The following is a 44,443-nucleotide window of genomic DNA, read 5'->3' on the forward strand; positions in this document are numbered from 1 at the left end:
GAGCGAGCATGGGTCGCAAGGAGCGATCTTGCCGGTGATCTCGAAAACCTGATCTCCTCCGGCACGCAGGCCAAGGACCCGATCCGCCTCTCGACCGAATCCGCCAAAGCTGACCGCGCGCATTTCCTCAACTTGTTGCGGGAAAACGAATACGCCCGCACCAATGCCGCAGCGGAACTCGACCGTGCCAAGCGACTGCTTTCGGCTTCTGCAGCGCCCGCGAAAACTGTTGAAGAAAAGACTTTCGCCCTCCACAACATTGAGCTCCAGGGCGAGATCCTGGCCCGGCGAAAAATCGCCGAATGAAACCAGCAACTCTTCGACATCAACCTGCGCCTCAAGGAGCTCACGGCCACTTTGCATGAGCTCGAGAACGAGCGGGATCTGACTCATATTCGAGCCCCAGTACTCTTGAGCAATTCTCAGGCCTCACTTCCGGCAGCTACGTACAGGCCGGGCAAAACGTCGGTTGGGTTTCGCCGGTACCGAACTGGTGGTGGAAATCTACGTTCCCCCCAAAGACATCGCTTTTGTGCACCCGGGCCAGTCGGTGCATATCCAAATCGATGCCTACAAACTACAATCAATGGGGTGTCACTGACGCCAAGGTGCTCAACGTGGCGCAGGACTCCATTCTCCACGGCGGGAGCCCTTCTTCAAGGTCCCCCTTGCGCTGTCTCGCAACCAACTCGTCCTTAAGAACGGGGGCATCGCTCACCTGAAGAAAGGCATTACCGTTTGGGCACGCTTTCTCGTTGCAGGCCGCACTTTGCTGCAACTCCTCTATGATAAAGTCGACGATTAGCTCAATCCGCTCTACGCGGGCGACTAATCTTCAATTTCCAGACAGTCAGCGAGCCGCCATGTCAAGCAAGGTCAGCAAGTTTAAGCAGCGCGATATCACCGATTGCGGGGCGACCAGTCTTGCTTGTGTCGCTGCCTTCTATGGCCACAAGCTGCTTTTGTCGCGCATTCGCCAGCATGCCTCGACCGACCACTCTGGCACCACTGTGCTCGGTCTCTTGGAAGCTGAAGAAGGCTTGGTTTCTTAGCCAAGGGCGTGAGGGGTGGCTTCGACCGCCTCGACAAAATCCCCAAGCCCGCTATCGCGCACGTCGTCATCAAATTTGCGTTTGGACTTGGCGTCATACAGTGCCGCTGGATAGAGCCCGCCGCCCTGATCTCCGGCGGGTCTAATCAGAGCCCCCAGCTCCGCTGATGAGCCAGGCGCGGGTGCCTCGGGGCTTCCTAGCCTGCACAGCCTTCATGGGACATGGTCAGGATACCTGTTAGATGAACTCCGATTAGTCTGGACATTCTGCGCGTTCGGATACGCGGCAACGTGAACTTTCCACCCTGCACGCATCCCGACTCGCCCCCTCAGTCACCGGTATGTTTCGTGATCCACTCGCGATAATACGACACGCGCGTATACACACCGTATGTCCTTCCGCAACCGGCCCCACTCGAGACAATTCCAACCAAGATAGGGTTTTTGCCATGGGCTTTGGTCAGAGGACCTCCACTGTCCCCTTGGCAAGGATCGGTCCCGCCGCTTTCGGTTCCGGCGCACATCATCCCAGGAAAGATCTCCTCCCCATATTTGCGGCTGCACGTTTTGTTGTCGACGTATGGGACCTTGCCCTCTCGGAGCTCTTCTGATTCCTCTCCACCATGTCGTGTAACTCCCTTACCCGTCACGGTAAGGAGCTCGCCATTAGGAATGTCCATCCGGGGGGTAGCAAGGGGAATGGCCACTGCGGGTAGCGTACTGCGCACCCGCACGAGCGCCAGATCATGTTTGAATGTCTTCGCGACATATTCTTCGTGAACAATAAAGTCCGTTACATCTAACGAAACGCCATTCTTCACAAAGGCCTCGACCTTGGTTGCACCCGCTAAACAGTGTGCCGCTGTGAGGATCCATTGGTCTCCGATCACCACTCCACCGCATAGATAAGATTTATCCTCTCTGACAATTTTATCCTCTGTGACAATATTGAGTTCGACGTACCAAGGATGCTCTTTAGACGTGGTCCGCTTGCCGCGGACGATATCGAGCCCGCCTTGTACAGAAGTTTGAGCATGGGCGTGTTTTCCACCAAAAAGGGCTGCGAGCGCGCAGAGGGCATGACGACGGGTGATGGGGGGCATCGGTTTCCTCGTACTATTTGCATTACATCGTGCGGCCGTGTGCCGTTGGCGCGCCACCCTGCCTGCCCACCCATTAGCTGGCAACCCTCGTCTCGGATGTGATTCAGAATGCCGCAGGCAAACATGCTTTGTCCTCGATAGGACGCTCTGGTTGCCGTGGGCGGACGACTTCTTCGGAAAGCGCGACGACGGCACGGGGTCCGTTATAGGCAGGCTCTCCATGCTGATGCAGCTCGAGACCCTCAGGGTTACTCGCCGCGCCGATGGCTCTCATGGCCAAGGCCGACGGCTCACGAAAATATGTCGGGGCCGCGGTGATCGGTCTGAACCGCGCCATGAAGGAACGGCTCTACGAGCGCGTCGCCGGATGCCCGGCCGGGCGCGCAAAGGAATTCCGATCAAGAAGCCGAACGCGCAGTGGATCAAGCCCGGCCTGGTCGGCCACATCAGCTTCCTGAAAGGCGAGGGCGGGCTGCGCCATGCCACTCTGACCGATGTTCGAGAGGACTAGTCGGCCCCGCAGATCGGTTCACCGGAAGGCATCCGAGCTGGCGCTCGGCGTTTTTTTAGCGCTTTGGCTGTTCGGGGTCGTCTGAGACAAACGACCCCGATGACCACGTCCATAACAGCTTCCAAGAGCGGCTTGCTGTCTTCGTCGCGGGCTTCAACGGTAAGGCGGCGGCAAATGACGGTGGGGGTGACTTCCCGCGCATAGTCTGTCAGCGCGGCGAAAGCCTCGAGCCTGACGGAATCCATGCCGCCGGCTAACCATGTCCCTTCAGTGTCGGAAAAGAGCCGATCATTGTTGCGTACGTCAAAATAATTAAGGGAAAGGGCGGCCATGTGATCTCCTATGGGCTCACTGCTGTCGAGGGTCCCTACAGCCTTCAGCGGAGTGGACTGCTACCGATAAGCCTTTCGTACTCGGCTTCCGGTGGGCCATAGCTGCCATCGGCCAGTTTGATCAGTCCTTCCCAATCACGGATGACGATCTTGCCGCACGTGGCGCGGATCAAGCCATTGCCTTCCAGGACCTCGATGGCGACGGTTACGCCCGGCCGCCTCACGCCGAGCATGATCGACAGGAATTCGCGCGTGAGTTTCAGCTCGGGGCCAGCGCGATCCTCACACAACAGCAGCCATCGGACGAGACGGCTTTCGAGCCCCTGGCGGGCGTTCGCGTGAGAGCGGTGTAGCTGGTCTGCACCATCAGGCATTGCACGAAGCGCAGAAGAAACAGCCGCAGGGTGGGACTTTGCTCGAGTGCCTCATGAAAGGGGGCTATCGGAATGCGCATCGCCTCTCCGGCGAGCTGGACGACGCAATCATGCGGCGCCAGATTGTCGCCGAGGACGACAACCGTTCCTGTCATGCCTTTGTGGCCCAGAATGCCGGCTTCGGCATCCCGGCCGGGCGCCATTTTGGCGATGATAGAGCCGAAGCCCTCCTCTATGAAGTACACGAAGTTGATCGGCCTGCCTTGCTGTTCAAGGCGATCGCTCAGTGCCAGTTCGACGTGCTCCAGATCCGGCGAGAGCAGGGACCCATCCTGCTGGTCGAGCAGGCCAAGAAGTCTGTTTCTGTATGGGGAATTTGCGGAGTGCGGCACTGCAACCGTCGCGGCAGGAATGTCATCGGGACTGAAATGGGCGAGGGCTGCAGTATCGCGGTCGGCGACCAAGCACCGGCCTAGTGTTTACGCCTGACACAAGAGTCCGGCCCCCACAACCGTTTCGGAATGAGCAGCAGCGCTGCCGCTGCTCCTCCAATCACACAACGGATTCACGATGCGGCAACTCGAGCCATGATTTCGGATCGAATGGTCGATGCGGTGTATAGCGAGGCATCCAGCGGCAAATCCCCAAATGCCAGTTGACACAGAAGATAATTAGCACCTGCCTCTTCCAGCTGATCAAGGAGAGCTTTTCGGACAGAAGCTGCCGTTCCCACGACGCACAATTCACTTTCAATTGCTGCATCGAAGTTCAAAGGCAAGTTTGGTGGAGTGGGAATGGCATTTAGTTCGTATAGAAATTTGAAGCTCTTGAGCCATCGTTCATAGGCAGGTGCTGCGAGCAAATACGCATCTGTTTCAGAACGCCCTATCACCACCATTCGGAGCAATCCAAGAAATGGCGCTTGGTGGCCAATGTCAGCATCGTGAATTCGGGCGGCGCGGAACGCGTCGGTAACGCTGCGAACAGAAGTGGAAGGTCCGACGCAGGCGATGTTTGCCCCATTCGCGGCGGCCCAGCTAGCCGGCTCGGGTCGATTGGTGGCGATCCATGTCGGCGGCTGGGGATATTGGTGAGGTCTCAACGTCAGCGGAACGTCTTTCAACTCAAAGTGGCGGCCCTCATAAGAAAGCGTCCCGCCTTTCATCGCATTGATGAGAATCTCGCTGGCCTCCGTGTACTGTTCTGGTGCTGCTTCTACAGCAACCCCGAAGTATCCCAATTCAGTCGGAGCAGAGCCGCGCCCTATGCCGAGTTCAAGCCTGCCGCCGCTCAACTGATCAAGCATGCAGATCTCCTCGAAGGCACGCAGCGGATGATAGAGCGCAAGTAGCATTACCATGGGACCAACACGAAGACTGCGGGTTCGCTGGGCGACGCTCGCTAAGAACAAATTCGGTGATGGACCTCTGCCATGTGGCGTACAGTGGTGCTCTGCGAGATGATACGCATAAAAGCCATAGCCATCGCACGCTTCTGCTAGGCTCAGCCGATCTGCATATTGTTGGGCGATGTCATCGCCGTTTTCGTCCAGATGATCGAAGATGCCGAAGGTTAGGCCCGAAGCGAAAATTTTCGTCAATTAATTATTCTCCAAATTACCTATGATTTATCCACTATTGGAAACATCATAACTTATAACACATCGACACTTATTACTTAATACATTTCCAATGCAATGTGAATTGACTTCATGCTTGCGCACACCGCGATTCCTCTTAAAGTTCATACAGACGTGTTTGGCGGCAGCAAGGAATTTGTCCATCTGCTCTGTGCTACCAATGCTGACGCGAATGCAGTTCTTCAAATCTATGTCAGGAAAGCTGGCGATGAGGATCTTCTGCTCTTTCAACGCGGCTTGCCAGCATGAGCCCTCCTGTCCCGCCGGCACACGGGCCAGCAAAAAGTTTGCGTGGGAGGGTGTTACGGAAAAGCCAAGTTGCAACAGCGCCAGGGTCACTCGCTGTCGTTCATGCTTGATGTGCCTGTGGTTCTCTTCGTAGGCGTGGCGATGCGCAAGAATGCTTTTCCCGACCGCCTGCCCGATCACGTTCATGTTGAAGACATTCTGGATGTTGCGCAGCCTGCCAATGATTTCTGGGTGACCGAAACCGAAGCCGACTCGCACGCCAGCGGCAGCATAGCTCTTTGAAAAAGTCCTCAAGATCAAAAGATTCGGATGTCTATTGACGAGGCGCAGGGCATGGTCGGGTGCGAAGTCAACGTAGGCCTCATCCAAGACGATCAAGCGATCTGCTTGCTCCACAAGGCGTTCGATTTCGGCCACCGGCACGAATGTTCCGGTCGGATTGTTCGGATTAGCCAACAGAATGAACTTCGCGTCTTTTGCGGGGCCGGACAGAAGTTTTTCTATCGGCAGGGGATGAGCTTCGCTCGATGCGATTTCGAGAAACTCGGCACCCTGTAACATGGCAAGTTTACGGTTGAACGAAAATCCGGGCGACAGCATCGCCACTGTATCTCCTGGGGCGAGGAAAGCTCTGTAGATGAGTCCGAGCAGTTCCGACGAACCGTTGCCGGCAATCACCTGATCTTTGGAAAATCCGTAAGCGTCGGAGGCAGCTGCCCTTAAGCTGAGATTGTCGTCTTCCGGATAAAGATAATGGTGTTCGATCGCAGCAATTGCACTTTGCATTACGCTCTTCGGCAACGGAAACGGGTTCTCGTTCGTATTTAGCTTAACGTAATTTGCATCCGTCGCTGGTCCGTTGGACGAGAGAGCATCTAATTTGCTGGCCACCGGCGAGAAGAGCGAAAGCACGGTCTTCAGTTTTGCATCGCACATGTTCTTCTCCGTTTTTCAGTCCCGCAGGGCATGTGACATGAGGCAATCGTTGATCGTGACTTGATCGACGTTCGGCTATGTCAGCGCTGCCTTCCCACCTTGGTGGGATCGCCGACCACGGTTTGGATTTGACACCGGGAAGCTGTCGAGAACCTGATGACGACCCAACGTGTGGCCGACGGCCGATTCGGCGCAACAGACGGTGTTTCAACATCGCATCGTCGTCAAAGCCGCATGCAGGGCCAGCACGACAGCCCGCCTCCAGCGCCCGCAGAAATAGGTGGAAACCGAGGTCTTGCCGAACCTCAGTTGCTCTGCCACCTCGCCCACCGGACTGCCCTGTTTACGGGTCAGGCGCAGGATCGTCCGGGTATCTTTGACGCTCGTTCGTCTTGCTTGCTTCCGTCTTGGCATGGGCTCTCTCGGTTCGCTGATGAGAGAGCCAAATACCGGCTCATCTGAGCATGAGACGCGGGCCTGACGATATGGAGCGTCTCTGGTGGCGCGCGTAGCCAAGAGGGTTCGCCTCGCTGGCGGGGCATGCAAGACGGCGCACCTCCTTGGCTATCCTGTCCCATCGTCTCAACGACTTCGCAGAGGTTGATATTCTGCAGTGACTTTCGTCTCGCTGCTGCACGGCATTGACGCTGGGAGCCATGCTCGCGTGGCGCAATTGTGCTGAAGAACGGTGCCCACGGCAACGTTTCTTAACCCGCCCCAGGTCCTGGCGTTTGGCTAATTTCCGACATTCGTGTCCGGCTTCGGACAAAGGCCGGGTTTGCCGAACGGAGTCCCACCCAATTTCCAGTGCTGCTTGAGCAATAATATCGACCGGCATTACTGCACAACACGAAAGTTGCTGCAAAAACCGAAGTGAACCCAAGGCATGGGGTCAATTGGCATGGCGCTTGCGACTCGGTCGCTAGAACGCAGTCAAAACCACGGTTGGAGACCATGCCTACCTCTCAAAGCTCGATAAAGCACGCGAGCAAACATTCCCCGTCCCCGCGGAAAACTGGAAGCTCGTCGCCGTTAAACGTCCCTGCTCGGGGGCGGTCTTGCACAAGACTGGTCCGAGGCAACCACGCCAGGGCGAAAGGCTGCCGGAACTGTCCACCGAAGTCGATGCCGCTTCAGTTTAACCGAAAAATGCACCGTACCACTTTGGCCTGGGAGCAAATCAATGACCGATAGAAAGAACGTTCCTCTCGTGACCTTTCGCACGCGTGTTCGCGATGAGTCGATCGGGGGGCCAAATCCTTATCGGTGGGAGAACAAGACCTCCGACGATTATTTCGGGGGCAAGCGCGTTATCCTGTTCTCGCTGCCTGGCGCCTTCACCCCGACCTGCTCGACCTTCCAACTGCCCGATTTCGAAAAACTCTATGATCAATTTCTGGAACTGCGAATTGACGCGATCTACTGCGTCTCAGTCAACGATGCTTTCGTCATGAATGCGTGGGGAAAGTCCTTGGGGCTGCAGAAGATCGAGCTGATCCCAGACGGGTCGGGCGAGTTCACGCGCAAGATGGGCATGCTGGTCGCGAAGGACAATCTGGGCTTTGGCATGCGCTCCTGGCGATACGCCGCTCTGATCGACGATGGCGTGGTGGAGCAGTGGTTCGAGGAGGAAGGCTTCTGTGACAACTGCGAGACGGACCCCTATGGCGTTTCATCCCCGCAAAACGTTCTCGACAAACTGAAGGCGGCGGCATGACCCAGAAGTGGCAAGTCTCACACAACCCCAGCACACACTAGAGCCTCCTCGGCAGATTACCGGTTCAACATGCATCTCTCAGCAAGCCTGCTTCAACGCCAGAAGCAACGTATGGTCTTATCGCCTCAAGCCATTGAAGCTATTCGCTTGCTGCGATTGACGCATACTGAACTCCATCAGCTCGTGGAGCAGGCACTCGAGAAGAACCCCGTTTTGAAGCCTGACCCGTTTGACGACGTTTCGCCGCTGTCAGGGGTGGATCAGCGGAGCAGTCAAAGCAGAAGCGAAATCGGCGAATCGCCCATTGGCGGGCCGTCTGGCGGGCGCGGGCAATGGAAGTCGCAACGCAGTAGCGGCAACGATCGACCTGCCGTCGAGGAGTTTACCGCCCACACCGAAACATTGCACGACCATGTCGCCCGCCAGGTCGCCCTCACCCCGTTCACCCCGCAGGAGCGGCTGATTGCCGGACAGCTCGCCGCCCATCTGGAGGACACTGGCTATCTTCAGGTAAACCTTTTCGATCTGGCCGGGAGGTTAAACGTTCGGCAAGCTGATGTGGAACGGGTCATCGGAATCTTGCAGCAATTTGATCCGCCGGGGATTTTTGCGCGAACTCTCAGCGAATGCCTGGAGATTCAGCTGCGCCAGCAAGACCGGTTCGACCCGGCTATGGCAGCTTTGGTCGCCAATCTCGAGATGCTTGCACGGGGGGATTTTCAGGGATTGAAGCAGCGTTGCGGAGTCGACGAGGAGGATCTCCTCGACATGAGGAACGAAATCCGCGCGCTCGATCCCAAGCCTGGAGACCGGTTCCAGTCCGGGACGCCGGAAACCATCGTACCGGACGTCTGGGTAATGCCCAAGTCCGAAGGTGGATGGCGGGTGGAGCTTGATCCGGCCACGCTGCCCAAAGTGTTGATCAACCACACCTATGTCGCCGAAATCTCGCAGCTGACCAATCAAAATCCGGAAGGCAAAGCGTTTCTCGACCATTGCCAGGAAAAAGGGAACTGGCTGATCAGCTGTCTCGAGCAGCGCGCTAAGACGATCCTTAAGGTTGCGACCGAAATCGTGCGCCAGCAGGATGCCTTTTTTACACACGGCGTCGCCCATCTGCGGCCTCTCTGTCTCAAAAATGTCGCTGACGGGATCAAAATGCACCAGTCGACGGTAAGCCGGGTGGCTTCGAACAGGTACATGTTAACTCCGCGCGGGGTGTTCGAGCTGAAGTATTTTTTCACAGCGACAATCGCATCCTGCGAGGGCGGCGACGCGCACTCCGCCAAATCTGTCCGCCATCGGATCAAGGCAATCATCGCCGAAGAATCGCTCGACAAGGTACTTTCCGACGAAGACATCGTTGCTCAGCTCAAGCAGACCGGCATCAATGTCGCTCGCCGTACCGTCACCAAATATCGCGAGGCGATGAACATCCCTTCCTCCATACTACGGCGCCGTGATAAGCGGTTGTCCGCAGCTGCGATCAAGCGAAGTGACTAACCGGCATTCCTGGTCGGCGAGAGGCGACTCTCAACTTCCTCCGGGCCGAAGCAGCTTTCGAAGTCATGGCATTCCCGACAACTGGGTGCAGTGCATGACGAAAAGCCTTCGGCCTCACACAGCTTGCGGTAAAAGTACTTTTTCCATTTCATGTTTTCTGTGTTGCCTGCCGCCAGCGCGGGAAAATGTCTGGCAAGCAGGCGGCTGAGCTCAGCGCGATTTGAGAGGCCAAGATCCCGCCAAAGATGGTCCGTGCGCATCGCACGCCGGGCGATGATCTTGGCCAAGCGGGCGCTCGCCGGGTCGCCCGGCGCAGCATGCGCTAGCAGCAGCCGGCGCAGCAGCTCCTCTTCCAGTTCCGGCTCGGGCTCGCTCAACTCCTCCAAAGCGAATACGCTGCTGGAGGTAGACGGGAAAGTTGCGGCCAAGACATCACGCAATTCGACAGACGAAAGGCCTGTCCCCTCCGTCGCCAACACCTCGCCCGCCTGGACCTCCTCAAGCGAACGCGAAAGCACGCAGGGCAGCACATGCTGATCGAAGCTCCTCCCTAGCTCGGACCCACGCCATTGCGCGCGTGGATAGGCAGCCATCATCGTAACGGCCGGCTTCAGCTTCCGGCATGACAAAGCGCCTTGTTGACCGCAGGGATGATCTTGTCGCCCCAGAGCTCGATCTGGCGCAGCATCGTCTTTTGGTCGAAGTCGCCCAATTGAGTCTGAACTGCGATCTGGTCCGGTTTCAAGATATCGATCTCTTCCAGCAGGCGATCAATCACGCGATTTACGCTGCCAATCGGCAAATTTTTGCGCATGGTCTCGAAGGACAGATCCTGCTGGGTCGGTGTCTCCTGCAGCAGGTAGCCATCGTGGCTCTGTTGGCGGCGCTGATGCAGGGCTTCAGAAAGCCGGCGCTGGAAGCGGGCATTGTCGAGATAGCTGTTGATCTCCAACTCGTCGTGGCTGGCATAGCAGCAGCGCAGCAGCGATATCTTGACGTCGGTGACGTTCTTTTCCTCGGATGCCGCCGCCCTCTCGACTGATTCACGCAGTGTGGTCAAAGTCTCTAAGCCGTCGTGGAAGGCTGTGACAAAAAAATTGTGCCCCTCGCGGTAGGCCCGAGCCATCCGTGCGGCTCCGCCAGCGATCCAGATAGGCGGCGTCGGCTGCTGGACTGTGCGGACCGAAATCGCTGTTGGGGGGATCTTCTCATACTGGCCGTCGTGTTCGAAGACGTTTTGGTTGAGGCCCTTGAGAATGATGTCCAGGTATTCCGAAAAGACGGCCGGCGCCTCATCGATGTCCACGCCGAACCGTTCGAACTCGAACTGCTGGTATCCCAAGCCTACGCCGAGCTCGAGACGGCCGTTCGCAACGATGTCGGCGAAGCCGATCTCGGACAGCAGGCGCTGCGGTTGGTAAAGCGGCAGCACGCAGACGGCAGTGCCCAGGCGAATCGTGCTTGTCAAGCCGGCGCAGTGCGCCACCATCATCAGCGGGGATGGTATGAGGCTGTAATTGTTGAAGTGGTGCTCAGCAAACCACGCGGTGTTGAACCCAGCCTGCTCCGAAGCGACGGCCTGTTCGATGGAGTTGCGGATGACGCTTTCTGAGGATTGGTGATAGCCACGCTGGGCGGCCAGAATGAAAGTGGCAAATTCCATGATTTCTCCTCGTTATAGACACGTCAGCCGACCGGGAATGTGCTCGGCATGCGCATGCTTGGATCTCAAGCACCTCGGGTGCGTCGTGGAGCCGAGGCTTCATAATGCTCGGCCGGTCGCCCTGCGAATGCCTGGCAATTAACCTGCGGCCTCCGCAAAACATTCGTCATAGAGTTCGCTGGCGTTTCCCGCATCACCGAACGAGGTCCAGCCGCCGTCCACGTAGAGGATCGAGCCGTTGATGTATGAGGCGTCAGACGAAGCAAGGAAGAACGATGCATCTGCGACGTCTTCTGGCCGTCCCATCCTGCCCATGGGGATGCGTCGTCCGATTGCTGCCAGGTCGATGCGGCCGGCTTTGGCCAACTGAGCAAGTGCGGGCGTGCGGATGTGGCCAGGAGCGACGGTGGCTGTCCGAATTCCGACCGGGCCGAGTTCGGCCGCCATGCAACGGGTCAGCATATCCATCCCCGCCTTGGAGGCGCCGTAGGCATGGCGCGGCGCGAACGGCAGAAAGCTGTCGATCGACCCGAGATTGAGGATCACGCCGCCCGGGCGCATAGCCTTGATCGCTTCGCGCGCGCAGGTGAAGGCGCCGGTAAGGTTGACATCCAGGACGTGTTCGAGCTGTTTCGACAGTTGCTCGATCGCAGGCACAATCCTGTCGGCGGTATCAGCACTATTGACCAGAACATCGATATACCCGAAGCGTCGCCTCAGCTCTTCGAACATCGACACCACATCGCTCTCGACGGCCACGTCCAGCGATTTCGCCAGATGCTTGCCGGGGAGCGATGTAGCCAGCTCTGCCGCTGCAGTGCCATCTTTATCAGCAATCACGACGGTGTCGCCGTTCGCGGCAAAGCGGCGAGCGACGGCCGCGCCAATGCTTTTTGCGCCACCGGTGACGAGCACGATTCGCGCATCTGTGCATTCGGCCGGACAGGAGAGCTCGGCTTGGAGCGCACTATCCACCGGCGGGTGAGCATCCCCCGGCTGGTTGAATGACATCCAGCCTCCGTCGACTGCCAGCACCGAGCCGGTGATGTAGCGCGCCGGCGTGCTGCTCAGAAAACGCACGACCCTGGCGATCTCGTCGGGGCGAGCCAAGCGCCCCATCGGCACGCGGCGGCGTATCGCCGCGAGGTCCATTTTGCCAGCGCGTGCCAGTTCTGTGACCATTGGGGTGCGGACGGAGCCCGGCGCCACCGCCGTGACGCGGATTCCTCGCATAGCCCACTCGCACGCAAGGGACTTTGTCAACGAGATCACGCCAGCTTTCGAGGCTGCGTAGGCGTTGCGCCTGGGATTGCCGACCACGCCCGCCATCGAAGCCACATTGACGATCGCACCGCCCGGCCTCATGCGCCGCGCCGCTTCCCGGGCCATAACGAATGGCCCAATAAGGTTCACTGTCACGCCGCGTCGGAAGGTATCGACAGCGGTGTCGATGATCCTATCCATCGTGGGTCCAACCGCCGCATTGTTGATGAGGACATCGATTTGCGCGAACCGTGCTTCGACCTGGCCGAAAAGTGAGAGCATGTCCTTCTCTCGCGACACATCGCACTCCAGACCGACGTGCGGCGACCCGAGATCCCGAGCCAGTTCAACCACACCACTGCCCGGAAGGTCCACCGCAACTACAGTGTCTCCGTCCGCGGCAAGGATATCGACCAGGGCACGGCCGATCCCGCCCGCGGCGCCTGTGATGATTACGGTGCGTGCTGCCAGTTTCACGAGAGCTTCTCCACGATGACCGCTTGTGATCTCAGCCCATCGACCTTGGGCGGAATGAAGGGTCGAGCCAAATCGTTGCAGTGACCGCCAGTTGCGGCCCCACACAGATCTCAATCCCGCAAGGCGCTCATCCTCCATTTCTACCCACTTATGCAGCTCCCAGTTGGGGACCCTCGACGCCATCTTGGTCGGTGGGGATGTGACGCTTGAGCAGCTGGTAGATGGGATCGTCTGGATGTGGTGCTCCAATCGGCTGTCGCCGGCCGAACCTATCTGCCTCAAGAATCGCTGGCGGGATTTGCTCCTCAACCCAATCGTAGACGACTGTCCGTTCCGCAATTCGCCACTCGTCCTGCCTCTTCTGAAACAGATCGCAGTAACGGCCGCAAAGCAGCGTCTGACGTATTTCTTGGTCTGTATCCGGTCCGCGTTGCAGCGCGGTGAAATAGCTCTCGACCGCGGCCTCTGCTGAACTGATGAAGTCGATCAGGCTGTTCGTGATTTGATGGATGTTACGCTGCCCCGGCAGACCGAGAGCAAATTGGATGAAGTCCTCTGCCGGTCCGCAATAGGGACCGTGCCTGTCATACGCTTCGGGCCAGTATGCGCTACGCAGCGCCGCCTCATCGGCGCGGTCAATCCCGCGGCAGTACCGATACAGGCAGTTGCGGATCGCCTCTCGGTCACGCAGTTCGGTAATTTTCGCGTGGTCGACAGGTTCTGTCGCGAATTGTATGATTGTTTTGTCCTTCCCGACGCCAGTCTGCACTTTGCGTGTGTCTCTCTCTACAATTGAGTTAGCGGGGGGCTCGTCAACTTCCAGAGCTTGTTCGGGGCAGGCTCTTACCCCTTGTGAGGCAAGCAGTTGCTCCCCATCGGCAACATCAATATCACCGGGCAAGATGTAGCCGTCGTCATCAAGCTTGAAGACTCTCGGCGCCCGCGCCAAGCAGCGCGCATGACCCTGGCATCTGGCTTTGTGTACGATGACACGCATAGCGAACTCCAATGTCGTTGGCGGAAACTTCAGGACCAGTCCAGGATCAGATTCTCGATCCCGAACACATGGCCGCCGAAGGTGATGGGTTCAGTCCCTGTCTTGATCCGAAAGGCTGGGATGCGCGCCAGCCACTCCTCCAGGCCAATGACAATCTCCCGCCGGGCAAGGTGTGAGCCAAGACAACGATGGGGACCATAGCCAAAGGCAGCGTGCCGGTTGTCCTCGCGCGCCAGATCGATCTCATTCGGGTATTCGAATTCCGCCGGGTCACGATTGGCAATCATCGTGGCACAGGAAACATAGTCTCCCTTGCGGATCGGCGCGCCTTTGAAGTCGACATCCTTCGTTGCCACTCGGATCATCTGAATGGTCGAATAGGCGCGCAGCAATTCTTCCGCGGCGACGGCAATCCGGTCCGGTTCGCTTCGTAGCAATTCCTGATCTTTGGGGTTGCGCGCGAGATGGGCCAAGTCGAAGCATATGGCTGCTGAGACCGTGTCGAGCCCCGCGACGAACACAAGCACGCCGATGCCACGGACTTCTTCGTCACTGAGCAGACGGCCCTCGACCTTTGCCTTCACGATGAAGGTCATGAAATCATCGACCGGCTCCTTGCGGCGCTCGGTGGCAAGTTCGTCGATGAAGGCCACGATCGTCCGGGCTGCGGGTGGTCGTTGCTCCTTATCGCCGTGGAGCAGATCTCTAGCCCAGCCGACAAATGTTTCTAGTCCGTCGTCCGAAAGCCCAATAAAGCGAAGGAAGATATTGACCGCGAACGGAACTGCAAAATCCTTCATGATGTCGCAGCTCGTGCCTGATGCGGCGATCCTGTCGATCAGCTTGATCGCTCGTTCCCGGACAGCCGGCTCCAATGCCATTACCCGCTTTGGCGAAAGCAGCGGATTGAGCAGTGAGCGAAAAACACCGTGGAATGGCGGATCGAGCTCAAGCGGGATCATCGGCCAGCTCTCGCCGAGCACAGAGGCGAAGATGCTGCGATGGCTGGAAAACGTTTCGGTGTCCTGCAGCACCCGGCGCTGGTCGCTCGCGCGAGTGATGACCCAGGTACCCCGACCGTCGCGCGTGTTGCTGGTTGAATAAAAGATCGGAGGCCCGGCATGAACGCAAGCAACCGCTGCATGCGGATCCCCGTTGGCCGTCGGCAACATGCCGGGCGACGTAAACAGGCTGAAGTCCCTCACCATTTCGGGCGGGACATGATCTGGAACCGGCCGCGATTTAACCGCGCCAGAATCGAGAGACCGTTCATGAGATGCTGTCGGCATTTGCATGCAATCGTTGGTGCAAGCTCCGTGCCGAATTCGTCTTTCGATAATCCTTGCCGTTTGCTGGGCAACAGGTGGCGCCTGTGCTGACTTACTGGTCGGGATTGCAACATTCTTGTCCAGCGTCGGACACAGAATGTAGAAAGCTAGACACCGACTTGGAGCAACTCAATTGGTGGGATCGCTAGCCGATCATGTGCCCGGGGAGCATCCAGTTCGAAAGGTTGCGCTAAGCGGTTTGGTGACTTGGCCGAGGTCACCCAGGTGGAAATGACCAACACTTGTTCGTGAGCCTAGTGGCGCTCCCCTCGATGATGTCTGGCGGGGTGGTTAGCCGCCTCCGTGGGACAAGGTCAGTCTACAAGAATGGGCTATAGCCTCTCCTCGCCTGCCTCATTGGCCCTCCTTCAGAGCCGGCCACACGAGCTTTCGTCTTTCAGCACGGCGTTTTCTCGCCAGCTACCAGAGCCACACCGATGCCGTTAATGAGCGTCCAGTCGAGGGGTTGTGTGGCCCTGTCCATCTTGCCCAGCACCTTGGCTTCGCATTTGCCGGTGCGGCGGAAAGCCTTCAAGACGCAGTTCTTGACCTTCTCCAGATCAGCCTCGGACGGATATCGGCAAGGGTTCAGCTCGTCCTTTTGAACTTGCGCATCTTCGTGTTGGCGAACCCCAGGCCGCCCGACATATTTGCGGCCTATCCGGCACCTCAACTTCGAACAACCTTGCGGCAAGCTCTTGGGATAGCCCACGCTCGTGCCTCCACCACCCGCTCAGCAGAGCCAGATTTGTCGTTGATGGCACGGTACTTGCGCAGTCATTCGCAGACGCGTCACGGACCGAGAGTGTCGTCCCATGAATTCAATCACCAAAAAGGCCGCCCGACGTTGCTGGGACCGCCTGCAATTACCTTATCCCAGAATTGGGAGCAACGGCTTCAAAAGGGATAACTCATCACCTCAATTCTGTCGATCGCGCGGCCATCGAACCGCAGCCATCGATCAGACTTCCGCCTCGTTGCACTCATTGCGACCGCCTTGGTGCTTGCGACGACCGCTCAATTCTGGCTGCCAGGATAACCGCATATGGCGACGGAACTTCCTGCTTCAAAGCAATATAGAGATCGTCGATCATCCCCCCATCAAGGCCTCGATCGAGGACACCGCGTTCGGCTTGCTTGGTTCGCAGTGAACAGGCCGCACTTCGACGGATGCGATCGATGCGACCGCGCCGAGAACTCTCCCGCATTGTCGACGGTTGTGTCCGTCGGCCCTCCGATGAGGCCTCGGATGCGTGGGCGCCGAGGCCTCGACTGAGGCCGACTGGCCGCCGCCGGAAGGTCTAGCGGCTTTGATCCCCGGCGATATAGCCACCCCTGCTGCAACAGCTCCTAGCTGGAGAACTCATTCATGACCGAATCGGCGACAGATTTAGTGGACGCGGCTCTGTTCGACCGAGATCGGCTTGACCCAGAAAGTCCCTATCAACGGTCTGGCCCCGCATGGGGTGCGATCATTTCGCTTTCCTTCGGCACCTTCGGGCTTGTGACGGCAGAGTTTCTGCCCGCCAGCGTTCTGACACCGCTCGCGCATGATCTCGGTATCAGCACTGGCACGGCTGGACAGGCGCTAACAGCGACCGCAATCGTCGCGGCGATCTCGGCACCGACAATGGCCATCGTGACAAAGCGTCTGGACCGCAGGGTCGTCATCTGGGCGATGACGCTGCTGCTGATCCTGTCGAACGTTCTGGCGGAGGTTGCGGGGTCGCTGCCGGTGTTGCTGGCGGCACGCGTCGTCCTCGGCATATCGCTCGGTGGTTTTTGGTCAATTTCGGCAGCGTTGGCAATGCGGCTGGTTCCAAGTCACCTCATGCCGCGCGCCATGTCGATCATCCTCACCGGCGTTTCTGTCGCCTCCGTCTGCGCGGCTCCAATCGGCGCTTATGTCGGTGACATTTGGGGATGGCGAGCCTCGTTCAAGGTCGCCGCAATCGTGAGTGCCGTTGCGCTGCTCGTGCAACTCGTAACCATTCCGCCACTGCCTCCGATCGAAGTGCGCAGATTCCGCAGTCCGCTGGATGTCGCGAAGAATCCGACGATGAAGGTTGCGGTCCTAGTCGTGCTATTGGTCGCTTCCGGCCATTTTGCCAGCTTCGCCTACATCCGCGACTTTCTCGAGAGCGTTCCTCCGCTCGACAAGAAGTCGATCCCGCTCGTGTTCCTTGCTTCTGGCACGGCCGGCGTCTTCGGCAATTTAGCGGGCGCATTCCTCACCAAACACAGTCTCAAGGCAGTCGCGGCCCTGCCGCCCCTGCTCATTGCCGTAGCCGCTGTCTCGCTCCTGACTATGGGAGCATCGGCCTTGACCTCGGCAATTGCAGTTGCCGTATGGGGCTTTGCTTTTGGCGCGGTCCCGGTCGGATTGCAGACCTGGATGGTGCTGCGCGCCGCTCCGAAACAGGCCGAGAGCGCTGGTGTACTGATGGTCATAGCCTTCCAAGTGGCGATCGCAGCCGGCACAACTTTCGGTGGCCTATTGGTGGATCACACGGGCATTGCCAGTGTCTTTCTCTACAGCGCGGTTGCCACGTTCCTCGCTGTCTTGACAGTATTTCTGCTCGGCCCGAACCGCAACAGCTGACCGCCTGGTGGGGAGTGACGACGGTCGGTGGCGTTAACGCTATTGTCACCTCTGAGCTCGGCCAAAGGCCGCGGCTTCGTCGTAACCATGCCTTCGATGGGGCAGCGCCAAATTGCTACCTGCTCATCGCGTTATGACAATACAGCGCGCTTATTGCGTCATCGTGTTCCCGATCTCGGCTTCAATGCCCGGCTACTCGCTGCGGAGGCAGATGGGCGCCGGCGTCCCACCGACAACGATCGGTCTTTCTCATGTAGCTGTTCTCATGTAGCTGTCGGGGAAACGCGGCAGGTTTTCCGCCAGAACCCGCCAGTCGTCGCGCTCGCGTTCGCCTTCCTTGCGCGCACCGAACAACTGGATGATCATCTTGCCGTCGGACCCATATGCTTCGAGCGAGGTGACGTGACTGTCATTGGTCGGCTTGCGCACGGCCCAAACCTCACGGATTTGGTGGCTCCTGAGATGCAGCCGGAAGGTTTCGTCCAGCACATAGATGCACGGCCCGATCTGCTTGACCGACTTGATTAAGCCGGAATGGGTCTGGATAGAGCCTCGGTTGCCGACGAAGCACATGATCGGCAATTCGTCTTCGGCCGCACGCTGGAGCACGGCGCCAACTGCAGCATTGTCGAGCAGCCAAGCGTAATCCTGGCCTACCATGCGCAAAGCCTGGCAGCGGCTGAGCTTGAGCGTCTTCAGAAGGTTGACGTCAGTCAGCCGGCTCCAGTGCTCGCGTAGGTCGTCCACCGTGCCGGCCCGGTCCGCAGTCCTCGCGCCCAGGTCGGCTACTCTCGCCTTAAGCGACATGGTCGGCTCCTGGTTGGCGGATACGAGCTCGGCCACCAGCTTTCGATAGGCATGAAGGTTGGAGACCGGCCTGAGATGCACCTTATGCACTGCTGCGCCGGCGGCGTCGAAGAATTGCAAACTGCGCTGGATTCCGCCGCGATGGCGCCTTTCAACAGCGAAACCATACCTCCAAGCCTGCGGGAAGACGCGAAGGTCGAATTCGTCACCAAGGACCATGGCGTGATTGTTGCCGGTTATCACTTTGTTGAAGACGCCAATCTTTTCGTGCACGGCACCTTGATTGCGGGTCAGCGCCGTCACTTCGCCCACGAATTCGAGGCCCGTCAGCAGGTGATTGACGCGCGGGTCGATGCGTGCCGCGCCGAAACCGCAATGGGCCGCGACCAGTTCCGCTTCCGAAATGCCCAATTGGGCGGCGAAATCACGCGCGGGAATGCTCGGACAGACTTCCCACGCACGCCGGATTTCGTTGGGCGACCGCTTCTTGCGCTGATCCATGTTTTTAACCCCGCCCCGTTCTTCTTTTGACGATCGGTCGAAAAAAGGGCCTCAGGGGTGTGCACGGCGGACGCGATTGATCGTCAGGCACACGCCAGTCGAATCCTGTCTCCGGGCGGTCAGCGGCCAATCGCCGGTAGAGAGCGATTGTTGGGTGGTCGGCGCCAATCGGCCGATCGAGCATTCGGGTTCCACCGGCGGTGCTGCTTTCCCACACAAGGCGGGTCTGAGGGAGGAGCGACATATTGCTTCCTTCGTTCTTCGATTGCGAGGGCAACCCAAAGGTGAATCGGCCGGCAATTTTGCCGCCGCAACGAAGGCTCTCAAAAGTCGTGCCAGTTGCTCCGCGGCAAGCTCTGAACATCTTTGGCTCTGTTCATTGCTTTACGCGTGAGTGCATCGCGAACTCAGGCGCCCCTCCTGTGACGCGGACGCGACAAACCCGACAGTAAGTGTCGGTTGTCGGACGTCTCCCCAGCAATCGAGCATAGAGACGTCGGGATGTCCTACCGTTTTTACACACGTCTTCCCTTTGGCACGGTTCATGCGAGATGATCCGCGAAAACGTCACGGACCGAGGAGAAATCGAGCCATGATTACGCTCACCGACAACGCTGTTGCCGCCATCAAGGCCGCTCTTTACCGCGCCAGCGAGCCGGCGGAAGGATTTCGCATCATGGTCCATGCCGGCGGCTGCGCCGGCTTCCAATACTCAATGGGCCTGGAGAGCGTCTCACATGAGGGCGATACGATCATCGAGCGAGATGGGCTCAAGGTGTTCATGGATAGAGGCTCCCAACCCCATGCCGCCGGCATGACCGTCGACTTCGTCACAGGGCTCGAAACATCCGGCTTTGTTTTCGATAACCCCAATGCGCAGGAGAAGTGCAGCTGCGGCAAGTCCTGCAAATGATTGCAGGGGAACAGGCTATGTTCGACTATAGCGACGCCAAGGAATACTGCGTCAAACCGGTAACCCCCGGCGCTCTGGAACCAGCCGACACGCACTGTCGGCCCGGAACAATTGCGTTCGGTGATGTGCCAAATCGCGATCATCGATCGTTGCCGTGGGCAAGCAAACAACATTGCCCGAAACAGCTGAATTCCCGGCGGATGCCGCCACCAAATGGCAATGTCGGCAGCGACCGGTCAGCCAAGCCATCGCTCGCCCGGCCGCCCACCTCACCAGATACGATATGCGCCAGAGGTTCAATGGCCCGCCTACCCTTGAATCATTTCAGCAGTTGAAGGATCACTCCCATGAGACCTGTCTATCTCGACAACAACGCAACGACGCGGGTTGATCCTGCAGTCCTTGGAGCGATGTTGCCTTTCTTTACGGAGCAATTTGGCAATCCTTCGTCCATGCACGCCTATGGCGCATCGGTTGCTGAAGCCGTGAGAAAGGCGAGGCGGCAGTTGCAAGCCCTCATCGGCGCGGGATTCGAGGACGAGATCATCTTCACCTCGGGCGGGACTGAAAGCGACAGTACAGCCATCCTTTCGGCGCTCGAGGTAATGCCCGGTCGAACGGAAATAGTGACTTCCGCGGTTGAACATCCGGCCGTTCTGAAGTTGTGCGCGCACCTTGAAAAGACGCGCGGCGTCAAGGTGCACATTATCCCAGTCGATCACCACGGCCGGCTCGACCTGGACGCCTACAGAACCGCCCTCACCCCACAAGTGGCAATCGTCTCGATAATGTGGGCGAACAGTGAGACCGGTACGATCTTTCCCGTGGTTGAGCTTGCCGACCTAGCCAGGGAAGTCGGCGCGCTTTTCCACACTGATGCAGTGCAGGCGGTCGGAAGGTTTCCGATTGAGCTGAAATCGACCGCGATCGACATGCTGTCGCTCTCCGCCCACAAGCTGCATGGTCCAAAGGGGATAGGCGCGCTTTATGTAAGACGTGGCGTGCGCTTCTCCTCCCTGATCAAGGGTGGCCACCAAGAGCGCGACCGGCGTGCAGGCACTGAAAACACACCCGGCATAGTCGGACTGGGCATGGCGGCCGAACTCGCCTTGAAATTCATGGACGAGACAACACGAATAAAATGGTTGCGCGACCGCCTTGAGAACGGGATCATCCAGCGCATCCCAAACGCATCCATCAACGGCGATCCGCAGGAGCGATTGCCAAACACTGCAAACATTGGATTCGAAGGTATCGAAGGCGATGCAATCCCAATTGTCCTCAGCCGGCTGGGAATCGCCTGTTCCGCCGGGTCCGCCTGTGCCTCTGGCTCAATGGAACCGAGCCATGTTCTGATCGCTATGAACGCGGCATGTGGGGCAGTCCGCTTCTCCTTGTCGCGTGACAACGGCGAAGATGACGTAGACCGCGTGCTTGAGGTCCTGCCTGCGATCATCGAGAAACTACGTGCCGTTCCCAGTGCTGGACTGTGCGGGCGAGGTGCAGAACACCTTCATTCCGGCCCGGGCCCGAGCGGCACAATAGCCGACGCCCACTCATGAGCCGTGAGGACTTCCTCAACGTGACGACCCTACGCAATGGAGAGCAGGCAACCCGGGGTCGCCTTCACCACTTCAGAAAAGCTTGAGATCGCCAAGTCTCTTGCCCCAGCCGCCGTGCCAGAGGTCGGCACGCCGTCAGCAATGTCACCAACGCATCGACACCACAATTTCGCGCCGGGAGAATACAATGAACTGCTCCGCTGACAGCCGCCCGATTGATCCCACCGATATCCTGGCGCGACTGAAGGGCCTGTCGGCTGCGGAGGACTTCTTCGCCTGCCTTGGCGTCTCCTACGACCCGAAAGTGATGAATGTCTCGCGGCTCCATATCATGAAGCGCGTGGGCCAATACCTTGCCGAAGAAGATTTCTCCGGTCTGCCTGACCAGGTAATCGCCGCGCGGGTGCGCGCCAAGCTGGAACGCGCCTACGAAGATTTCGCGACTTCCTCGCCGCTCACGCAACGTGTGTTCAAGGTGCTAAGGGACCACGATCCAAACATATGTCCCGCACCTGGCCGCGCCTTCGTCCCGCTCGACTCTGCACTGAAGCGGTTCGGAAAGTAATGAGCCCGACACGGCTGCGACGCGACAATGTCGGGAAGTCGACAAATCCAGTCCTCATGACGCCTCCTCGGACGCAAACGAAGCCACCTTCTGGAATAGAGGCAGGAAGAAGACTTGGCATGAACGATGCAGGCAATGAGGTGAACCGCCAAGCACGCATCCGGACTGGGAGCTTAGAGAAATCGCCAATGCACATCGTAATCTGCATCAAGCAGGTGCCGGATTCGGCCCAGATCCGCGTCCACCCGGTGACGAACACGATCATGCGTCAGGGTGTGCCGACCATCATCAATCCTTACGACCTGTTCGCCCTCGAAGAAGCGCTCAAACTGCGCGACGTTCATGGTGGCGAGGTTACTGTGCTCACAATGGGTCCGCCCATGGCGGAGGACTCGCTGCGAAAGGCGCTCGGTTACGGTGCTGACCGAGCAGTTCTCTTGACGGACCGCTATTTTGCCGGATCCGATACGCTGGCGACCTCCTTTGCTCTTTCGCAAGCAATCGCAAAAATTGGGGAGACTTTCGGCAGGCCAGACATCGTCTTCACCGGCAAGCAGACGATTGACGGCGATACCGCCCAGGTCGGACCAGGCATAGCCAAGCGCCTGAATCTATCGCAACTTACCTACGTCGCGAAGATTGCCTCCATCGATCTCAAAACGCGCGAGATCGAAGTCGCGCGTCGCGCCGAAGGCGGCACCCAGTTGCTGAAGAGCAGACTCCCCTGCCTCATTACCATGCTGGAAGACACCAACGAAATCCGCCGGGGCTCGCTCCAGCAGGCTCTTTGCGCGGCGCGCAGCCAAGTCGTGAAGTGGACTGCAGCCGACGCCGGCATTGACGATCTCACCCGGTGCGGTCTGCGTGGCTCGCCGACAGTCGTCAAGCGTGTTTTCGCCCCCACCGCACGGGCAGAAAGCGCGACGCAGATCGACACCGCGGAAAAGGGCTTGCAGGACATCGCCGATGAACTCATCGCCGATATCTTAACCCGCCGGCCGGCGCTGGAACATGAGTTGGCCTTCAACAGCGGCACGTGACGGCCAGGAGCAGAAAATGTCGACCGCAAGCCAAGCTACCCCTCGCCTTGCCCCCGGCCGTGCCGGTGTAAAGAAAGAACTTCCCGACCGTTTCAAAGACTACCGGCACGTGTGGGTCTTCCTCGAGCTCGAACGCGGCAATGTGCATCCTGTATCATTCGAACTGCTGGGTGAAGGCCGCAAATTAGCCGACAAGCTTGAAGTCCAGCTCGCGGGCGTCGTGCTGGGACCGCCGGGCGAGATGGTCGAGGACGCTGTTGCCGAGGCCTTCGCTTACGGGGCGGATCTTGTCTACATCGTCGATGCGCCGCCGCTCGCCGACTACCGCAACGAGCCGTTCGCCAAGGCGCTCACGGATCTGGTCAATACCCATAAACCCGAAATCCTCCTTCTCGGCGCGACCACACTGGGCAGGGATCTTGCGGGCTCGGTAGCGACGACCCTGCAGACGGGGCTCACGGCCGACTGCACCGAACTTGATGTAGATTCCGACGGTTCACTCGCCGCGACCCGTCCGACTTTTGGTGGCTCGTTGTTGTGTACGATCTATACACTAAATTACCGGCCGCAAATGGCGACGGTGCGACCAAGGGTCATGCCTATGCCGCAACGGGTGGATAAGCCGGTCGGGCGTGTCATGCGGCACAAGCTGTCGCTCGTTGAGGACGATATCGTCACCAAAGTCCTCGGCTTCCTACCGGATAACCAGTCGGCAATGGCAAATCTTGCCTATGCGGATGTCGTGGTTGCGGGAGGCCTCGGTCTCGGTGCGGCGGAGAACCTTCAGCTTGTGAAGAATCTTGCCCGAGCGATCGGCGCCGAGCATGGCTGTTCGCGCCCCTTGGTCCAGAAGGGCTGGATGCCGGCTGATCGCCAGATTGGCCAAACTGGCAAGACCATTCGACCGAAGCTTTACATCGCGGCCGGAATTTCCGGCGCCATCCAGCACCGAGTTGGGGTCGAGGGGGCCGATCTCATCGTCGCGATCAACACCGATCCGAACGCGCCGATTTTCGAGTTCGCCCACCTCGGGATCGTCACGGATGCAATCCGCTTCCTGCCCGCACTCACGGAAGCCTTCACCCGGCGGCTGTCGCCGCACAGTCGAGACAAGCTTGCGAGTTGAGGGAGAGGACATGATTGAACAATTCGATGCCATTGTGGTCGGAGCCGGCATGTCCGGAAACGCAGCTGCTTACACTTTGGCAAGCCAGGGGCTGAAGGTACTGCAGTTGGAGCGCGGGGAATATCCGGGCTCTAAGAACGTCCAGGGCGCCATAATGTACGCGAACATGCTGGAGAAGATCATCCCGGACTTCCGGGATGATGCGCCCCTCGAGCGGCACCTGGTCGAACAGCGACTTTGGGTGATGGACAACACATCTCACACCGGAATTCATTACCGGTCGGACGACTTCAATGAGGCGAAACCCAACCGCTACACGATCATCCGCGCCCAGTTCGACAAATGGTTTTCCCGCAAGGTGCGCGAGGCTGGCGCGACGGTCCTGTGTGAGACGACCGCGACGGAACTCGTCCGTGATGGCAATGGCAAGGTGATCGGCGTCCGCACAGACCGGGCTGGCGGAGTGGTCTTCGCGAATGTGGTCGTTCTCGCAGAAGGGGTGTCGGGATTGCTTGGCACTCGCGCAGGCCTGCGCGAGATGCCGAAGCCGGAGACCGTGGCGCTTGCCGTCAAGGAAATGCATTTCTTGCCCGAAGAGGTCATTGACCAGCGGTTCGGTGTCAAGGGCGATGAAGGCTGCGTAATCGAGGCCGTGGGCACGATCTCTCGCGACATGGCCGGGCTCGGCTTCCTTTACACCAACAAGGAGTCGATTTCACTCGGCATCGGCTGCCTGGTCTCGGATTTCGCCGCGATGTTGGAGAGCCCGTCCGCCCTCCTAGACGCGATGAAAAACCATCCTTCGATCCGGCCGCTGATCGCTGGCTCGGAGGTGAAAGAATATGCCGCCCATCTTATCCCCGAAGGTGGTTACAGGGCCATTCCGCAGCTCTTCGGCGACGGTTGGGTCATCGTCGGCGACGCAGCGCAACTGAACAATGCCATTCACCGTGAGGGTTCGAACCTTGCCATGACCTCGGGTCGTGTCGCGGCTGAGGCGATCATCAAAGTCAAAAGCCGCAACGGTCCTATGACCAAAGGGAACCTTGCGCTCTACAAGACGATGCTGGATGAATCCTTTGTGATCAAGGATCTTAAGAAATACAAGGACATGCCAGCCTTACTCCACACCAATTCCAGCAACTTTTTTACCAGCTATCCGCGGTTGATGTCGTATGCCGCTCAGAACTTCATGCGTGTCGACGGCACGCCGAAGATCGAGAAGGAAAGGGCCACCACGGCCGCCTTCATCAACGCGCGCTCGCGCTGGGGGTTGGTCAGCGACGCGGTCCGGCTGGCATTGGCATGGCGCTGAAGAGGGTACAAGATGACGATCGCAGTGACGAAGGTTCGTGTCGAGGACAAGCTTTACCAGAACCGCTACCTGGTCGATTCCGGCCGCCCCCATATCATAGTGCGACCGCACGAGAAGCCAAGCGCGAACTTGCTTGCGTTGACCTACGTCTGTCCAGCGAAATGCTATGAGTTGAATGACAGGGGCCAAGTCGAGATCACCGCCGACGGCTGCATGGAATGCGGCACCTGCCGGATATTGTGCGAGAAAGGCGGCGACATCGAGTGGAACTATCCGCGCGGCGGCTTTGGTGTCCTGTTCAAGTTCGGATGATCAGCCGGGACCGTGCCAAGAGCATGCCGGCAGCGAGCAACTGCGGCACACCATGAGCCTCTCCATCCACTTGCAAAGAGCTAGTGAATATTGGGCGTTCGCAATTCAAATTTCCTCGACTGGTAGGGGTGTCCTCAGGCCACGGCGGCGGCCTGTGCGCCGGACTTACCACCGGTAACGTGGTCGAGCCCCTTTGGGACAACGTTCGGCCATCGTGCCGGATGGCAGCCACAACGGCCGGTGAGCAAATGGAACGGCACAATCCATGACAAAGACGTATGTGCTAGTGCATGGTGCCTGGCATGGCGGATGGTGTTGGCGGGACGTCGCCGCCAATCTTCGCAAGATGGGATGCCACGTGACCACGCCGACCCAGACAGGTGTCGGCGAACGCGCACATTTGCTGTGCAAGGACATCACGCCCGACACATTCGTGACCGACATCGTCAACCACATTGTAACGGAAGAGCTGAGCGATGTGATCCTTGTCGGTCACAGTCTAGGCGGCATCAGCATCACCGGCGCCGCCGACCGGATACCCGACCATATCAGCCATCTCGTTTATCTCGCTCGACGGCGCCATCGTCGAGAGCGGTCAAAGTGTATTCAGCACCATGCCCCCCGACATCGTCGCCGCCCGTCGAAAATTGGTTGCGGAGGAAGGACGGGGTATCTTCATGCCGACTCCGCCGCCAACAGCATTCGGCATTCCCAAGGGACACTCGCTCACGGACTGGGTGCGGCGCCGGATAACACCGCATGCGGCAAGCACCTACGAAAGCAGACTTAAGCTCGAGCCCCCGCTCGGCAACGGCAGGCCCCGAACCTATGTCGTCTGCACTAATCCGCTCCACCCGCCGACGGCGGGAGCGCGAGAATGGGTCGCGAAGCAGGATGGCTGGGCGTGGCAGGAACTCGCCACTGGCCACGACGCAATGATCCTCGCACCGACGGAAGTTGCTCTCCTTCTTAGCGCTGTCGGCTGAGGAACCAAGTAAAGGGTGAGCGGGCGGCCGATTCTCAGGCCGCGGCCTTGAGTTCTGGTGCACGGATGTAGGCCCAACGGGTCGTTCCGGTGGCGCCACCGAAACCACCACCGGAACAAAGGCGGGAGTGGCCTGTCCTGCCGACGTCGCAAGCTTGCGAGCGTTCCGCCGCGGCCGCAGCCCGTAGCGCCGGGCAACCTCCGAGATCACCACGTTCGGCCCCAGGGTCTCGGCGATGACTCCGTCCCTTGTCGTCCATCGACCAATGCCTGCCGACTAACAGCGCCGTTGATCACCTTGAAACGCCGAGGCTGCCGCTCAGGGTCAATCGTAAAGTTCAAGTTCAGACACAAGCCGATCTCCGATCCACCTCAGAATCGGCAGGCCCACAGATCGCGGGCACTCCTGGAAGGACACAGCGCTTACCCTTGAAATATGGAGAACCATGGCTTTACGCCGTCGGCAGTTGAGCTGATCTCGCAATGCTATTTCCCCGGCAACGTCCGCGAGCTGGAGAACTGCGTGTAAAGAACAGCCACACTTGCGCGTTCTCCTCTGGAAGGAACCAATCTTTCGGAACGTGGCAATGGCATCGACGAGCTCTCACGGCCCAGCACGAAGCCGGTTAGGCGCATCGGCGCCCCTGAACACGAGATAGCCGGTTGCGATTCTAACGATACGGCCGGACCGGCGCTGGGACCGCGACGGACGGAGCGTGACCGGCTGATCGACACAATGGAGAAGGCCGGCTGGGTTCAGGCTAATGCGGCTCGAATTCTCCGCCTCACGCCGCGACAAGTCGGCTAGGCGATACGCCGGCATAGTCTCGAGGTGAAGGAAATTCTAAGAGCCTGATGAGCCAATCGTCAGGCCAGTGGTCTTGCGCGCCCTCTGCGCGACAAGGAGTGCTTTGTGCTTCTGAACGGATTTGGACTTGCACTGTCGCAAGCAGGACAAAATTGTGTCGCGCCGGCCTCACACAATCCGACATCGACCCAAATAGTGAACTGAAGCCGCTTTTTTAAGTTGGTATGGCTCTTGCACCTTGAACCGCGACGTTACCAGCAACGGAGCCGTTTGATGTCCTCACCGACAGTTTCGATTGAGGGGCCGACCAGCACGACATCCGAGGGTTTTCTGGCAGCCGCGAAATCCGGTGGCTGCGCACCGTCCTCCTACGGTTCGTCGCCGACCAGCCCGGGCGATGTGGATCCGGCTATTTGGGACAAGATCAAGGATCACCCCTGCTTTTCGGAGGAAGCGCATCACTATTTCGCGCGTATGCATGTGGCGGTCGCGCCGGCTTGCAATGTCCAGTGCAACTACTGCAATCGCAAATACGATTGCGCCAACGAGAGCCGGCCTGGTGTTGTGTCTGAGAAGCTGACGCCCGACCAAGCGCTACGCAAGGTCATCGCGGTTGCCAACGAAGTTCCGCAGCTTTCGGTTCTTGGCATCGCTGGGCCGGGGGATGCCTGTTACGACTGGGAGAAAACGAAGGCAACGTTCGACCGCGTCATCAGGGAAATCCCCGACATAAAGCTGTGCGTCTCCACCAACGGGCTCGTGCTGCCGGACCATGTAGCTGAGCTTGCCGAAATGAATGTTGATCACGTGACGATCACCATCAACATGGTCGACCCGGAAGTCGGCGCAAAGATCTATCCTTGGATTTTTTATGAAAATCGCCGCTACTTCGGCATCGAAGCCGCTCGAATCTTGCACGCGCGGCAGATGCTGGGCCTGGAGATGCTGAGCGCGCGCGGCATCCTCACCAAAATCAACTCGGTGATGATTCCTGGAGTGAACGACCAGCACCTGTTTGAGGTGAACAAAATGGTCAAGGAGCGGGGCGCGTTCCTGCACAACGTGATGCCTCTGATTTCGGACCCGGCGCACGGCACCCACTACGGACTCATCGGGCAGCGCGGCCCAACGGCAATGGAGATGATGGCTCTTCAGGATCGACTTGAAGGTGGCGCCAAGTTGATGCGCCACTGCCGGCAGTGCCGGGCAGATGCTGTCGGCCTGCTCGGTGAAGATCGTGGCCAGGAATTCACGCTGGATGGGATTCCCGACGATGTCACCTACGATGCTGGCAAGCGTCAGGCCTATCGGCAGGTGGTCGCACACGAGCGCCGTGATCATGAGGCGGCGAGGAGCGAGGCCATCGGTATGGTCAAGGCAACAGACTCCGAAAAGTCGCTTCTGGTTGCGGTGGCCACAAAGGGAGGTGGACGCGTCAACGAACACTTCGGCCACGCGAAGGAATTCCAGGTTTATGAAGTCTCGCCTAGAGGGATCAGCTTGGTCGGGCATCGGAAGGTCGAGCGGTATTGCCTCGGAGGCGGGGGCGAAGACGCCACCCTCGAGGGCGTCTTCGCTGCGCTGGAAGGCATACACATAGTGCTATGCGCCAAGATCGGAAATCGCCCGAAGGAACAACTCTCGCGAGCTGGACTGCGCGTAACCGACGCCTATGGCCATGACTACATCGAGACCGCAGTCAGCGCACTTTACGCGGCAGAGTTTGGGATCAGACCACTAGCGGCGACGGCCTGAGCGGTCTCGTCCGATAACCAGGAGTTAGAATGGCTTTCAAGATCATCGCATCCCAATGTACCCAATGCGGGGCCTGCGAGTTCGAATGTCCCTCGGAAGCGATCAAGTTCAAGGGCGACGCCTATGTGATCGATCCAATCAAGTGCACCGAATGCAAGGAGGCCTTCGATAAGCAGCAATGCGTGTCGGTCTGTCCGGTACCGAAAACCTGCGTTCCCGCTTGATTCCTACCGAAACGGTCGGGTTCGCCGCGCGAGGACGCCTGCAACCCGCGACCACACCAAAAGCCTCGAGAAAGGAATGGACAGCATGTGGTCCAGACGCGAACAGGAGGTCGAAATCGGCAGACCGCCACGGTTCATGCAGGGTGAGCGGGTCCGTGCAACACGCCACATAAAAAACGACGGCACCTATCCCGGCAAGGAGATCGGCGAAAACCTCGTGCGGAAGGGCGACGAAGGCTACGTGCGCGACATTGGAACCTTTCTCCAGCAATTCTTCATCTATGCGGTCGAATGGATCGATCGTGGCACGGTCGTCGGCATGCGAGCGCGCGAACTCATTAGCCTCGACAAAGTCGAGGTTCCCTGCGGAGCTGAAGGCATTTCCAACGGAGGAACAGCCGGATGAAAGTAATGATTCGCAGGACCGCTACTGGCTTGTCGGCTTATGTCCCCAAGAAGGATCTCGAAGAGCCGATCACCGAGATTGAGAACGCAGACTTATGGGGCGGGACCGTGACGCTCAGGAACGGTTGGCGGCTCATGCTGCCCGACCTTCCGCGCGATACGCGTTTGCCGATCACCGTCGAGGCGATGAAGATTTCCGACGGGGCCTGATGCCGGTGGGTTCAGTGGCGGAGAGGAAACGCGTATGAACACGATGCTGAGCTGGGACCATCTCGTCGTCGTCCGGGGCAGTTTTGCCAAAAAGCTGATTGACCTGCTGAAGGGCGCTCTCAAGGCCGATCGAGTGATCCCCTATCTCGGTCCTGGTCTTCTGCAGCTTAACACGCCGGAATCACCTGCACCTTGCACCCCTGAAGATGTCGCCGCGGCGCTCAACAAGCGGGCGCCTGCCCCTTCCAGGATTCGCACCAATATGTGGTCGGTCGCGCAGTTTATCGAGCAGCGCCGACATCGTCGGACTCTTCAAGCGTGGATGGCGGAGATATTCGCAGCCCCCGCCGAGCCGACCGTTCTTCACGCCTGGCTCGCAACCCTTCAACTGTCTGTCATCATCGACAGCTGGTACGATGGCGCCATGCGGGCAGCCCTTGCAGAGGCCGGCCAAACAGACGTTGTCGAGATACAAGGAACCACGCGAGCGACCGGAATTGGTAACATCTGGACGAGAACTTACGATTTGTCAGGAACAGAACTCGACGCCGAACAAGTGGCAAGGACGGTGCTCTATGCGCCGCACGGCAGCGTCAGGCCGGCCGCAAACTTCCTCGTGGCTGATTCCGATTACGTCGAAGTCCTAACCGAAATTGATATCCAGACGCCGATCCCGGACGTGGTGAAGCAACGGCGCGTCAACCGGGGCTTTTTCTTCGTTGGCTGTCGCTTCAACGATCAGATGCTGCGCACATATGCCAGACAGATGATGAAGCGCTCCACTGGCCCACATTTTGCGGTGATCGATTCGGCTACGCTGACCAGAAACGAACGTCGTTTCCTTGCCGAAGGCGCAATCACGGTCATCGACATGCCGATCGGCAACGCCGCGGCTCGCCTCGTCGGGGTCGATGCTAGCCAGGATTAATGGCCGGCGATTGCTGGTGAGTCGCTTGCCTCCAAGGGCGAAAACTCAGTTGGGAATACATCTGAGCAGTAATGCTACTGGCAGCACAACGGAGGCTCTGAATTCGTTGGGCCATGTGAAAGGGCCCGCTGCTGCGGGACGTGAGCACGTTGCGGCGGCATTACGCACATGATTTTGTGACACCCGTGGCAAAAGAACTGAAGCGCCCGAGCCGAACCGCGACAAGATATGCAGCGCTCAATGGCTTCGGCAGAAATTTGGCACAGTTTCGACAGTTCGCATGCACCTCCAGGGTCAAGGAGGTTGATTATGCCTGTTTATGTGGGTTGGCGACGCGAGCAGGAATTCCCACTACCTTTGCCCCGGCGGGAACATCGCGTGTGACCACGCTGCCAGCGCCTACGACCGCATTATCGCCAATCGTGACGCCAGGCAGAATGATTGCTCCACCGCCGATCCAGACACGGCTGCCAATGCGAACAGGACGCCCGACCTGCAGGCCGGCCTGTCGCTGCTCGGCATCATGTGGATGATCGGCGGTATAAATCTGCACGGCAGGCCCAATTGCCGTTCCTTGCCCGATTTTGACCTCTACCACGTCAAGAATAACGCAGTTGAAGTTGATGTAGGCATTGGCGCCAATGCGGATATTGAATCCGTAGTCGCAAAAAAAGGGCGGACGGATGACCGTTCCGCGCCCAACCTCTCCCAGCCGCTCGGACAAAAGCTCATGCCAATGCTCCGTGGTCTGCCCCAGCGTATCATTGTACCGCTTGAGCCAAGCCCCGGTGGCCAACAGGTCAGCTTGGATCTCCGGATCCGCCGCATTGTAAAACTCGCCTGCGAGCATCTTTTCTTTCTGGCTACGCATCATAGTCTCCCGTCAGGTCGTGTCCCGTGCAGTGATGCAGGAACGCACATCAAACTGCCTCGGCAACTTTGTAACTCGGTCTGCCGGGCGCGTGGTCAAGCCGGGGCGACAGTTTCGTCTCGACCAACTTCTGCGAATTTTGGAAATATCGCAGATCAACCGGTCGCAGGGCCAATACCTGACGAAGTCGGCAACTGTCCAGCGGTCGAACTCACTTTCATGCCCATCTCAACGGGTGCCATGAGCGCGGCGCAACGCGCTCGAACGCCGAAATACTTAATTCCCAAACACCCTCTAAGATTGAGAAAGTGCATCGTTTTGTACGAAACTAACAATCCCATTAGCTGAAGAGTTTGCAACACATCCGTGTCAGATCCCCATCAGCTTGAACGCCGCCTGGCTGACTTCAGTGTCGGGGTCTTTCAGATGCTCGGGTTCCTGGAAGTGGTTGGCGTTGAAGGCTATCGTTCGACTGGCCAATCTCCCCATGCCGCGCAGCGCTTCACCGAACACATCGGACTGGCGCTTGAACTCCGGACTGTCCTGGTCGGCTGACACGACGGCAATCGGGCAGGTGATCCGGTCGAGATGGCGCATCGGGCTGAATTCCGCCTCTTCCCCCCTCCGTCAGATGCAGGTAGCTGCTGCGCGAGGAAAGCATCACCGGATAGAGATCATACATGCCGCTCATCAGCAAGCCGCCCTTGAGGGCATCCGCCGGTAGGCTGCGCTCCGTCCAGTCGGTGATGAGGACGCAGGCCGCCAGATGCGCGCCGGAAGAATGACCCGCCACATACACCCGGTTCGGGTCGCCGCCGAAACTGGCGGCATTCTTCATCGTCCACTCCACCGCCCGCCTGCAATTCTCGACCATCTGTCGCAGCGTCAGCGTTTTCACACTGCCGAAGTCAGGCGCGGCATAGGCCGCCCCGCGCGAAACGAAGGTCGGGGCCGGATAGGATGCATCCTCGCGAGTGTTTCGGGTCCAGGCACCGCCATGGATGAAGACCAGGACCGGGGCGGCCTTGGCATCCCAGGCGCGAACACATCGATGAGATCTCTGGCATCTGGACCGTATTTTGCCGGACGCGGCGGCATCGCGCGCCGGACCTCGGCGCTGGCGATGCCATCGCCTTCCTCCAGTTCCGCCATCCGCGGCGCCCAGAATGACTGGTCATACGCCGTATCCAGTTGCTCCTGTGTGTAGTCGAGGAATACCGACGCGGCTAAGGACTTGCCGACCGCTACGGCAGACAGGGACACGCCCGCCATGAGAAACGTTCTGCGCATCATTACTCTTCTCTCCCTCAGGACAGCCGCGATGATTGTAAAGGTGGGCGCGATCAATGCGGGGACAAAGTACGACGTAATCCCGGATGAGACCCTCCTCAAGGTCAGTGTACGGACGTTCGACGAGAATGTTCGTGCAAAGGTGAAGAAGGCGATCGAGCGGATCGCTGCCGCGGAGTCGGAAGCGTCGGGCGCCACTCGCCCGCCCGAGATCACTCAGGCCGAGACCGCGCGCTTCTCGCGCGTGGGGATTATCTGACCAAAATGTCGAAAAGCCGTAGTGGAACAAAGGAAAGTGACAACCGAGATCATCAGCCAGCCAGCCCCCAATCTAAGCCCCGAGCAGCACCTTCAACCTGTCCAGCGCCGCCGTCAAACCCTTCAATGAAACCGACAAGGGCACATCCTTCTGGTCGAGACTCTTAACCGTGACCTTGAGCGTTGTGCCCGTGCGCAGCGACGCGGCTGCTTTCGCGTCGAAGCTGAGGGGCACGAAGCAGCCGGCGGGCAGGCAGGTCGAGAAGGGCAGCGGCTTGCCCGCTTGCCCATCGTCGACCTGAAGCGTCGCGCCGACGGCGAGTTGCAGGCCGAAGGGCAGGACGAGATTGCCCGCAATGCCGTCCTCCTGCCCCTTGCCCAATTCGACCGCAAGCAGGCGCCGTCCGTTCTGCTGCGACTGCTGATAGGTAGCCGCGCATACCAGCGTCGGCGTGGCCTGGCAGGAGAGATCCCAGTCCTCATAGGTCTCCTTCAGCGAGGAAGCACCGCCCGGCAGCCCGGCTTCCTGAGCTGCCAACGACGCGGAAAGCGCCATGAGGGTGGCCGCGGCCACCGCACAAATCCTGGACGAATCCGACATCAGCAAAGCTCCGTTGCCCCCTTGTCGTGGAGCGCCGCGCGTGCCTTCGAGGCGAGAATGGCGCTCTATCCGATTGAAACGACGCGTCGGCCCGAAAATCGATGCCGATCTTCGGGCCGACGTATCTGCAACAATTACCCGACCGCGATGCCGCAGGCAAGCGTTCCGCTCCGGCGTGTCGTAAGCACATGATTTGTCCGGATTAGGTAGCACAGGAGTTGTCCGGTTTCATCGCCAGCGAATGGAAGCTGGGGATGAAGCGGGCAGCGTGGCTCCAGGACGGAGAATACAGAAGTTTCGGGACGTATTGAGCCGTTGGACTGGCGGCGATCTCTCGATGATGGAGGCAGGCGAGTTGCTGGGCATGTCGGAGCGGCAATTTCGGCGTTATCGCGACCGTTACGAAGAGGCCGGGGAGGCTGGGTTGCTGGACCGGCGTTTGGGCAAGCTTTCGACGCGCCGGGTGCCAGTGGAGGCGATCGAGGAGATGCTGGAGCTTTATCGCCATCGCTACCTTGGCTGGAACGTGAAGCATTTCCACGAGCACCTGCTGCGCGATCACGATTTCAGCTGGGGCTACACCTTCATCAAGACGCAGCTTCACGCGGCGGGCCTGGTGGAACGGGCCAAGCGGCGCGGTGCTCACCGGCGCAAGCGGGAAAGGAAGCCGTGCGAAGGGATGATGCTACACCAGGACGGCAGCCGTCATCAGTGGCTGGCGAGTGGGCCGATGCTGGATCTGATCGTGACTATGGACGATGCGACGAGCACGATCTATTCGGCCTTTCTGATCGAGGAGGAAGGCACGGCGTCGAGCTTCCAGGGACTTCTGGAGACCTTTGTCGCCAAGGGATTGCCGTCAAGCCTCTACAGCGATCGTGGCAGACACTATTTCGTGACGCTCAAGGCGGGCGGGGCTGTCGACAAGATTCGCATGACCCAGGTCGGTCGGGCGCTCGAGCGGCTCGGCATCGAACATATTCCAGCCTATTCGCCTGGAGCCAGGGGCCGCTCCGAGCGGATGTTCTCAACCTTGCAGGACCGACTGCCGAGGGAACTGGCACTGGCCGGCATGGCTGATATCGAGGCCGCCAACCGCTTCGTCGCACAGACCTATCTGCCGGCTCACAATGCCCGCTTCGCCAGGCCCGCCGCGGTTGAAGACAGTGCCTTTGTCGCCGCCGACCCGCAGCAATTGGCCCAGATCCTGTGCATCGAGGAGGAGCGCGTCGTTGCTCGTGACAACACGGTCGCCTTCGCGCGGCTGCGATTGCAGCTCCCGCACAGTCCGATCCGGGATGATGATCGTTGTGGAGCTGCCGTGCACGACGATTTCGAACCATAGTTGGCGATGTAGAATTCTATTTTAATCGTATAGAACAATTGAGAAACGTCGCCAATCTGAACACCTCGCCTCGGATCATGGCGTTCGGACGATGACTGCCGTAAGATTCCACCCGTGTGGGGCAAGGCTGCTACCGGCCTGCGACGGAGGGGAACATGGCAATTGATACTCTTGATAAGGTGCCGCTGCTCTATCACTTCACCGACCGGAGGAACCTGCCGGTGATTAAAGAAATGGGAGGACTCTATCCACTCGCGCAGCTTGACCAGAAGAAGGTCAAGGTTCCGGCACCGGGCGGCAATGAATGGAGTCGTGACGCCGACGCGTTGAAGGGAATGGGCAACTACGTCCACCTTTGCTTTCGTAGCACCCATCCGATGGAGTACGTTGCCCGGCAGGATGGGAGGATTACGGACACGATCTTTCTGCAAATACATTCCTCGGTAATGCAGTTCACGGGTGTTCGTTTTACCAACGATGTCGCGAACAAAGCTGGCGTCGAATCGATTCCTATCGGAGAGGCTGAACCGCTAATCGATTTTGAGATACTTTACACCCGAACGGACTGGAAGGATTCGGCGATTAAGGCGCGTCTCACTCAGGCGGAGAAATACGAGGTGTTGGTTCCCCATGTCATTCTGCTGGGCTTAATAAGGAACATTTAGAATGGCTGAGAGACCAGTCTTTATCCCTGCAACCGAGGACGAAGGTTACGTCAGGCGATTGGATTTCGAAATTCCGTGGGCCGGTGGCTTCGCTGAGGTTCAGAAGAAGAAGAATATACGGTCGCTGCATGAGGCCGCCAAGAAAGCCGGATATGCGCCGCTGCTAGAAGTGTCTAGCAAGTCTGATGAAGTCGCCGGCCAGCATCTTAGCGCGTTTCACCTGCGCGTGAGGACCAGCATCGGCGAGATACCGCTGGAGAACGCCTTTCAGGGAAGTAAGGTATTCGAGCGTGGCGGGCCGTACACCGATCTGTACGAGGTTGAACCGCGCGATGCGAAGCGCGAGCCACGACTCCGCGAATCCGGCGCACTGGTGGGCTTCAAATTCGACGGCTTCGAGTTCCCGCTAGAACCCACGACCGTGTTCTACGATTGGCTTTATCTCAATGCCATCTTTCCTCACCGTGTATGGCTCAAAAATCGAGTGGACGGCGAAATGCGGTATGCCGGTTTCACTGACATAGAGTTCAACCCTACCAAGTCGGTCAATTGTCAGGCGAAAACGTGCGCTCTGTTCGTAGTGCTCATGAGGGAGAACAAGCTGGAGCGCTACCTAAAAACGCCCGAGGTTTTCATTGCCGCGATGGCTGCTCATTCGCTTCGGCCGACCGAGCATCAACCTCATTTGAAGCAGGCCAGACTTAGGGTCGGCTAGCAGGCAGTAGCGCAATTTATTCGCTAGAGCAGCAAGGTCACTGCCGAGACCGCACGCCGGGTAACCGGTATCAGTACACCTGTCTTCGGCGTGTCATGGTCGGACCCCAGCCCCTCAGAGACAGAAATCGTACGCCGCTTCCTCGTTTCTCGAAGATCGACGGGTCCTTTACAATCCCTTCGATAGCGGCGGAAGCCCATGAGTTGCCTGTCAGGATTGAGTGTAGCCGCGGGCTCTCATGCAATCCTTGACGAGATTGCCTTGTTCCATACCCTTGACGATACGATCCCCGACACCGTCCCCGATTGCATCTGTCATCGTTTTCGGGCGGCTATTCGTTCCGATCGTCGCCGTCGTCATTTCCGACTGATACTTGCATTCAGTGTAGTCCTGCTGGGCAGCACTGCGCGGCGTCTCGTCCTTCACCCAGTTGCCGCCGTCGGACGTACTGCACCCGGCAGCGAAAGAAAGGCACCCTGCCAAATCGCAATTAGAATTACTTTGTTCACGAAACACTCCTTCCGGAAAGCAAAAGCAGCAATGGCCGAAGGATGGTCGGCCATTGCAAGGCGATAAGATCTTTCAATAGAGATGGCTGTCAGTTCGCTGCTGGAATCGGGCATGACATATCGCCCTCCCTTGCGGCGATTAAAACCGAACACTGAGTTTGGCGTTGAAGCCATGCTCCTGCGCGTCCGAGGCAAGCTGACCTTTATAGGTAAGCCCGATGGTTGCCTTGTCGGTAAGGTTGACATCGATACCAGCTTCGAAGACGGCAGCGTTCTTTGCGATTGGCGTTCCCTCCACGGCGAAGGATGAGCCGCCTGTGAAGGCAAGCGCCGTTTCAGGCACCACATCGCCGAACGCATGACGCCAGCCGATACCGCCACGGGCGGTTGTATTGACGGAACCAAGCGGGAAAGCGGTCGAGGCGCGCAGCCCTATCGTGGTGAATGTCGTGTCGCTCGACCGGTCTTTTCCGGAAAGCGCAGCGGCACCGCCATGCTCTGTGAAGCCATCCGCGTTGAAGTTCACATAGGCTAGGTTCGCATAGGGCTCGAAAGATACGGAAGCTGTATCCAGTCGAGAGCCGAGTTCGCCGAAAGCCTGGAACGTGCCGGCATGGTAATCGGCCGAAAGGCTGTCGGAGAAGCCCGGAAACGCCACCGACCTGCCGGTCTCGATGCGGTTCCACGTATAGGCAAGGCCGGAACGGAAGCTGTGAGGGCCACGCTGCGTGCCAGCGTAGATCCCGAGGTGATAATTGTTGCCTGAGCCGGAGGAGGCGCGATCATCCACATGGATGGACGTATGGCTATAACCGGCAAGAAGCCCGAGCCGCCAGCTTTCGCCGATGGCCGCATCGCCGCCTGCAATAAAGCCTCCCGTCGAGCGGTCGAGGCGAGCAGCGTTGCCGTCTCCGTCCAAATGTCCCCAGGCGCCGAAACCGCTGCCCCAGACGGCGAAGTTTTCGCTGGTCGCGGGAGCCAGTTCCGGGCCTTCCGGTCCATATGCCATGACCGGCACGGTTGATGCGCCCACGCCTGCGAACGCTGCGCGAATGCGATCGCCGGCGGCGTCACGGACGAAATGGCTGTCTTCGACAAAGGCGCTGTGAACGGAAGCATGGATCTCGCCCGAAAGCTGATCGAATGCGTTGCGGGATCCCTGTCCCGTCAGGAAGAGGATGTTGTCGTGGATCGTGTTGCCGGAACCAAGGGCTTCCGCAGCCGCGCCCACGGATCGCTGATTGAAGGTATTGCCGACATCGGCAAAGGTGACAGAATTGCGATCGACGTCGAGATAGACGTTGGTCGGGTCATAAGCGAGTTCGAAATCGACGAAGGGCGAGTCTGTAAAGAGGCCTCCTGTCAGCCCGCCGTAGGTCCCGATCACGCCGCCAGCGGCGGTCAGAAGCGTGTAGCGGGTATCGACTGAGAAATGCCCGGCACCTTCACGCACCAGGTTGACGCTCGCTCCCTTGTTGATGGCGGCACTGCCGGCAACGTCGATGAGATCTGAAGCCTTGCTCGGTGCGATACCCGCCAAATAGGTCGACCCGGCCTGCTGCACGAAGTCACCGTTGACGGTGAGCACTGCAACCCCCTTGCTTGGATCGAGCACGCTGCCAGGAGCGACGGTGCCGCCTGCGCCAACCGTAAGAGAGCCGACTGCACCGATACCCGTAAGGGTACCAGTAGCCGAGACGCCTACCTTCGAAACAATGCGGCCATCGACGGCGAGTATGCCTCCAAGCACCTTGGTCGGCCCGCTGTAGCTGTTTTCGCCGGACAGGATCAGCGCTCCTTCGCCGCGCTTCGTCAGGTCTCCGGCGCCCGAGATTGAATTCGACCAGATCGAGGAGTAGCCTTTGGTGTCGACGTCGAAGACGCCGGCGTAGCGGAACTCGCCCGGACCCTCGATCGCAACGCCGAGATTGAGCAGACCCTGGCCGAAGACTTGTTCATCCTCGAACCCTTTGGTGGTCGTCGTTGTCAGGAGGGTTTCAATGGTCTGGCGGGCGTTCATGTAAGGGAATGCCGACCGGATCACTGCCGCCGCGCCAGCAACATGCGGCGTTGCCATGGAAGTACCTTCCTCGTACTTATACGGGTTGTTCTTGTTCGCCCGATCCCCTTGTGGCCAGGTAGAATAAATGCCGTTCTCATCAATCGGATTATCGGGATCGGCATTAATATCGCCACCCGGAGCCGCGAGGCACCACTCTGCTGTGGCTCCGCATCTATTGCTATAGCTGGCAATCTTGCCATCCTTGCCGACAGCAACGACTGTTATCAGCGAGCCTGCCAGATCCGAGAAGTCGAGCTTCGAGACATCAGACCCGCTCACTATCTTGTATGTATTTGGGTTATTGAAATCGAAACCTTTGTTTGTTTGATCGTTTGTGTCGATGAACTTATAAAGATTTCCATCTTTGGTATTTTCTGGCGTTATTAACGGCAACGTGCCGATGCCGCTGGGAATCGCCGAAGCAGCGCCGGGTTGGTCGTCGGTACTGGCATCATTACCGGCGGCGAAGACGAGCACGATGTCCGCCTTAGCCGCCTTCTTCAACGTATTGTAGGTATCGACGAGATTGCTCGGATCATCATAGATGGCCTGATAGTCGAGAATCTCATAGTTTTTATTATCGATGGCATATCCCTTGCCATCGAGTTTCAGTTGGCCGTTCTCGTCCTTGAGATACCGCCCCAGCAACAGGCCTGGCCCGTAGCTCCCATTGAGCACGCCAGCTCCCGCACCAATCGCGTATTCGATCGCTTCATTGGTCGGGTCCATCTCGGGATCATCTGGGTCGCCGATATCCACTGCTCGAAGGGGCAATACTGTCGATTCATAGGCCACGCCCTGCATGCCCGTGCCGTCGCGCGCGGCGCCGATTATCCCCGCCACATGGGTCCCGTGTCCGTCAGGCACACCGTCTTTGTCGACAGAATGGCTGACGTCAGCCAAGCGTTTATCCGTCCCGAAGTTGTGCAGCGCCTTCGAAATGCGCGCCACGAATTCGGGATGGTTGATATCCAGTCCTGTATCCACAATCGCAACGACGACGCCCTTGCCCGTATAGCCTTTAAGGTAGGCGGGCAGGGCGTTGATCATACTCAGGCCCCAATTTCTGGAATATTCGGCATCTGCCACCGGCGCAGGCGACGCGACTGATTCCTGGGCCAAGGACAGATTTGGTGCGAAGAGCGCCGTTGTTGCTAAAAACAATTTGATCGTTCTGAAGCGCGTTGGCATGCTTAATCCCTATTCCCAAAACTACTTATTTCTTTCAGATCAGATTGGCGCGATATCGAGCGGCAAGCGATCAGCTTATGTATCGACCAGGTCCCGCCAGCGGAGATCTGCGCGTCGCCTCTACGCATGCTGGCGTGTCACCAATGATACATCGATTATTTCTGGATTTCAGGCACGTCGGATTGGATTTGCCCTTGCGGTGTAGAGCGAAGTTACTAGCCATAGGATTCCTCCTTCTTAGTTTTGTCAGCCGCAGAGCCCCAGTACGACTGGTGGTAGAAAGCACACGGCCGGAATCTTGGCAGCGCTGTTCACACCCACGTTCGTAAGGTGGCCGATGGGCTCGGCGCCAGAGCACCAATGCTTGACCTGCTCCAGCTCTTGCTCGGCGGGTTGTTTCAGAGACGCTTGATCTCGATGCCGTGTTTTCTCAGCACGTAGCCGATCTGGCGCGGGGTCAAACCGAGCAGGCGCGCCGCCTTTGCCTGCACCCAGCCACACTTTTCCATGGCGGCAATGACCGTATCGGCATCGGGCACCCTACCACGAGTCGTGGCAGGGCCTATCGGCGCTTGCCCGTCGCCGACGGGCGGGGCGGCACGGGCGGCGGAAGGCTCGATCGTAGTCGAGTTCTCTGACGTCGGCGGTCCGTTCTTCCACAGCGCCGCGGCCAAGCACTCACCCACGCAACAGGCAAAGTCAGTTCTGAGGATTGATGGACCCGTCGCCAGAACTGCCGTCCGTTGAACGCAGTTTTCGAGCTCTCGGATGTTGCCTGGAAATTCGCAATTCATTAGCACCTCAATCGCTTCGGGAGCGAAGGTCAGCGTGTGATCATTCTCAGTATTGAAATTCTTGAGAAACTGAGCGGCCAAGAGCGGAATATCACCTCGCCTTTCGCGCAATGCCGGCACGCGTAAAGTGACGACGCTGATGCGGTAATAGAGGTCTTGCCGGAACTCCTTGCGTTGAACTGCCTTTTCCAAGTCCCTGTTGGTTGCGGCAATCACGCGAACATCGACTTTAATGGTGTGGTTGCTGCCGACACGCTCAAACTCCTGCTCCTGCAGGACACGCAGCAGCTTAGCCTGGAACGAGCCCGATATTTCGCCAATCTCGTCCAGAAACAATGTGCCTTTGTCGGCAGCCTCAAAGCGCCCCTTGCGCAAATTGATCGCGTCGGTGAAGGAACCCTTCTCATGACCGAACAAGTCAGATTCCAGAAGCGTCTCGGTGAGCGCCGCGCAATTGACCTTGATGAAGGGCTGCTTGGCGCGAGGCGAGAGTTCGTGAATGGCTTTGGCAACCAGCTCCTTGCCGGTTCCGGATTCACCTCGCAACATGACCGTAGTCTTCGCCTTGGCCACCTTGACAAGGTGCTCACGCAGCTTGCGCAGCGCCAGACTATCGCCAAGCATCTCCTTGCTGATCTTTTTACGCTCCATTTGGCAGCCCATCCCACTCCGCCACCCGCCGGTGGAACTGCACTTGACGGTGAGCTGTGTTGTTTTTCGTCATTATCATTCTCGATCTCACCTTTGTGCCTCGAAATTTCCGGCGCGCGGACGCCCTCGGCAAATGGCAATGGCGCCTGAGCATCGTTGTCTTTCACCAGGACGAGCGTCTTCTCCTCCGTGCGGGCGCCCGCAATATGCGCGCTTGTTTGCGCAGGCCTTTACTCGACCGGTCGCCGTTCTGTCCGGCTTCTGCCGCACCGCAGCCTGCAAACCCATCCTTGACAAGAAAGGAGGGGAGTCAATCGAGCTCTCCTTGCATTCGTGCAAGGAAAATTGTCAGTTTGATAGAATTCTATCAAAACGGCAGAAACGCTCCGCCCCCAATTTGGCTGTACCTGCGGCGTTCAGCGTACGTGACGACATGTGCGGACTTGTCCCAATTGCCATCCGAGTTGTGCGGGAAACAGTAGCCGCTGCGCTGTTCGCTTCAACCGCGTGATGCCGCTGACAGTAGAGGCGGCGGCTCGTCGAGCGAGGCTTCATTGTTCGGCTACTAAAGCGGCTGTGCTTTGGTGGGAGTTGGTTTCGCCCAAGTTCTGGGCCTGAGGGCGTCGGCCCGTTTCGCCGCACAGGCTCCTTCCACATCGTCGAGCCGAGAAAGAGGGGCCACACAGCTCCCCCTGTTTCACAATGCCCCGCCCCTCAGCAGCTAGATACGACAGGTGACCTCAAATGATGCGTCTTGCATGGCTTCTACACCTGCCTGAATGCCAGAACTGCGTTCGTACCGCCCATGGCGAAGGCGTTGCTCATGGCGACGCGCACCTTGCGCTCGCGCGGCACATTGGGTGTGATGTCGAGGTCGCAAGCGGGATCTGGCTCGCGATAGTTGGCGGTCGGCGGCACGACGTCCTCTTGGATTGCCATCACGCAGGCGATCATTTCAAGCGCGCTCGCTGCGCCGAGGCAATGCGCGTGCGTGGACTTGGTGGAAGAGATGGACATCGAATAAGCGTGGTTTCCAAACACACGCTTGATCGCCGCCGTTTCAGTCTGATCATTGCTCTTGGTACCGGTGCCGTGCGCGTTGAGGTAGTCGACGTCCTCGGCATTCAGCCCGGCATCGGCAAGGCAGGCGCGCATCGCCGACGCTGGCCCCTCGACAGATGGCGCGGCGATGTGGAAGGCATCGGCGGAAAGGCCGACGCCGGCGATCTCGGCAAGGATTGTGGCACCACGCGCCCTGGCATGCTCGTAGCTTTCCAGCACGGCCATGCCAGCACCCTCGCCCAGCACCAGGCCCTTCCTATCGGCGGAGAAGGGCCGGCAGGTATCGGGTGAAAGCACGCGCATTGCTTCCCATGCTTTCAGCACGCCCCATGCGAAGGGTGCGTCGCTGCCTCCGGAAACCATTACGTCGGCCCGGCCCAGCTTGATCTGATCCACCGCCGAGGCGATCGCATGGTTGGCCGAGGCACATGCGGAGGTCACCCCGAACACCGGCCCGCGCAAGCCGAGGCGCAAGCTAAGATGGACGGAAGCGGCGCTGGGCATCACCTTTACTCCAGTGAAGAGTTCAGCACGGATTGCGCTACCCAAAAGCAGTGAGCGGTAAGTTTGTTCTGTTGCGTATGAACCGGTAAATCCAACGCCCACTGTCGCGCCGAAGCGATGGGCATTCCCTTCGTCGCAGGAAAGTCCGGCCTGCCGCATGGCTTCGCGCGCTGCAAGCACGGCGAGCAAGCTGAAGCGGTCCATGGAGATGAGATGCCCCCGGTTGATGTCGTGCTCGGGCAGCGCCTTGATCTCAGCGCCGGTCATGCCCTCCAGGTCATGAAGCTCGGAATTGGCGAGCGGGCCGATGGCGGAGCGGCCTTCGCGCATCTCTTTCCACATAGAGGCGGCGTCAGTGCCCAGTCCGCACAGGCCGCCCACTCCGGTGATAACGACGCGCCTGTCCATTCAAGCCTCCTTCGCAAGCAAGCCGCGGACGGCTTCCACGACGTCGCCGACATTCTTGAGATTGGACCAGGCATCGGCCGTGTTCATATCGATCTTGATGCCGTAGGCCTGTTCCACATCCCAGAGGACGTCCGCCAAACCCAGCGAATCGAACCCGAGCGCGTCCAGTTCCGTGGCGATTGTTATCTCGCCGACGAATGACGCAGGCATTCCCTCACCGCTCTCCGACTCGGCGCGTTTCTTGATCAGGGCAATGACGTCCGTTGCGAATTGATCGGCCATTCTGTTTCCTGTCTTTCTTTCCCGCGTTTCGACC

At 58.8% G+C, this 44,443-nt stretch carries 43 protein-coding genes and 4 pseudogenes; 24 read left to right on the forward strand and 23 right to left on the reverse strand.

Annotated features, from left to right (window positions below; genetic code table 11):
• Nucleotides 1-15: 15 nt before the first annotated feature.
• Both EOA75_RS00830 and EOA75_RS00835 read left to right on the forward strand, forming a co-directional pair.
• Nucleotides 16-805 (forward strand): annotated as a pseudogene (locus tag EOA75_RS00830) (HlyD family efflux transporter periplasmic adaptor subunit); the annotation flags it as partial.
• 58 nt (nt 806-863) lie between these two features.
• A pseudogene (locus EOA75_RS00835) lies at nt 864-1,120 on the forward strand (cysteine peptidase family C39 domain-containing protein); the annotation flags it as partial.
• A 260-nt stretch (nt 1,121-1,380) separates the two neighbouring features.
• On the opposite strand, the gene EOA75_RS00840 reads toward EOA75_RS00835, so the two are convergent.
• Complete coding sequence (locus EOA75_RS00840; protein WP_164747232.1) at nt 1,381-2,154, reverse strand: serine protease; 774 nt, start codon at nt 2,152-2,154, stop codon at nt 1,381-1,383.
• A 220-nt stretch (nt 2,155-2,374) separates the two neighbouring features.
• On the opposite strand from EOA75_RS00840, the gene EOA75_RS00845 reads away from it, so the two are divergent.
• Nucleotides 2,375-2,665, forward strand: a complete 291-nt coding sequence (locus EOA75_RS00845; protein ID WP_126057644.1) for a hypothetical protein — start codon at nt 2,375-2,377, stop codon at nt 2,663-2,665.
• Here the strand turns inward: EOA75_RS00845 and EOA75_RS34435 are convergent.
• The 5 genes from EOA75_RS34435 to hisC all read right to left on the reverse strand — a co-directional run bounded on the left by EOA75_RS34435 (nt 2,662) and on the right by hisC (nt 6,195).
• Nucleotides 2,662-2,997, reverse strand: coding sequence for a hypothetical protein (locus tag EOA75_RS34435; protein ID WP_187331497.1), 336 nt, complete (start codon nt 2,995-2,997; stop codon nt 2,662-2,664). The genes EOA75_RS00845 and EOA75_RS34435 overlap by 4 nt on opposite strands.
• Nucleotides 2,998-3,041: 44 nt before the next feature.
• Complete coding sequence (locus EOA75_RS34775) at nt 3,042-3,371, reverse strand: helix-turn-helix domain-containing protein (RefSeq protein WP_245466525.1); 330 nt, start codon at nt 3,369-3,371, stop codon at nt 3,042-3,044.
• Nucleotides 3,257-3,763 carry a Crp/Fnr family transcriptional regulator gene (locus tag EOA75_RS35710; RefSeq protein ID WP_348628643.1) on the reverse strand — a complete coding sequence of 169 codons (507 nt, stop codon included), beginning with the start codon at nt 3,761-3,763 and terminating at the stop codon, nt 3,257-3,259. The genes EOA75_RS34775 and EOA75_RS35710 overlap by 115 nt, the downstream gene beginning before the upstream one ends.
• A gap of 173 nt (nt 3,764-3,936) precedes the next feature.
• Entirely contained in the window at nt 3,937-4,971 is a 1,035-nt protein-coding gene (locus EOA75_RS00860; RefSeq protein WP_091599482.1) for an LLM class flavin-dependent oxidoreductase, read from the reverse strand.
• A 27-nt stretch (nt 4,972-4,998) separates the two neighbouring features.
• Complete coding sequence (gene hisC, locus EOA75_RS00865) at nt 4,999-6,195, reverse strand: histidinol-phosphate transaminase (protein WP_091599485.1); 1,197 nt, start codon at nt 6,193-6,195, stop codon at nt 4,999-5,001.
• Between the two features lie 1,183 nt (nt 6,196-7,378).
• On the opposite strand from hisC, the gene EOA75_RS00870 reads away from it, so the two are divergent.
• The gene (locus EOA75_RS00870) at nt 7,379-7,912 is read left to right on the forward strand and encodes a peroxiredoxin (RefSeq protein WP_029356553.1); all 534 of its coding nucleotides are present in this window, start codon (nt 7,379-7,381) and stop codon (nt 7,910-7,912) included.
• A gap of 69 nt (nt 7,913-7,981) precedes the next feature.
• Nucleotides 7,982-9,415, forward strand: a complete 1,434-nt coding sequence (gene rpoN / locus EOA75_RS00875; protein WP_091599489.1) for an RNA polymerase factor sigma-54 — start codon at nt 7,982-7,984, stop codon at nt 9,413-9,415.
• Here rpoN and EOA75_RS00880 read toward each other — a convergent pair.
• The 7 genes and pseudogenes from EOA75_RS00880 to EOA75_RS00905 form a co-directional block, all read right to left on the reverse strand.
• Complete coding sequence (locus EOA75_RS00880; protein WP_126057643.1) at nt 9,412-10,011, reverse strand: nitrogen fixation protein NifQ; 600 nt, start codon at nt 10,009-10,011, stop codon at nt 9,412-9,414. The genes rpoN and EOA75_RS00880 overlap by 4 nt on opposite strands.
• Nucleotides 10,012-10,025: 14 nt before the next feature.
• Nucleotides 10,026-11,078: an LLM class flavin-dependent oxidoreductase gene (locus EOA75_RS00885; RefSeq protein WP_024505249.1), complete on the reverse strand. Its 1,053-nt coding sequence runs from the start codon at nt 11,076-11,078 to the stop codon at nt 10,026-10,028.
• Between the two features lie 138 nt (nt 11,079-11,216).
• The gene (locus tag EOA75_RS00890; RefSeq protein ID WP_127323369.1) at nt 11,217-12,818 is read right to left on the reverse strand and encodes an SDR family oxidoreductase; all 1,602 of its coding nucleotides are present in this window, start codon (nt 12,816-12,818) and stop codon (nt 11,217-11,219) included.
• 148 nt (nt 12,819-12,966) lie between these two features.
• Nucleotides 12,967-13,554, reverse strand: coding sequence for a nuclear transport factor 2 family protein (locus EOA75_RS00895; RefSeq protein ID WP_236378846.1), 588 nt, complete (start codon nt 13,552-13,554; stop codon nt 12,967-12,969).
• A 138-nt stretch (nt 13,555-13,692) separates the two neighbouring features.
• Nucleotides 13,693-13,815, reverse strand: a pseudogene (locus EOA75_RS34785) (ferredoxin); the annotation flags it as partial.
• A gap of 29 nt (nt 13,816-13,844) precedes the next feature.
• Nucleotides 13,845-15,023 (reverse strand): cytochrome P450, encoded by a 1,179-nt coding sequence (locus EOA75_RS00900; protein ID WP_164746650.1) that lies wholly within the window; start codon nt 15,021-15,023, stop codon nt 13,845-13,847.
• Between the two features lie 517 nt (nt 15,024-15,540).
• The gene (locus EOA75_RS00905; protein WP_091599500.1) at nt 15,541-15,855 is read right to left on the reverse strand and encodes a hypothetical protein; all 315 of its coding nucleotides are present in this window, start codon (nt 15,853-15,855) and stop codon (nt 15,541-15,543) included.
• Between the two features lie 657 nt (nt 15,856-16,512).
• Here EOA75_RS00905 and EOA75_RS00910 point away from each other — a divergent pair.
• Nucleotides 16,513-17,745, forward strand: a complete 1,233-nt coding sequence (locus tag EOA75_RS00910) for an MFS transporter (protein ID WP_091599502.1) — start codon at nt 16,513-16,515, stop codon at nt 17,743-17,745.
• Between the two features lie 249 nt (nt 17,746-17,994).
• Here the strand turns inward: EOA75_RS00910 and EOA75_RS00915 are convergent, their stop codons facing one another.
• Nucleotides 17,995-19,053 carry a ChuX/HutX family heme-like substrate-binding protein gene (locus tag EOA75_RS00915; RefSeq protein WP_091599505.1) on the reverse strand — a complete coding sequence of 353 codons (1,059 nt, stop codon included), beginning with the start codon at nt 19,051-19,053 and terminating at the stop codon, nt 17,995-17,997.
• Nucleotides 19,054-19,645: 592 nt separating this feature from the next.
• On the opposite strand from EOA75_RS00915, the gene EOA75_RS00920 reads away from it, so the two are divergent.
• The 14 genes from EOA75_RS00920 to EOA75_RS00985 all read left to right on the forward strand — a co-directional run bounded on the left by EOA75_RS00920 (nt 19,646) and on the right by EOA75_RS00985 (nt 31,201).
• Nucleotides 19,646-19,966 (forward strand): iron-sulfur cluster assembly accessory protein, encoded by a 321-nt coding sequence (locus EOA75_RS00920; protein WP_091599508.1) that lies wholly within the window; start codon nt 19,646-19,648, stop codon nt 19,964-19,966.
• A 347-nt stretch (nt 19,967-20,313) separates the two neighbouring features.
• Entirely contained in the window at nt 20,314-21,528 is a 1,215-nt protein-coding gene (gene nifS / locus EOA75_RS00925; protein WP_091599511.1) for a cysteine desulfurase NifS, read from the forward strand.
• A gap of 187 nt (nt 21,529-21,715) precedes the next feature.
• Complete coding sequence (nifW, locus tag EOA75_RS00930; RefSeq protein WP_091599514.1) at nt 21,716-22,093, forward strand: nitrogenase stabilizing/protective protein NifW; 378 nt, start codon at nt 21,716-21,718, stop codon at nt 22,091-22,093.
• Nucleotides 22,094-22,281: 188 nt separating this feature from the next.
• The gene (locus EOA75_RS00935) at nt 22,282-23,133 is read left to right on the forward strand and encodes an electron transfer flavoprotein subunit beta/FixA family protein (protein ID WP_127323375.1); all 852 of its coding nucleotides are present in this window, start codon (nt 22,282-22,284) and stop codon (nt 23,131-23,133) included.
• A gap of 16 nt (nt 23,134-23,149) precedes the next feature.
• A complete protein-coding gene (locus EOA75_RS00940; protein ID WP_091599520.1) occupies nt 23,150-24,259 on the forward strand; it encodes an electron transfer flavoprotein subunit alpha/FixB family protein in 1,110 nt (369 codons plus the stop codon).
• Nucleotides 24,260-24,269: 10 nt separating this feature from the next.
• Nucleotides 24,270-25,574 (forward strand): FAD-binding protein, encoded by a 1,305-nt coding sequence (locus tag EOA75_RS00945; RefSeq protein WP_091599523.1) that lies wholly within the window; start codon nt 24,270-24,272, stop codon nt 25,572-25,574.
• Nucleotides 25,575-25,586: 12 nt separating this feature from the next.
• On the forward strand, nt 25,587-25,886 hold the full coding sequence (locus tag EOA75_RS00950; RefSeq protein ID WP_091599526.1) for a ferredoxin family protein: 300 nt from the start codon (nt 25,587-25,589) through the stop codon (nt 25,884-25,886).
• A gap of 265 nt (nt 25,887-26,151) precedes the next feature.
• Nucleotides 26,152-26,676, forward strand: a complete 525-nt coding sequence (locus EOA75_RS00955; RefSeq protein ID WP_128345484.1) for an alpha/beta fold hydrolase — start codon at nt 26,152-26,154, stop codon at nt 26,674-26,676.
• Between the two features lie 889 nt (nt 26,677-27,565).
• The gene (locus tag EOA75_RS35715; RefSeq protein ID WP_329608782.1) at nt 27,566-27,679 is read left to right on the forward strand and encodes a helix-turn-helix domain-containing protein; all 114 of its coding nucleotides are present in this window, start codon (nt 27,566-27,568) and stop codon (nt 27,677-27,679) included.
• A 273-nt stretch (nt 27,680-27,952) separates the two neighbouring features.
• Nucleotides 27,953-29,434: a nitrogenase cofactor biosynthesis protein NifB gene (nifB, locus tag EOA75_RS00965; RefSeq protein WP_091599529.1), complete on the forward strand. Its 1,482-nt coding sequence runs from the start codon at nt 27,953-27,955 to the stop codon at nt 29,432-29,434.
• A 29-nt stretch (nt 29,435-29,463) separates the two neighbouring features.
• Complete coding sequence (locus EOA75_RS00970; RefSeq protein WP_091599532.1) at nt 29,464-29,658, forward strand: 4Fe-4S dicluster domain-containing protein; 195 nt, start codon at nt 29,464-29,466, stop codon at nt 29,656-29,658.
• 85 nt (nt 29,659-29,743) lie between these two features.
• Nucleotides 29,744-30,064 carry a nitrogen fixation protein NifZ gene (locus tag EOA75_RS00975; RefSeq protein WP_029356589.1) on the forward strand — a complete coding sequence of 107 codons (321 nt, stop codon included), beginning with the start codon at nt 29,744-29,746 and terminating at the stop codon, nt 30,062-30,064.
• Entirely contained in the window at nt 30,061-30,273 is a 213-nt protein-coding gene (gene nifT, locus EOA75_RS00980; protein WP_024505230.1) for a putative nitrogen fixation protein NifT, read from the forward strand. Before EOA75_RS00975 ends, nifT begins: the two co-directional genes overlap by 4 nt.
• A gap of 34 nt (nt 30,274-30,307) precedes the next feature.
• Entirely contained in the window at nt 30,308-31,201 is an 894-nt protein-coding gene (locus tag EOA75_RS00985; RefSeq protein ID WP_091599535.1) for an SIR2 family protein, read from the forward strand.
• A 307-nt stretch (nt 31,202-31,508) separates the two neighbouring features.
• On the opposite strand, the gene EOA75_RS00990 is transcribed toward EOA75_RS00985, so the two are convergent.
• Nucleotides 31,509-32,075: a sugar O-acetyltransferase gene (locus EOA75_RS00990; protein ID WP_091599538.1), complete on the reverse strand. Its 567-nt coding sequence runs from the start codon at nt 32,073-32,075 to the stop codon at nt 31,509-31,511.
• Nucleotides 32,076-32,441: 366 nt separating this feature from the next.
• Complete coding sequence (locus EOA75_RS00995; protein ID WP_126057642.1) at nt 32,442-32,669, reverse strand: hypothetical protein; 228 nt, start codon at nt 32,667-32,669, stop codon at nt 32,442-32,444.
• A gap of 673 nt (nt 32,670-33,342) precedes the next feature.
• On the opposite strand from EOA75_RS00995, the gene EOA75_RS01005 reads away from it, so the two are divergent.
• A complete protein-coding gene (locus EOA75_RS01005) occupies nt 33,343-33,621 on the forward strand; it encodes a peptidase dimerization domain-containing protein (protein ID WP_091599544.1) in 279 nt (92 codons plus the stop codon).
• A 72-nt stretch (nt 33,622-33,693) separates the two neighbouring features.
• Here the strand turns inward: EOA75_RS01005 and EOA75_RS01010 are convergent, their stop codons facing one another.
• Nucleotides 33,694-34,194, reverse strand: a complete 501-nt coding sequence (locus tag EOA75_RS01010) for an invasion associated locus B family protein (protein WP_236473430.1) — start codon at nt 34,192-34,194, stop codon at nt 33,694-33,696.
• Between the two features lie 268 nt (nt 34,195-34,462).
• On the opposite strand from EOA75_RS01010, the gene EOA75_RS01015 reads away from it, so the two are divergent.
• The 3 genes from EOA75_RS01015 to EOA75_RS01025 all read left to right on the forward strand — a co-directional run bounded on the left by EOA75_RS01015 (nt 34,463) and on the right by EOA75_RS01025 (nt 36,946).
• A complete protein-coding gene (locus EOA75_RS01015) occupies nt 34,463-35,566 on the forward strand; it encodes an ISNCY family transposase (RefSeq protein ID WP_126057641.1) in 1,104 nt (367 codons plus the stop codon).
• A 155-nt stretch (nt 35,567-35,721) separates the two neighbouring features.
• Nucleotides 35,722-36,231: a DarT ssDNA thymidine ADP-ribosyltransferase family protein gene (locus EOA75_RS01020; RefSeq protein ID WP_127323370.1), complete on the forward strand. Its 510-nt coding sequence runs from the start codon at nt 35,722-35,724 to the stop codon at nt 36,229-36,231.
• A gap of 1 nt (nt 36,232) precedes the next feature.
• Nucleotides 36,233-36,946: a hypothetical protein gene (locus EOA75_RS01025; protein ID WP_091599555.1), complete on the forward strand. Its 714-nt coding sequence runs from the start codon at nt 36,233-36,235 to the stop codon at nt 36,944-36,946.
• Nucleotides 36,947-37,156: 210 nt separating this feature from the next.
• Here the strand turns inward: EOA75_RS01025 and EOA75_RS01030 are convergent, their stop codons facing one another.
• The 6 genes and pseudogenes from EOA75_RS01030 to EOA75_RS01055 all read right to left on the reverse strand — a co-directional run bounded on the left by EOA75_RS01030 (nt 37,157) and on the right by EOA75_RS01055 (nt 44,409).
• Nucleotides 37,157-37,372 (reverse strand): hypothetical protein, encoded by a 216-nt coding sequence (locus tag EOA75_RS01030; protein ID WP_127323371.1) that lies wholly within the window; start codon nt 37,370-37,372, stop codon nt 37,157-37,159.
• The gene (locus tag EOA75_RS01035) at nt 37,369-37,569 is read right to left on the reverse strand and encodes a hypothetical protein (RefSeq protein WP_126057638.1); all 201 of its coding nucleotides are present in this window, start codon (nt 37,567-37,569) and stop codon (nt 37,369-37,371) included. The genes EOA75_RS01030 and EOA75_RS01035 overlap by 4 nt, the downstream gene beginning before the upstream one ends.
• A gap of 25 nt (nt 37,570-37,594) precedes the next feature.
• A complete protein-coding gene (locus EOA75_RS01040; RefSeq protein ID WP_091599561.1) occupies nt 37,595-40,708 on the reverse strand; it encodes an autotransporter serine protease in 3,114 nt (1,037 codons plus the stop codon).
• Between the two features lie 398 nt (nt 40,709-41,106).
• Nucleotides 41,107-42,150 (reverse strand): annotated as a pseudogene (gene nifA, locus EOA75_RS01045) (nif-specific transcriptional activator NifA); the annotation flags it as partial.
• Nucleotides 42,151-42,918: 768 nt separating this feature from the next.
• Nucleotides 42,919-44,127 carry a beta-ketoacyl-[acyl-carrier-protein] synthase family protein gene (locus tag EOA75_RS01050; RefSeq protein ID WP_127323372.1) on the reverse strand — a complete coding sequence of 403 codons (1,209 nt, stop codon included), beginning with the start codon at nt 44,125-44,127 and terminating at the stop codon, nt 42,919-42,921.
• On the reverse strand, nt 44,128-44,409 hold the full coding sequence (locus EOA75_RS01055) for an acyl carrier protein (RefSeq protein WP_029356603.1): 282 nt from the start codon (nt 44,407-44,409) through the stop codon (nt 44,128-44,130).
• Between the last annotated feature and the right edge of the window lie 34 nt (nt 44,410-44,443).

The organism is Mesorhizobium sp. M1A.F.Ca.IN.022.07.1.1 (assembly GCF_003997575.1).
Lineage (GTDB): Bacteria > Pseudomonadota > Alphaproteobacteria > Rhizobiales > Rhizobiaceae > Mesorhizobium.

Excerpts from the sequence above, each read along its gene's own strand:
- EOA75_RS00840 (WP_164747232.1), bottom strand. The coding sequence starts at position 2,154 with ATGCCCCCCATCACCCGTCGTCATGCCCTCTGCGCGCTCGCAGCCCTT.
- EOA75_RS00845 (WP_126057644.1), top strand. The coding sequence starts at position 2,375 with ATGCTGATGCAGCTCGAGACCCTCAGGGTTACTCGCCGCGCCGATGGC.
- EOA75_RS34435 (WP_187331497.1), bottom strand. The coding sequence starts at position 2,997 with ATGGCCGCCCTTTCCCTTAATTATTTTGACGTACGCAACAATGATCGG.
- EOA75_RS34775 (WP_245466525.1), bottom strand. The coding sequence starts at position 3,371 with ATGCCTGATGGTGCAGACCAGCTACACCGCTCTCACGCGAACGCCCGC.
- hisC (WP_091599485.1), bottom strand. The coding sequence starts at position 6,195 with ATGTGCGATGCAAAACTGAAGACCGTGCTTTCGCTCTTCTCGCCGGTG.
- EOA75_RS00870 (WP_029356553.1), top strand. The coding sequence starts at position 7,379 with ATGACCGATAGAAAGAACGTTCCTCTCGTGACCTTTCGCACGCGTGTT.
- rpoN (WP_091599489.1), top strand. The coding sequence starts at position 7,982 with ATGCATCTCTCAGCAAGCCTGCTTCAACGCCAGAAGCAACGTATGGTC.
- EOA75_RS00880 (WP_126057643.1), bottom strand. The coding sequence starts at position 10,011 with ATGATGGCTGCCTATCCACGCGCGCAATGGCGTGGGTCCGAGCTAGGG.
- EOA75_RS00885 (WP_024505249.1), bottom strand. The coding sequence starts at position 11,078 with ATGGAATTTGCCACTTTCATTCTGGCCGCCCAGCGTGGCTATCACCAA.
- EOA75_RS00900 (WP_164746650.1), bottom strand. The coding sequence starts at position 15,023 with ATGGTGAGGGACTTCAGCCTGTTTACGTCGCCCGGCATGTTGCCGACG.
- EOA75_RS00910 (WP_091599502.1), top strand. The coding sequence starts at position 16,513 with ATGACCGAATCGGCGACAGATTTAGTGGACGCGGCTCTGTTCGACCGA.
- EOA75_RS00915 (WP_091599505.1), bottom strand. The coding sequence starts at position 19,053 with ATGGATCAGCGCAAGAAGCGGTCGCCCAACGAAATCCGGCGTGCGTGG.
- EOA75_RS00920 (WP_091599508.1), top strand. The coding sequence starts at position 19,646 with ATGATTACGCTCACCGACAACGCTGTTGCCGCCATCAAGGCCGCTCTT.
- nifS (WP_091599511.1), top strand. The coding sequence starts at position 20,314 with ATGAGACCTGTCTATCTCGACAACAACGCAACGACGCGGGTTGATCCT.
- nifW (WP_091599514.1), top strand. The coding sequence starts at position 21,716 with ATGAACTGCTCCGCTGACAGCCGCCCGATTGATCCCACCGATATCCTG.
- EOA75_RS00935 (WP_127323375.1), top strand. The coding sequence starts at position 22,282 with ATGCACATCGTAATCTGCATCAAGCAGGTGCCGGATTCGGCCCAGATC.
- EOA75_RS00940 (WP_091599520.1), top strand. The coding sequence starts at position 23,150 with ATGTCGACCGCAAGCCAAGCTACCCCTCGCCTTGCCCCCGGCCGTGCC.
- EOA75_RS00945 (WP_091599523.1), top strand. The coding sequence starts at position 24,270 with ATGATTGAACAATTCGATGCCATTGTGGTCGGAGCCGGCATGTCCGGA.
- EOA75_RS00950 (WP_091599526.1), top strand. The coding sequence starts at position 25,587 with ATGACGATCGCAGTGACGAAGGTTCGTGTCGAGGACAAGCTTTACCAG.
- EOA75_RS00955 (WP_128345484.1), top strand. The coding sequence starts at position 26,152 with ATGACAAAGACGTATGTGCTAGTGCATGGTGCCTGGCATGGCGGATGG.
- nifB (WP_091599529.1), top strand. The coding sequence starts at position 27,953 with ATGTCCTCACCGACAGTTTCGATTGAGGGGCCGACCAGCACGACATCC.
- EOA75_RS00970 (WP_091599532.1), top strand. The coding sequence starts at position 29,464 with ATGGCTTTCAAGATCATCGCATCCCAATGTACCCAATGCGGGGCCTGC.
- EOA75_RS00975 (WP_029356589.1), top strand. The coding sequence starts at position 29,744 with ATGTGGTCCAGACGCGAACAGGAGGTCGAAATCGGCAGACCGCCACGG.
- nifT (WP_024505230.1), top strand. The coding sequence starts at position 30,061 with ATGAAAGTAATGATTCGCAGGACCGCTACTGGCTTGTCGGCTTATGTC.
- EOA75_RS00985 (WP_091599535.1), top strand. The coding sequence starts at position 30,308 with ATGAACACGATGCTGAGCTGGGACCATCTCGTCGTCGTCCGGGGCAGT.
- EOA75_RS00990 (WP_091599538.1), bottom strand. The coding sequence starts at position 32,075 with ATGATGCGTAGCCAGAAAGAAAAGATGCTCGCAGGCGAGTTTTACAAT.
- EOA75_RS00995 (WP_126057642.1), bottom strand. The coding sequence starts at position 32,669 with ATGCGCCATCTCGACCGGATCACCTGCCCGATTGCCGTCGTGTCAGCC.
- EOA75_RS01005 (WP_091599544.1), top strand. The coding sequence starts at position 33,343 with ATGAGAAACGTTCTGCGCATCATTACTCTTCTCTCCCTCAGGACAGCC.
- EOA75_RS01015 (WP_126057641.1), top strand. The coding sequence starts at position 34,463 with ATGGAAGCTGGGGATGAAGCGGGCAGCGTGGCTCCAGGACGGAGAATA.
- EOA75_RS01020 (WP_127323370.1), top strand. The coding sequence starts at position 35,722 with ATGGCAATTGATACTCTTGATAAGGTGCCGCTGCTCTATCACTTCACC.
- EOA75_RS01025 (WP_091599555.1), top strand. The coding sequence starts at position 36,233 with ATGGCTGAGAGACCAGTCTTTATCCCTGCAACCGAGGACGAAGGTTAC.
- EOA75_RS01035 (WP_126057638.1), bottom strand. The coding sequence starts at position 37,569 with ATGCCCGATTCCAGCAGCGAACTGACAGCCATCTCTATTGAAAGATCT.
- EOA75_RS01040 (WP_091599561.1), bottom strand. The coding sequence starts at position 40,708 with ATGCCAACGCGCTTCAGAACGATCAAATTGTTTTTAGCAACAACGGCG.
- EOA75_RS01050 (WP_127323372.1), bottom strand. The coding sequence starts at position 44,127 with ATGGACAGGCGCGTCGTTATCACCGGAGTGGGCGGCCTGTGCGGACTG.
- EOA75_RS01055 (WP_029356603.1), bottom strand. The coding sequence starts at position 44,409 with ATGGCCGATCAATTCGCAACGGACGTCATTGCCCTGATCAAGAAACGC.